Source organism: Helicobacter cholecystus (genome assembly GCF_003364215.1).
Taxonomy (GTDB): domain Bacteria; phylum Campylobacterota; class Campylobacteria; order Campylobacterales; family Helicobacteraceae; genus Helicobacter_G; species Helicobacter_G cholecystus.
Genome location: NZ_NXLU01000005.1, coordinates 1 through 57671 on the forward strand (window position 1 = coordinate 1; position 57671 = coordinate 57671).

Annotated in this window: 57 protein-coding genes and 1 tRNA gene (1 of these 58 running past the window's edge); 46 read left to right on the forward strand and 12 right to left on the reverse strand. The window is 35.7% G+C overall.

Annotated elements, in window-relative coordinates; genetic code table 11:
• The 3 genes from CQA62_RS04585 to CQA62_RS04595 all read right to left on the reverse strand — a co-directional run.
• Window positions 1-2112, reverse strand: a 2112-nt coding sequence (locus tag CQA62_RS04585) for an autotransporter outer membrane beta-barrel domain-containing protein (protein ID WP_147288247.1), incomplete at its 3' end; no start/stop codon positions are given.
• Window positions 2113-2496: 384 nt separating this feature from the next.
• The gene (locus tag CQA62_RS04590) at window positions 2497-5478 is read right to left on the reverse strand and encodes an autotransporter outer membrane beta-barrel domain-containing protein (protein ID WP_115585122.1); all 2982 of its coding nucleotides are present in this window, start codon (window positions 5476-5478) and stop codon (window positions 2497-2499) included.
• A gap of 195 nt (window positions 5479-5673) precedes the next feature.
• Complete coding sequence (locus CQA62_RS04595) at window positions 5674-6237, reverse strand: autotransporter outer membrane beta-barrel domain-containing protein (protein WP_104724832.1); 564 nt, start codon at window positions 6235-6237, stop codon at window positions 5674-5676.
• Between the two features lie 98 nt (window positions 6238-6335).
• Between CQA62_RS04595 and ppk1 the strand changes: the two genes are divergently transcribed.
• The 25 genes from ppk1 (at window position 6336) to CQA62_RS04720 (ending at window position 28627) form a co-directional block, all read left to right on the forward strand.
• Window positions 6336-8336 (forward strand): polyphosphate kinase 1, encoded by a 2001-nt coding sequence (gene ppk1, locus CQA62_RS04600; protein WP_104724833.1) that lies wholly within the window; start codon window positions 6336-6338, stop codon window positions 8334-8336.
• Window positions 8337-8371: 35 nt separating this feature from the next.
• The gene (gene pyrD / locus CQA62_RS04605; RefSeq protein ID WP_104724834.1) at window positions 8372-9415 is read left to right on the forward strand and encodes a dihydroorotate dehydrogenase (quinone); all 1044 of its coding nucleotides are present in this window, start codon (window positions 8372-8374) and stop codon (window positions 9413-9415) included.
• 116 nt (window positions 9416-9531) lie between these two features.
• Complete coding sequence (locus CQA62_RS04610) at window positions 9532-10791, forward strand: M16 family metallopeptidase (RefSeq protein WP_104724914.1); 1260 nt, start codon at window positions 9532-9534, stop codon at window positions 10789-10791.
• Between the two features lie 3 nt (window positions 10792-10794).
• Window positions 10795-11676, forward strand: coding sequence for a 4-hydroxy-tetrahydrodipicolinate synthase (gene dapA, locus CQA62_RS04615; protein WP_104724835.1), 882 nt, complete (start codon window positions 10795-10797; stop codon window positions 11674-11676).
• On the forward strand, window positions 11667-12455 hold the full coding sequence (locus tag CQA62_RS04620) for an enoyl-ACP reductase (RefSeq protein ID WP_164752737.1): 789 nt from the start codon (window positions 11667-11669) through the stop codon (window positions 12453-12455). The genes dapA and CQA62_RS04620 overlap by 10 nt, the downstream gene beginning before the upstream one ends.
• Window positions 12456-12466: 11 nt before the next feature.
• Entirely contained in the window at window positions 12467-12994 is a 528-nt protein-coding gene (gene pgsA / locus CQA62_RS04625; protein ID WP_104724837.1) for a CDP-diacylglycerol--glycerol-3-phosphate 3-phosphatidyltransferase, read from the forward strand.
• A complete protein-coding gene (gene rseP / locus CQA62_RS04630) occupies window positions 12995-14044 on the forward strand; it encodes an RIP metalloprotease RseP (protein WP_104724838.1) in 1050 nt (349 codons plus the stop codon).
• A 9-nt stretch (window positions 14045-14053) separates the two neighbouring features.
• Window positions 14054-14704 (forward strand): YggS family pyridoxal phosphate-dependent enzyme, encoded by a 651-nt coding sequence (locus tag CQA62_RS04635; RefSeq protein ID WP_104724839.1) that lies wholly within the window; start codon window positions 14054-14056, stop codon window positions 14702-14704.
• A 164-nt stretch (window positions 14705-14868) separates the two neighbouring features.
• Window positions 14869-16125, forward strand: a complete 1257-nt coding sequence (locus CQA62_RS04640) for an adenylosuccinate synthase (RefSeq protein ID WP_197720413.1) — start codon at window positions 14869-14871, stop codon at window positions 16123-16125.
• A complete protein-coding gene (locus tag CQA62_RS04645) occupies window positions 16122-16547 on the forward strand; it encodes a flagellar export protein FliJ (RefSeq protein WP_104724841.1) in 426 nt (141 codons plus the stop codon). Before CQA62_RS04640 ends, CQA62_RS04645 begins: the two co-directional genes overlap by 4 nt.
• Window positions 16544-17149, forward strand: coding sequence for a MotE family protein (locus CQA62_RS04650; RefSeq protein WP_115585123.1), 606 nt, complete (start codon window positions 16544-16546; stop codon window positions 17147-17149). The genes CQA62_RS04645 and CQA62_RS04650 overlap by 4 nt, the downstream gene beginning before the upstream one ends.
• A gap of 39 nt (window positions 17150-17188) precedes the next feature.
• Window positions 17189-17662, forward strand: a complete 474-nt coding sequence (gene aroQ / locus CQA62_RS04655) for a type II 3-dehydroquinate dehydratase (protein WP_104724843.1) — start codon at window positions 17189-17191, stop codon at window positions 17660-17662.
• A complete protein-coding gene (locus CQA62_RS04660; RefSeq protein WP_104724844.1) occupies window positions 17640-18683 on the forward strand; it encodes a M24 family metallopeptidase in 1044 nt (347 codons plus the stop codon). The genes aroQ and CQA62_RS04660 overlap by 23 nt, the downstream gene beginning before the upstream one ends.
• Window positions 18680-19150 carry a 2-amino-4-hydroxy-6-hydroxymethyldihydropteridine diphosphokinase gene (gene folK / locus CQA62_RS04665; RefSeq protein WP_104724845.1) on the forward strand — a complete coding sequence of 157 codons (471 nt, stop codon included), beginning with the start codon at window positions 18680-18682 and terminating at the stop codon, window positions 19148-19150. The genes CQA62_RS04660 and folK overlap by 4 nt, the downstream gene beginning before the upstream one ends.
• Before the next feature lie 21 nt (window positions 19151-19171).
• Window positions 19172-20476, forward strand: coding sequence for a flagellar biosynthesis GTPase FlhF (gene flhF, locus CQA62_RS04670; protein ID WP_104724846.1), 1305 nt, complete (start codon window positions 19172-19174; stop codon window positions 20474-20476).
• Window positions 20473-21333 (forward strand): MinD/ParA family protein, encoded by an 861-nt coding sequence (locus CQA62_RS04675; RefSeq protein ID WP_104724847.1) that lies wholly within the window; start codon window positions 20473-20475, stop codon window positions 21331-21333. Before flhF ends, CQA62_RS04675 begins: the two co-directional genes overlap by 4 nt.
• Window positions 21334-21343: 10 nt before the next feature.
• Window positions 21344-21667 carry a hypothetical protein gene (locus CQA62_RS04680; RefSeq protein WP_104724848.1) on the forward strand — a complete coding sequence of 108 codons (324 nt, stop codon included), beginning with the start codon at window positions 21344-21346 and terminating at the stop codon, window positions 21665-21667.
• A 3-nt stretch (window positions 21668-21670) separates the two neighbouring features.
• Entirely contained in the window at window positions 21671-22375 is a 705-nt protein-coding gene (locus CQA62_RS04685) for an RNA polymerase sigma factor FliA (protein ID WP_104724849.1), read from the forward strand.
• Window positions 22368-23429 carry a flagellar motor switch protein FliM gene (fliM, locus tag CQA62_RS04690; protein WP_104724850.1) on the forward strand — a complete coding sequence of 354 codons (1062 nt, stop codon included), beginning with the start codon at window positions 22368-22370 and terminating at the stop codon, window positions 23427-23429. Before CQA62_RS04685 ends, fliM begins: the two co-directional genes overlap by 8 nt.
• An 11-nt stretch (window positions 23430-23440) precedes the next feature.
• Entirely contained in the window at window positions 23441-24289 is an 849-nt protein-coding gene (gene fliY, locus CQA62_RS04695; protein WP_232006761.1) for a flagellar motor switch protein FliY, read from the forward strand.
• A gap of 9 nt (window positions 24290-24298) precedes the next feature.
• Entirely contained in the window at window positions 24299-25189 is an 891-nt protein-coding gene (gene glyQ, locus CQA62_RS04700; protein ID WP_232006763.1) for a glycine--tRNA ligase subunit alpha, read from the forward strand.
• 44 nt (window positions 25190-25233) lie between these two features.
• Complete coding sequence (locus CQA62_RS04705) at window positions 25234-26082, forward strand: hypothetical protein (protein WP_104724851.1); 849 nt, start codon at window positions 25234-25236, stop codon at window positions 26080-26082.
• A gap of 151 nt (window positions 26083-26233) precedes the next feature.
• Window positions 26234-27298 carry a phospho-N-acetylmuramoyl-pentapeptide-transferase gene (gene mraY / locus CQA62_RS04710; protein WP_104724852.1) on the forward strand — a complete coding sequence of 355 codons (1065 nt, stop codon included), beginning with the start codon at window positions 26234-26236 and terminating at the stop codon, window positions 27296-27298.
• Window positions 27295-28515, forward strand: a complete 1221-nt coding sequence (murD, locus tag CQA62_RS04715) for a UDP-N-acetylmuramoyl-L-alanine--D-glutamate ligase (RefSeq protein WP_104724853.1) — start codon at window positions 27295-27297, stop codon at window positions 28513-28515. The genes mraY and murD overlap by 4 nt, the downstream gene beginning before the upstream one ends.
• 36 nt (window positions 28516-28551) lie before the next feature.
• A tRNA-Phe gene (locus tag CQA62_RS04720) sits at window positions 28552-28627 on the forward strand.
• A 228-nt stretch (window positions 28628-28855) separates the two neighbouring features.
• Here the strand turns inward: CQA62_RS04720 and CQA62_RS04725 are convergent.
• Window positions 28856-29452: a peroxiredoxin gene (locus CQA62_RS04725; RefSeq protein WP_104724854.1), complete on the reverse strand. Its 597-nt coding sequence runs from the start codon at window positions 29450-29452 to the stop codon at window positions 28856-28858.
• Window positions 29453-29607: 155 nt separating this feature from the next.
• Here CQA62_RS04725 and metK point away from each other — a divergent pair, with 155 nt between their 5' ends.
• The 7 genes from metK (at window position 29608) to CQA62_RS04760 (ending at window position 34228) form a co-directional block, all read left to right on the forward strand.
• Complete coding sequence (gene metK, locus CQA62_RS04730; RefSeq protein ID WP_104724855.1) at window positions 29608-30765, forward strand: methionine adenosyltransferase; 1158 nt, start codon at window positions 29608-29610, stop codon at window positions 30763-30765.
• Window positions 30766-30922: 157 nt separating this feature from the next.
• The gene (locus CQA62_RS04735) at window positions 30923-31198 is read left to right on the forward strand and encodes a 4Fe-4S dicluster domain-containing protein (RefSeq protein ID WP_104724856.1); all 276 of its coding nucleotides are present in this window, start codon (window positions 30923-30925) and stop codon (window positions 31196-31198) included.
• A 112-nt stretch (window positions 31199-31310) separates the two neighbouring features.
• Window positions 31311-31724, forward strand: a complete 414-nt coding sequence (gene ndk / locus CQA62_RS04740; protein WP_104724857.1) for a nucleoside-diphosphate kinase — start codon at window positions 31311-31313, stop codon at window positions 31722-31724.
• A complete protein-coding gene (locus tag CQA62_RS04745; protein WP_104724858.1) occupies window positions 31725-32084 on the forward strand; it encodes a DUF177 domain-containing protein in 360 nt (119 codons plus the stop codon).
• A gap of 1 nt (window position 32085) precedes the next feature.
• Entirely contained in the window at window positions 32086-32232 is a 147-nt protein-coding gene (rpmF, locus tag CQA62_RS04750) for a 50S ribosomal protein L32 (RefSeq protein ID WP_104724859.1), read from the forward strand.
• A 6-nt stretch (window positions 32233-32238) separates the two neighbouring features.
• Complete coding sequence (plsX, locus tag CQA62_RS04755) at window positions 32239-33216, forward strand: phosphate acyltransferase PlsX (protein WP_104724860.1); 978 nt, start codon at window positions 32239-32241, stop codon at window positions 33214-33216.
• Window positions 33217-33226: 10 nt separating this feature from the next.
• Window positions 33227-34228, forward strand: a complete 1002-nt coding sequence (locus CQA62_RS04760) for a beta-ketoacyl-ACP synthase III (protein ID WP_104724861.1) — start codon at window positions 33227-33229, stop codon at window positions 34226-34228.
• On the opposite strand, the gene mnmH is transcribed toward CQA62_RS04760, so the two are convergent.
• The 4 genes from mnmH to CQA62_RS04780 all read right to left on the reverse strand — a co-directional run bounded on the left by mnmH (window position 34203) and on the right by CQA62_RS04780 (window position 38227).
• Entirely contained in the window at window positions 34203-35171 is a 969-nt protein-coding gene (mnmH, locus tag CQA62_RS04765) for a tRNA 2-selenouridine(34) synthase MnmH (RefSeq protein WP_104724862.1), read from the reverse strand. The two genes, CQA62_RS04760 and mnmH, sit on opposite strands and share 26 nt — an antisense overlap.
• A complete protein-coding gene (locus CQA62_RS04770) occupies window positions 35161-35733 on the reverse strand; it encodes a hypothetical protein (protein ID WP_104724863.1) in 573 nt (190 codons plus the stop codon). The genes mnmH and CQA62_RS04770 overlap by 11 nt, the downstream gene beginning before the upstream one ends.
• Window positions 35730-36863 (reverse strand): sialidase family protein, encoded by a 1134-nt coding sequence (locus CQA62_RS04775; protein WP_158653702.1) that lies wholly within the window; start codon window positions 36861-36863, stop codon window positions 35730-35732. Before CQA62_RS04775 ends, CQA62_RS04770 begins: the two co-directional genes overlap by 4 nt.
• Before the next feature lie 197 nt (window positions 36864-37060).
• Window positions 37061-38227, reverse strand: coding sequence for a class I SAM-dependent methyltransferase (locus CQA62_RS04780; RefSeq protein WP_104724865.1), 1167 nt, complete (start codon window positions 38225-38227; stop codon window positions 37061-37063).
• Between the two features lie 187 nt (window positions 38228-38414).
• Here CQA62_RS04780 and zupT point away from each other — a divergent pair, with 187 nt between their 5' ends.
• Window positions 38415-39200: a zinc transporter ZupT gene (gene zupT, locus CQA62_RS04785; RefSeq protein WP_104724866.1), complete on the forward strand. Its 786-nt coding sequence runs from the start codon at window positions 38415-38417 to the stop codon at window positions 39198-39200.
• 440 nt (window positions 39201-39640) lie between these two features.
• Complete coding sequence (locus CQA62_RS06885) at window positions 39641-39883, forward strand: hypothetical protein (RefSeq protein ID WP_104724868.1); 243 nt, start codon at window positions 39641-39643, stop codon at window positions 39881-39883.
• Between the two features lie 8 nt (window positions 39884-39891).
• On the opposite strand, the gene CQA62_RS04800 is transcribed toward CQA62_RS06885, so the two are convergent.
• From CQA62_RS04800 to efeO, 3 genes are all read right to left on the reverse strand, one after another.
• Window positions 39892-41529 (reverse strand): FTR1 family iron permease, encoded by a 1638-nt coding sequence (locus CQA62_RS04800; protein WP_211305526.1) that lies wholly within the window; start codon window positions 41527-41529, stop codon window positions 39892-39894.
• An 81-nt stretch (window positions 41530-41610) separates the two neighbouring features.
• On the reverse strand, window positions 41611-42777 hold the full coding sequence (efeB, locus tag CQA62_RS04805) for an iron uptake transporter deferrochelatase/peroxidase subunit (RefSeq protein ID WP_104724869.1): 1167 nt from the start codon (window positions 42775-42777) through the stop codon (window positions 41611-41613).
• Window positions 42778-42795: 18 nt separating this feature from the next.
• Window positions 42796-43617 carry an iron uptake system protein EfeO gene (gene efeO, locus CQA62_RS04810; protein ID WP_104724870.1) on the reverse strand — a complete coding sequence of 274 codons (822 nt, stop codon included), beginning with the start codon at window positions 43615-43617 and terminating at the stop codon, window positions 42796-42798.
• 304 nt (window positions 43618-43921) lie between these two features.
• On the opposite strand from efeO, the gene CQA62_RS04815 reads away from it, so the two are divergent.
• The 12 genes from CQA62_RS04815 (at window position 43922) to CQA62_RS04870 (ending at window position 57148) form a co-directional block, all read left to right on the forward strand.
• Complete coding sequence (locus CQA62_RS04815; RefSeq protein ID WP_232006765.1) at window positions 43922-44854, forward strand: aldo/keto reductase; 933 nt, start codon at window positions 43922-43924, stop codon at window positions 44852-44854.
• A gap of 125 nt (window positions 44855-44979) precedes the next feature.
• Window positions 44980-46080, forward strand: a complete 1101-nt coding sequence (locus CQA62_RS04820) for an alpha/beta hydrolase (protein WP_232006767.1) — start codon at window positions 44980-44982, stop codon at window positions 46078-46080.
• A 95-nt stretch (window positions 46081-46175) separates the two neighbouring features.
• The gene (locus tag CQA62_RS04825; RefSeq protein WP_104724871.1) at window positions 46176-47381 is read left to right on the forward strand and encodes an MFS transporter; all 1206 of its coding nucleotides are present in this window, start codon (window positions 46176-46178) and stop codon (window positions 47379-47381) included.
• A 304-nt stretch (window positions 47382-47685) separates the two neighbouring features.
• Window positions 47686-48558, forward strand: coding sequence for an aldo/keto reductase (locus CQA62_RS04830; RefSeq protein ID WP_104724872.1), 873 nt, complete (start codon window positions 47686-47688; stop codon window positions 48556-48558).
• Window positions 48559-48598: 40 nt separating this feature from the next.
• The gene (locus CQA62_RS04835) at window positions 48599-48985 is read left to right on the forward strand and encodes a cyclophilin-like fold protein (protein ID WP_104724919.1); all 387 of its coding nucleotides are present in this window, start codon (window positions 48599-48601) and stop codon (window positions 48983-48985) included.
• Between the two features lie 90 nt (window positions 48986-49075).
• Window positions 49076-49501, forward strand: coding sequence for a MerR family transcriptional regulator (locus tag CQA62_RS04840; RefSeq protein ID WP_104724873.1), 426 nt, complete (start codon window positions 49076-49078; stop codon window positions 49499-49501).
• Between the two features lie 2 nt (window positions 49502-49503).
• Window positions 49504-50418 carry a carboxymuconolactone decarboxylase family protein gene (locus CQA62_RS04845; protein ID WP_104724874.1) on the forward strand — a complete coding sequence of 305 codons (915 nt, stop codon included), beginning with the start codon at window positions 49504-49506 and terminating at the stop codon, window positions 50416-50418.
• Window positions 50419-50667: 249 nt separating this feature from the next.
• On the forward strand, window positions 50668-50868 hold the full coding sequence (locus CQA62_RS04850) for a rhodanese-like domain-containing protein (protein WP_115585124.1): 201 nt from the start codon (window positions 50668-50670) through the stop codon (window positions 50866-50868).
• 124 nt (window positions 50869-50992) lie between these two features.
• Entirely contained in the window at window positions 50993-52375 is a 1383-nt protein-coding gene (gene dndC / locus CQA62_RS04855; protein ID WP_115585125.1) for a DNA phosphorothioation system sulfurtransferase DndC, read from the forward strand.
• Complete coding sequence (locus CQA62_RS04860) at window positions 52376-54376, forward strand: hypothetical protein (protein WP_104724876.1); 2001 nt, start codon at window positions 52376-52378, stop codon at window positions 54374-54376.
• A 9-nt stretch (window positions 54377-54385) separates the two neighbouring features.
• Entirely contained in the window at window positions 54386-55885 is a 1500-nt protein-coding gene (locus tag CQA62_RS04865) for an FtsK/SpoIIIE domain-containing protein (RefSeq protein ID WP_104724877.1), read from the forward strand.
• 747 nt (window positions 55886-56632) lie between these two features.
• A complete protein-coding gene (locus tag CQA62_RS04870) occupies window positions 56633-57148 on the forward strand; it encodes a cupin domain-containing protein (protein ID WP_232006768.1) in 516 nt (171 codons plus the stop codon).
• 157 nt (window positions 57149-57305) lie between these two features.
• Here CQA62_RS04870 and CQA62_RS04875 read toward each other — a convergent pair whose 3' ends face one another.
• Window positions 57306-57671: the 3' portion of an NAD(P)H-binding protein gene (locus CQA62_RS04875; RefSeq protein WP_104724878.1), read on the reverse strand. 261 nt of this gene lie beyond the right edge of the window; the window shows 366 of its 627 coding nt (coding positions 262-627); its start codon lies beyond the right edge, outside the window; the stop codon is at window positions 57306-57308.

Here is a 57671-nt window from a genome sequence, read left to right on the forward strand (position 1 = left end):
GGATGCAGAATTAGAAGAGCCTGATACATTTCCATTAATTGTAATATTTCCCTTAGTTACAGAGATTGTGTTGGTTCCAGAGTTATTGGATATGCTTCCCCATAAGCTTAAGTCTCCCTCATCTACAGAAATTGTCGTCACCGCACTGTATATAGTGGATATATTCCCAGTAATTTCAAGACTTTTATCTGAAGAGATTGTAGTGGTTGCAGTAGTGTTGTTGGTGCCATATTTATTGCCTATAATATCACCTTTAATCGTATTAAGTCCAGTAGAATTAAAAGTAATGTTTGCTGAGCCATCTCTTCTTGTATTAATATTTCCAATAATACTTGCATTTCCGCTCCCAGAGAATGTTACAGTAGTTGTTCCACCATCTTGAAAAAGCACATCTGCTCCTTCATTTTGGATTGTATTATTCCCAGCACTTAATGTGAAAACTTGGTTAGTGCCTGCTCTTGCGATAGCCGTTCCACTGAAAGTAAAAGATCGTGAATTGTCTTTTACTTCAATAGAATTTACTACAGTGTCTCCCCGATTAAACCACTCTGCCTCCATTTTCCCATTGATAAAATTATCTCCAGCACTAAAGGTAAAATAATTATGTGCTTTTCCATTACCATAGGGCACAACTGAAATATTTCCAGTAATTGTATTGGTTGCAGTGGAGTTAAAAGTGAAGTAACTATAAGAGTCGTCTGCATTTGCAGGTGTGGTTTTTATATCCCCAACAATGATCGCATTCCCATTTCCTGAGAATTCAATTTTATTTGTACCTCCGGAAGCAAGAATTGTTTGAGTAGAAGTGATTTTTCCTCCATTTTTAAATTCAATATGATTTAAAGTAGGTCTAGCAGGTCCCAACCATGAACGTTCGGCTGTAATAACTCCTGTAATCAGACTATCTTCTGCTATGCCAGTGCCATTAAAGACAATATGATTTATTCCACCACTGGCTTTAATTGTCCCAGAGATTTCTCCTTTATTTTCAAAAAGGATGTCATTTGTTCCACCAACTTTACCCTCAAAACTTGAAGGCAAAGCCTCAATGCTTTGATCAATAAGATTATGACCTCCCCCTTTAAAGATAATGTAGTTAGTGTTTGAAACATCACTTTGATATCTTGAACCTACAGCTCTAAGTGAGTGAATTGTGTTGCTTTGAGTGGATTCTGTAAAAATTACCTTAAAAATACTTTGTCCATTAGGCACAGTATCGTTGATATTAAATTTCTCAATTGTATTTATTGCACCGTTGAAAGTCAAACTACTCTCTCTTCCTTTTATACCTTGTCCGCCAGGTTTATTGATTGTTCCAGTAATGGATGTATCCCCTTCAAAGACAACCGATCCTCCTGCATTATTATTAAAGTTAATCCCCCCAGCAATGGATGTATTGCCCTTAAAAATAAGAGTTCCATTTGAGTTGGGGTTAAAAGTTATACCCTGAGTAACTAGAACTCCATTTGGATTGCTAAAAGTTGCTGTTACATCACTGCTGACTGTAATATTTCCATCTACAAGTGGATTTGTCCCATTAAATACAAAATTGACATTTGCTAAAGTATCTAGAGTGACATTCCCCTTAATCCCCTTTCCTCCCAATCTTAGTTCAGCAGTTTTAGAGGAGTAATTTTGCTTATTTCCATCTGTTTTACCTGTGAAATTAAGATTTCCATAAAAAGCATAAGAAGACTCTTGTATATTGGAAATATCCATAATAAAAGTCTTCTTTTCATCATCTGCAGGTGACGATTGATCAATATATAATGTTCCTCCTCCATTCTCACCCATAGCTAAACCTTGAGTTGAAACAAATATTGAGTTTTTATTAAGATTTAATTGACCCTTATTGTCAAAACCCTGAGCATCCCAAGCAAAATCTCCCCCTGTTACATAGAGTTTAAATTCATTATCAACATTATTATCTAGCACAAATGTAGAGTATTGTGCTTCGCCAATCGTTACTGTCTTAAAAGAAAGGCTAACAGGTTGAAGTAATGCTTCACCTTTAGTGCCATCTGCATTAAGTGTGTAAAAACTTTGTAAGGGTGAATCTGCATTGATGGGTATAGATGTATTTTTTGGAATAGCTACAAATGAACGACTCAAAAGTGTCTGAGCTTTTGGAGCTTGTTGATTTAAATGTTTTTGCCAAACTTCTACAATAGTTTCATCAGCAATTGCAACACTGCAAAATAATGAGCTTGCTATAAGTGAAGTGAAAGATTTCTGTCTAAAGGGTTTATTTATCCCCCCCCCCTAGTATTGTTTCTCATTTCTTATCTCCTTGCAATAAGTAAAAATATAGTTTACTTTATTTTATCTTAATTAATTTATTTACTTATTTAAGATTTGGAAATTATATCTGAAATTTTGCAGGGGGGGGGGGAAATGATTAAAAATTATGAAAATGAGAGGATGTAAAAAATAAAATCAGAAATATAAAGATTGATTAAGCATTTTTCTATCCCACCCCCTCACTATAAAAATTAGCTAAAAACCATATCTTGCTCCAAAGTTAAATTGCATAAAGGTTTTTTGCTTATCCTCAAAGCTTCTCTCTACATCAATATAAAGTCTTGCATTTCCTGTAAGATCAATATTGCTTCCAAGATTCATGACAACTCTTCCATTGCTTGGAGTATTGCCAAGAGAGGTAATGATCCTGCTGTTGGAAAGAATTTGCGCATTTCCTCCATTAATGTAGTCATATTCATAGAATCCTCCCACATAAAGACTTGCAAAACCTTTTTCTACATTAAGTTTCTTTCCTAATACTGCTCCTGCTCTTGTTCTTAGAGTAAAAATTGAATCTTGAGAGGCTTGAAGCGTTGAGCTTGTATTTTGTATTGCACGATTAAAATCACTTTGATTGAAATATCCTAATGCCAATTCCACTTGTGGATCAATATAATAGCTCTCATCGCCTCCAAATTTATAGCGATATCCAAACTCATCACTGAGCACCATTGCAAAGTTATTGGTTTTACTTTCTAAGGAAGGATTGTCAGTCATTGAGAAAACACCCATAATGTAGTTAAACTTTAAAATTGTGTCATTATACCAACCGCTATCTGCCACATAGCTATTATAAACTCCTACTTCTACCATAGAAGAACTCACATCTTTGAGGGCAATAGTAGTTGTATTGTTTATACTATTGTTTGCTTGAATATTTAGGGTATTGCTCTTTGTCCAAGATCTGCTATAGGCAAATGTGACTCCTGTATAATTTTTTGCATTCTCTCCTGCACCTAGAGCATAGTCATATCCTCCTTGGGCTGTTACATAATCTGTTTTACTTCCCGCTCCAAAATCATTGCTGATTGAGCCTCCAAAGATCCTTGCCCACACACCTTGAGTGTTTGGATTATCACGCAATTCTCCCATTCTCTTATTCAGTGAGTTGAAGTTGGCAAGATAGAGATCATAGTTCACTGTCAATGCAGATCTTACTACATCTTTGATTTCTGATGCTACACCTTGATTAATAGATGATCCTAGATAAACTTTTCCATCATCTGTTTTAATGATTTGAGCTTTAATCACATCATAACCAATAAGACTTTCTCCACCCATAACATTGACATTCTGCATCCCCTCACCTATTTGAATATTGTCGCTTTTGTTTGAATCATAGGTGATTGCTAAAATATCATGAGTATCTCCCATTACAGTAAAAATCGCAGTTCCTGAATCTTGAAATCTATTTTTGAGAATCACCTTATCAGCTTTGTTGGTCTCACCTGTCTTTGAATTAACATAGAGATTGAATGTTAGAGCATCTGTGATGGAGAGATTGTTGATATTGAGAGTTTTAAAATCTCTTGTTTGTCCTGTTCTTAAAATGGGCTTACCCTGTGAATCTGTCATTGCCAGATCGATTGTTCCTTGAGTGACTGAAAGATTGTTGATTGTATTGTTTTGGCCGCTGAGTGAAAGAGTTCCACTATCGATTTGGATATCCACTCTTGTTTGTAAGGTTGAATTGCTATTATCAGCGCTAATATTGATTTCGCTCCCTAACACAAGATTTCCACCCTCCAAAGAAAGTAAGAGTCTTGAATTACTATTAGGTGTGGTTGTGTGATTGATTGGACTTGTAATTGTGGTTGTGCCACTAGAGAAATAAATAGAGTTGAAAAATCCACTCTCAACTCCTACGCTTTCAATGACACCCCCATTAAGATAAAGTTCTGTTCTCTTGGAATTGTTGAAATTTTTAGAAGTGGTGGTTCCACCGCCACGCATTAAGACTTTAAGGGAATTGCCTTTGATTTCTTGGATTTCTGCAATGATTGGATTGAGGGATCCATCAAGCACAAGAGTGCTAGCAGACGCATTGGCTAAGAGATTGGAGATATAGGTTTGATCAGCTTGAAGTGTGAGCTGTGAGCTTGTGCCAGAAAATTCTACATTCTTGACTTGGATAATTCCTCCTGCAAGTGTTGCAGTGTTTGTTGCGTATCCTGAATCTATACGAATGCTAGTTTCTCCATTGCCACTCATTCCTTCTTTAAGATCAAGAGTTGTCCCAGTGCCTAAAGAGAAGGTTAATCCTCCCCCCTCTGCAACCTGCACAATATCATCAATACTCATCGTACCATTTCCGTTAAGAGTTAAAACATTATTCAACCCACTTATGGCAGAAACAGATCGGAGTTGATTATTTTTTGTTGTATCAAGATTGAGGTTTATAGATCTTTGTGCATCAACTCCAGCAAAAACTAGATTTAATCTGTCTCCATAATAAATCGTATCAATGGTAGTTTGTATATTATTGAGTGAAGCATCAAGAGTGAGTCCAGTTCCATTTTTTGTATCACTTTGTATAACTAAGTTTTGGATGGTGTTATTTGCACCTCTAAGAGTAAGCAGAGAACTGTCTGCTGTAAGAACAAAGTTATTTGTTCCGCTTCCTGTCTTTGAGATATTTCCATTGACTACTGTAGTGCCCCCAAATATTACACCATTATGAGTATTATCTCCTGCGGACATAGAGCCAATTGTAAGATTTGCATGATCAAACATAAGCATAATTCCATTTAGAGTATTTGCCTTATTTATGCCCCCAATAATTTCATCAATAGTCATTGTTGCATCCTTAGCAATAAGCCTAATGGCATTAGTGATATTGGAATCTCCTTGGGTATTAAGCCTAGAGATATTGCCATTAAGTCTATTTGCTGAGATTACAGTTTTTGATCCATTGATTGAATCAATTGTTATTTTTGCATTAGGGGATCCAAGTGTGATTCTCCCTTGAGCAGTAATTGATTTTGTTGTCCCATCGGTTGTTACGATATTTTGAGTAATACGAAGGTTTGATCTATCCCCCCCCCCCTCAAGAATTGCAGTATTAGCAATTGCAGTGCCAGACAACAATGGACTTAATCCTAATGCTATAAGTGAAGTAAAAGACCTTTGTTTAGAAGATTGATTATATCCTTCTCCCCTCTTAATGTTTTTATTCATTATTTATCTCCTGTAAAAATAGTTTGGCTTTTCTTTACTTTTTAGACAAAGCGCCACCAATTGTATCTAAAAAATTTGCGGGGGGGGGGGGGGTGGAAATTGTGATTTTATAATGAAAATAGACTTAGATTTTTAGAGTGAATTAATTGAAGGAAATGTAAGGATAGGATATGGCTTTAAAGCCATATCAAGAGGTTAGAAGATTAAGCTCAAAGTTCCGCCAAGTGTAAGAATTTCAATTTTTTTTGCACCTTGGTTATTATCTTGGAATTTAGGTTTTTGGTAGCTTCCATCAAAACCAATTGCAAGAGGCAAGAAAGGAATCTTCCAATTGATACCAAAATTGATAGCATAGGTAGATTTTAATTTCTGATTAAATAAATCTTGAGAAATAAAATCAGAATAACTTACTCCTGCATAAGGTGTGATATTAATAAATGGAATTTTATATCCTAAAACTGCACCATATTGCATATTATGAAATTTGATTTTAGTTTCTGGATCTGTATTGATATTAGTGCTTAAATAATTCCATTTAACTTGCGGAGCAATCATAAGTCCAGCAACACCTAGCCAAATTCTTCCATAAGCTCCATAATTCAAATGCTTGGTGTTTTTGTATTTTTTATCTTGTATATTGGTTTTTAGTGATGTGTAATTGGCATTTCCCCCAATTTCAGTATCAAGTGTAAAAAGCCCAAGATCAAAAGCAAAAACACAATTACAAGCAAGAAGCAAAGCAATAATTTTCTGTTTCATTATTTTCTCCTTATAAAATATTGGATTTTAAATCCGTGAATATCATATCATAATTATTTTTGGATATTTTAGTTTTAATTTAAGGAGACTAGGGAAAAATGCAACAACAAGTTTATTTTAATAGAGAGCTTTCATGGATCAAATTTAATCATCGGGTTTTGCTCCAAAGTATGGATACTTCACTCCCACTTTTGGAGAGATTAAAATTTATTGCTATTTATGCAACTAATCTTGACGAATTTTATATGATTAGGGTTGCTGGATTAAAAAAACTTTATCAAAAACGTATTTTTAATGTAGGGAATGATGGGATGTCTCCTAAAGATCAACTTAAAAAAATAGAAAAAGCTCTAAGAGAGCAAAAGCTAGAACTAGAGCAAAGCTATGCACAAATCCATTCAGAGCTTGTAAAAAATGGAGTGCATATTGTTGAATATGCTCAGCTCCAAGAGCAAGACAAGCAAAAGGGGAGAGAATATTTTTTTAATAATCTTTATCCTGTGATTGTGCCTGTAGTGGTGGACTCTATTCACCCCTTCCCTCATTTTAATAATCTAAGCTTTGGGATTGCATTAAAAATGCTTGCCCCCAATCAAGATACACGTTTTGCTCTTATTCGCATTCCTCGCTTTTTCCCTCGTTTTGTAGAGATTACAGAGGGAGTATTCTTGCTTTGTGAAAGCCTTGTAGGGGAGTTTGCAGAACATATTTTTGAAGGGTATAAGGTGTTGGATTGGTGTCCTTTTAGAATCACAAGAAATGCAGATTTTGAGATTGAAGAAGAGGAAGCAGATGATTTTTTAACCTTACTGAATGAAGGATTGAAGGCAAGGAAAAAAGGAGAAATTGTAAGGCTTCAAGTTGGAAGAAAAAGTGATCGCAGTTTTTTACAATTTTTGCGAACGCATATCCCTCTTGAGGAGAGAGATATTTATGAATATGACCTTCCTTTAAATCTTGGCTCACTTTGGCAGATTATCTCTCATCGCAATTACTCTCATCTGCTCTATCCTCCCTTTCATCCCAAGAACCCGTTTGATCTGCATGAAGAGAATTTATTTGAGCAAATCAGTAAAAGAGATATTATGCTTTTTCATCCTTATGAGAGTTTTGATCCTGTAGTAGAGTTTATTTCTCAAGCCAGTAAAGACCCCGATGTGCTTTCAATCAGAATGACACTTTATCGTGTAGGGCAAGATTCTCCAATCATTAAATCTTTGATGCAAGCTGCTGAGAGTAAGCAAGTGAGTGTGCTTGTAGAGCTTAAGGCTAGATTTGATGAGGAGAATAATCTAGGGTGGGTTAAGGCACTTGAAGATGCAGGAGCACATGTTGTATATGGGGCTGTAGGGTTAAAGGTACATGCAAAAACAGCGCTTGTGCTTAAAAAAAGCCAAAGAAGTGTGAAGGGGTTTGTGCATATCAGTAGTGGGAATTACAATGTTCAAAGTGCAAGAATTTATACAGATATTAGTTTATTTAGTGCAAGAGAGGAGATTGTAGGAGATGTGATTAAATTCTTCCATTCCCTCTCAACTGGGCTTTCTAGCACAACATATTTGCACACACTCTTTATGGCTCCCGCTCAAATCAAGCCCCACATCTTAGAGCTTATTGCAAAAGAGAGAGATAGGGGGAGTGAGGGACAAATTATTATGAAAATGAACGCCCTTGTTGATGGAGATGTCATTGATGCGCTTTATGAGGCTTCTAGGGCAGGAGCAAGAATTGAGCTCATTGTGCGGGGAGTTTGTGCGCTTCGCCCTAAGGTTAAGGGATTGAGTGAGAATATTAGGGTGGTTTCAATTATTGGGAAATATTTAGAACATGCAAGGATTTATTACTTTAGGCATGGGGGGATTTATTTTGCAAGTGCTGATATGATGACAAGAAATCTTGAACGTCGTATTGAGCTTCTTGTCCCTATTCAAGATGAAAAAATTGCCCTTAGACTTTTAGCTATTCTTTCATTGCAAATCAATGATACGCAAGGTGCTTATGAACTGCAAGAGAGTGGTGAGTATCAAAAAGTAACAGGAGAAGGGGAAAATTCTCAAAAAGAGTGTGAAAAGCTTAAATTTTGGACGCTTTTTGATTAAAATTAGACTATTTATTGCAATTTGAGGATAGAGAAATGTATCGGTATTTAAGAAATGTGCTCTTTAAATTTGACCCTGAGTTAGATCATCATCTTGTAGAGTTTTGTTTGAAAAATCTTGCCCCACTCCCTTTGGTTAATGATATTTTGGCAAGTCAATTTTGCTATTTTGATGAGAGCCTCTCTCAAGAGATTTTGGGAATGAAATTTTATAATCCTGTGGGACTTGCAGCAGGATTTGATAAGAATGCAACAATGCTTGAAGGTCTTACTTTGATGGGTTTTAGCTTTATAGAAGCAGGAAGCACAACATTTCTTCCTCAACCTGGGAATGCAAAACCTAGAATCTTTAGATTTGTGCAAGAAGAGAGCATTCAAAATGCAATGGGATTTAATAATGATGGATCGGCAAAAATTGCAGAGAGACTAAAAAAAATCTATCCTTTTAAGATCCCTATTGCAATTAATCTTGGAAAAAATAAAACTGCAGACGATGCACTGAAAAATTATGAAGAAAATCTTAAAGTTTTCAGAAATATAGGAGATTTTTATGTTTTTAATATCTCCTCGCCCAATACTCCAAATTTAAGAGATTTACAAAATGAAAGTTTTGTTAAAGAGCTTTTTACAATGGCAAGAAGCTATATACATAAGCCACTTTTTATTAAGGTATGCCCTGATAATAAGATTGAAAATACACTTAGAGTGTGTGAAAGTGCGATTTGTAGTGGAGCTAATGGAATTGTTGCTACAAATACGACAATGGATTATTCTCTTGTGCAGTCCCCTAAAAATATTGGTGGAATAAGCGGTAGAGCATTACGCAATAAAAGCAGAGAGGTCTTTTATGAGATTTCAAAAGCTTTCTTTAATAAGGCTGTATTGGTTTCTGTAGGTGGAATTTTTGATGGGGAAGAAGCTTATACGCGTATCAAAATGGGCGCATCTCTTGTTGAGATTTACTCAGCACTTATTTTTGAGGGCCCATCAGTGATTAAGAAAATCGCTCAAGAGGTTGCTATGCTTTTAAAACGAGATGGCTATAATTATATTTCAGAAGCGATTGGAGTGGATATTTAATGATAAAAAAAGGTTTTCTTTTCATTGTGATGAGTTTGAGCGTGTATGCAGAAGATAGTTTTATTGCACCTCCAATACAAGCTATACAAAAAAATCAAAACACAAAGGCAGATTTAATGGAAAAAACTTCTCTTCTTCCTCAATATTTTTCAAAAACCCTTTCAAATGGTTTGGAAGTTGTTGTTGTCCCAATTAAAAATGGAAGCGGTGTGATTGAGAGTAATGTGTTTTATAAGGTTGGAAGTCGTAATGAGGTTATGGGAAAAAGTGGAATTGCTCATATGCTTGAGCATCTTAATTTCAAATCCACAAAGAATCTCAAAGCGGGTGAGTTTGATGAGATTGTTAAAAAATTTGGTGGATTGACTAATGCCTCAACGAGTTTTGACTATACAAGATATTTTGTTAAATCAAGTGTGCAAAATCTTGATAAATCTTTGGAGCTTTTTGCAGAAATGCTTCAAAATCTTAAACTTGATGATGCAGAATTTCAGCCCGAGAGAAATGTTGTGGCAGAAGAGCGACGTTGGAGAACGGATAATTCTCCTATTGGATATTTGTATTTTCGATTCTTTAACACAGCCTATATTTATCATCCTTATCATTGGACACCCATTGGATTTCTTGATGATATAAAAAATTGGAAGATTGAGGATATTAGAGAATTTCACTCTACTTATTATCAGCCTAAAAATGCCATTATTTTAGTGAGTGGAGATGTTGATCCTCAAGCAGTATTTCTCTCTGCACAAAAGCATTTTGAGCATATTGAAAATAAGAAAGCAAATATTCCTGATGTTTATACAGTTGAGCCAAAGCAGGATGGAGCAAGACATATAGAGATCAAAAAAGATACTCAAATTGAATATTTTGCACTTGGGTATAAAATTCCTGATTTTAAAAACAAAGATCAAGTTGCTTTAAGTGTCCTTGCAGAGTTACTTAGTGGAGGGAGAAGCTCAATTTTACAAGAAGAATTAGTGGATCATCAACGCCTTGCTTCTGAAGTCTATGCTTATCCTATGGATTTAAGAGATGAAGGGGTTTTTCTTCTTATTCTTGGAGGGAATAAGGAGGTTAAGGCAGAAAGTATGAGGGATGCACTCCTTAAAATTATTGATGAGATCAAAGGTGGAAAAATTACTCAAGCAATGCTAGAGAAAGCAAAGATCAATATCAAATCAAGCTTTATCTATAGTCTTGAAGATGCTTCAAGTGTGGCTTCACTTTTTGGAGATTATCTTGCAAGAGGGGATATTCAGCCTTTATTAGAATATGAAAAAAATCTACAATCTTTAAGCGTAGATGATTTGGTGAATGTTGCAAAAAAATACTTTACATCCGAGAGTTGCACTTCTGTTATTTTAAGGAGGTAAAGAATGATTATAGGTGCAATGAGTGCGTTAATCACGCCTTTTAAAAATGGCAAAGTTGATTTAGCAACATATGAAAAACTCATTCAAAGACAAATTCGCTACGGAATGGATGCTTGCGTGCCTGTAGGGACAACAGGAGAGAGTGCTACACTTACTCACCAAGAGCATATGGAGTGTATTGAGGTTGCAGTCAAAACTTGTCATGGAAGTGGGATTAAGGTCCTTGCAGGTGCGGGGAGTAATTCCACAAAAGAGGCGATTGAACTAGCACAATTTGCCCAAAAAGTTGGGGCTGATGGAGTGCTTTGCGTGTCCCCTTATTATAATAAGCCTACCCAAGAAGGTTTATTTCAACATTATAAAGCTGTAGCAGATTCCATTGAGATTCCTTTAATGTTGTATAATGTGCCTGGAAGAACAGGGGTGAGCATCGATGTTGTTACAGCATTGAGACTTTTTGATAAAGTTTCTAATATCTATGGGATTAAGGAAGCATCAGGAAGTTTAGAGCGTGTTGTTGCTATTCACGCTAAGAATCCAAAAGCAGTCATTGCTTGTGGTGATGATGCATTGAACTATCCAGTTTTAGCCAGTGGTGGTCAATCTATCATTTCTGTCACAGGAAATCTTTTGCCAGATCAAATTGCACTTTTGAGTAAAAGTGCAATAAATGGAGATTTTCAAACAAGCAAAGAGATCAATACAAAGCTTTATGATCTTAATAAAATTTTGTTTTGTGAGACTAATCCTATTCCAATCAAAACAGCAATGTATTTGAGTGGACTACTAGAGAACTTGGAGTTTCGTCTCCCTTTGGTGGAGATGAAAAAAGAAAACATGATGTTGTTAGAGAAAACTTTACAAAATTATGAGGTATTAAAATGAGTGGACACATGAAAGGAAAAACTTTAGTCATTAGTGGTGCAACAAGGGGGATTGGGAAGGCGATTTTATATCGGTTTGCGCAAGAGGGTGTGAATATTGCTTTCACTTACAATAAAAATGAAGAAGAAGCTCAAAAAATTGCACAAGACATAGAGAGCAAGTATGCAATTAAAGCCAAATACTATCCTCTTAATGTTTTAGAGCCAGAGCAATACACGACTTTGTTTGAAGAGATTGACAAAGATTTTGATCGTATAGATTTTTTTGTCAGCAATGCAATTATTTATGGAAGAAGTGTTGTAGGGGGCTTTGCACCCTTTATGAGACTTAAACCCAAGGGATTGAATAATATTTATACTGCAACAGTATTGGCTTTTGTTGTGGGGGCTCAAGAGGCAGCTAAAAGAATGAAGAAAGTAGGAGGTGGGGCAATTATTTCTCTGAGTTCAACAGGAAATCTTGTGTATATGCCCAATTATGCAGGACATGGCAATAGCAAGAATGCAGTAGAGACAATGGTTAAATATGCTGCAACTGAATTAGGTGAGTTTGGAATTCGTGTTAATGCAGTCAGTGGTGGTCCTATTGATACAGATGCTCTTAAAGCATTTCCTGATTATGATGAAGTTAAGGCAAAAGTAGAAGAACAATCTCCGCTTAAGAGAATGGGTAATCCAGAAGATCTTGCAGGTGCATGTTATTTCCTTTGTGATGAGACTCAAAGCGGATGGCTTACAGGTCAAACAATTGTAATTGATGGGGGAACCACATTTAAATGATGAGCACATAGATGAAAAATATCCCAAATATTCTGACCTTTGTGAGGGTTTTTCTTGCGATTTTGATTATGGCAGTTATTTTATATGCAGATATGCAGAGTCTCTATGTGAGAGTTTTTGCATGTGGGATGTTTTTTGTTGCGTGTGCTACTGATTTTTTTGATGGTTATTTAGCTAGAAAATATGCCCTTCAAACTCGTTTTGGAGAAGTCTTTGACCCTTTGGCTGATAAAATGTTGGTCTTAGGTGCTTTTATCGCACTTATTGTGGCAAAGATCGCCAATCCTTGGGCGGTATTTTTGATTTTCTCTCGTGAATTTTTTATTACAGGTCTAAGAGTTGTGGTTGCAAATTCTAATGTCAATATTGCTGCAAATATGTTGGGTAAAATCAAGTCTGTAGCTCAATATTGGGCAATAGGCTGTTTGATTATTAATATTTTTCCCCCATTTCTTAATGAGTTTTTCCTATGGTTTGCTGTGGCTTTGACAATTATCTCAGGCTTTGATTATGTTAGAGAATATTTTAAGAGTTTTTAAATGAGTCTTTTTCTTTCTCTTCTTGCGCTCTCCTTTCTTATTTTTTTTCATGAGTTGGGGCACTTTTTGGTTGCTTTGGCCTTTGGAGTTAAGGTTGAGGTTTTTAGCATTGGCTTTGGGAAAAAGCTTCTAACAAAAACTTATAAAGGCACAGAATATGCACTCTCTCTGATTCCTTTAGGGGGCTATGTAAAGATGAAGGGACAGAGTGATAGCGATGTATTTGAACAAAGTCAAGACACTGATAGCTATACCTCAAAAACTCCTTGGCAAAGGATTTGTATCTTACTTGCAGGACCACTCTTTAATATTTTGCTTGCCTTTTTTATCTACTCAAGTTTATCTTTTGGGGAAAAACAAGTACTTCTTCCTGTGCTTGGAGAGATTAAAGCAGATTATCCTGCAGATCAAGCAGGATTAAAGAGTGGGGATAGAATCCTTTCAATCAATGGAGTTAATATCCAGACTTGGGGAGAAATGGCAGAGAAAATAGCCATTTCTCCTAGCCTTTCTTTAAAGATTCAACGAGGAAGTGAAGCTCTTTTATTGTCACTCAATCCTAAAGAGGTTGAAGGCAAGAATATTTTTGGAGAAAATCAAAAATATTATGTTATTGGTGTAGGGGCAAAAGGTGAGTTTGGAGGGATGTATTTTGGTGTATGGGAAGCAATAAAAAATGGGGCTAGAAATACTTATGAAAACAGTAAAATGATTTTTGAAGGGATAAAAAAACTCATCGCAGGGGTAGTGCCTACAAGTGAGGTGGGGGGAGTAGTTTCAATTGTTCAGGTGATGCATAAAGCCAGTGAGAGTGGATGGATAAGTTTTGCACTGCTTGTTGCACTCATTTCAATTAATCTTGGAGTGCTTAATCTTTTGCCTATTCCTGCACTTGATGGGGGGCATATTATCTTTAATCTCTATGAGCTTATTTTTAGACGCCCTCCAACACCTCATGTATTGTATTACCTTACCCTTGGAGGTTGGGCGATATTGCTTGGGCTTATGATGCTTGGCTTTTACAATGACTTGCATAGAATTTTTTCTTAAGGAGGAAAAATGAATCATTTACAAGAAGTGATTGCTAAAATTGAAAAAGCAAGAATTGCTTACTCACGTCATCAAGTCATCAAGCTTGTAGCAGTTTCAAAGTATTGGGATACCCAGCAGATTGTAGAGCTTTATAATGAGGGGCAAAGGGCTTTTGGGGAGAATAAAGTTCAAGATCTTAAAGCTAAATGCATTGAATTAGAAAACTACCCTTTAGAATGGCATTTAATTGGCACAATTCAAGAGAATAAAATCAATACAATCATCTCTCTTGCTCCAAGCCTTATCCACTCAATTGATAGTCTTAAACTTGCTCTTGCTTTTAATCAGCGTTTAGAACGTGAGGGGAAAACCCAAAGGGTTTTGCTTCAAATCAACTCTGCAAGAGAGCAGAGTAAAAGTGGAGTAAGAGTAGAAGAGGCAAGGGAAGTGTATTTAGCTATTTCTGAACGTTGCCCAAATCTACTTTTAGAGGGAGTGATGAGTATTGGAGCACATACAGAGGATAAAAAACGGATTGCTCAGAGTTTTGAGATCACTAAAAATATTTTTGATTCTCTTCCCCATGCTAAAACTCTCTCTATGGGTATGAGTGGGGACTATGAATTGGCAATTTCTTATGGAGCAAATCTTTTACGAATTGGCTCCGCACTTGTATAGGGAGAAGTATATCTTTTGAGCGATATTAACCTAGTAAGATAAGCCTCTTCTTTAAGGATTGAGGATTATCATCCAAATTATTAGTTTCAAACAAGTAAAACATTTTGTTTTTCCCCTATTTCAAAGTATAATCCATGCTCTTGGATTGGGAAAAAATGTAAGGAATCAAAATGGCAGATTTAGTTGTAGGGTTGCAATGGGGGGATGAGGGAAAAGGTAAGATTGTCGATATGTTAGCAAAACATTATGATATTGTTGTGCGATATCAAGGTGGACATAATGCGGGGCATACAATTGTTGTTGAAGGTAAAAAAATTGCTCTTCATCTTTTGCCTTCAGGAGTTTTATATCCTCATTGCCAAAATGTGATTGGTAATGGTGTTGTCATCTCTCTTTCTTCACTTTGGAAAGAGATTGAAAGTTTTGGGGTGGATCAGCTTAGAGGAAGACTTTTTGTCAGTGATCGCGCACATATTATTCTTCCTTATCATATTGCCCTAGATCAGCTTAAAGAAAAGATTAAAAAGCAAGAAGCAATTGGCACAACGGGCAAGGGGATTGGCCCTACTTATGCAGATAAGGCCTCAAGAGTAGGAGTAAGAATTGGAGAGCTTAAAAATTTTTCCCAGTTAGAATCTAAACTTAAAATTTATTATCAAGAAATTCAAACCGTGATCAGCTCTTTAGGTGGTGAAATACCAAGCCTTGAGATTATGATTGCAGAACTTAAGGTAATGGCTGAAAAAATCCTTCCTTTTGTCTGCGATAGCACGCAATTTTTGTGGAAAGCCCAAAAAGAAGGTAAAAAAATCCTTTTAGAGGGGGCACAAGGGAGTATGCTTGATTTAGATCATGGAACTTATCCTTTTGTTACAAGCTCCACAACAATGAGTGCAGGGGCATGTAGTGGGAGTGGGATAAATGTTAAAGAACTTCAAGAGATTATTGGAATCGCCAAAGCATATTGCACAAGAGTAGGGAATGGTCCTTTTCCTAGTGAGGAATTTGGCAAAATTGGAGAGGAAATTCAAAAAAAGGGGGGTGAGTTTGGCACAACTACTGGAAGGGCAAGACGATGTGGGTGGTTTGATGCGGTGGCAATGCGATATGCTTGTAAACTTAATGGATGCACTCAAGTGGTATTGATGAAGCTTGACGTGCTTGATGGATTTGATGAGATTAAGGTGTGTGTAGGGTATGAATATAGGGGGGAGAGAATTGATTATATTCCTTATGATTATGAGAATGTTAAGCCCATTTATGAGAGTTTTAAAGGATGGGAGAAGACAGAGGGAATAAGAGAATTTGATAAGCTTCCAAAGAATTGCAAAGAATATATTCATGCTCTAGAGGAAATGATAAAGTGTAGGATCTCTATTGTTTCCACAAGTCCAGATCGTGAGGATACTATTAGGCTTTGAGAACAAAATTTGATGCCATATTATTAAGCATACGCCAAAAGATTGCCCAATGCGAAAGAGAAGCAACCTTGATTTATCACCAAATTCAACAAACTCAGCAACAGATATTCTCTTGCACACAAAGTATTGCCCAAATGCAAATGCCCCTAAGTGGTAGTACTTTAGCCTTTAGAGAGCTTTATGATGGAAAAAAAGCTTTGATTCAAGAAATAGATGAGCTCAATCTCTATCTCTCTTCTCTCAAAGCTCAACTCAGGGATAAAGAAGAAGAACGCAAGGAGGTTGAATTGGAGTTTGAAAAAATCAAATACTTGCAACAAAAAGAGATTGCCCAAATGTTAAAAAATTTTAAACGCAAAGAACAGCAAGAGCTTGATGAGATTGCAGTGATGTTATTTGCCAAGCAGGGAGGAGAGAAATGAAGAAAGCTTTATTTACAGGAATATTAATGGTTTTTGTGTGGGGAGAGATTGTAGATTGTAATGCATTGTTTCAATCAAGAAAAGAAGAGATTGCTGGAGAGCTTCAAAAACTCCAAGAGCAACAACAAATGCTTCAAATCTTGCAAGGTGCAACAGAGGGGGTGCTTAAAGAGAGAGAGGCTAAGCTCAAGGCTCAAGAAGATGAAATAAAAAAGAAGCAAGAAGCTTTTGAGCAAGAAGAAAAAGATTTTCAAGCTAAGCTCAAGGCTCAAGAAGAGCAGAGTAAAAAACGTTTAGAAGAGCAAGAGAAAAAGATTAAAGATTTAATTGCTCAAAATCAAGCACTTTTAGAGGAAATTAAGGGTGTTAAACAAGATAAGGTTGTGCAAACCTATACAAAAATGAAAGATTCTAAAGCGGCTTTAATTTTAGAGAGTCTGCCTGCAAAAGATGCTGTTGATATTTTGGGAAAAATGGATGCAAAATTAATGAGCAGAATTATGGCAAAGATGACTCCCCAAAAAGCAGGAGAAATTACAACGATGCTTCAAGAAGTTCCAAGCCAAAATACTGATCTTAATCCACAACCACAAGCCCAATAGCTTTGTGTTATAATCTAAGAAAAATAAAAGAGGTGTAATATGAAAATCTTAGTGATACAAGGACCTAATCTTAATGTTTTAGGACATCGTGATCCACGTATTTATGGAAATGTTACTTTAGAGCAAATTCATCAAAATATGCAAGAAATGGCTAAACAAAATGAAGTTGAGCTTGAATTTTTTCAAAGTAATTTTGAGGGTGAAATCATTGATAAGCTCCAAGAGTGCATTGGTGGAGAATATCAAGGAGTGATTATTAATCCTGCAGCATACGCACATACATCAGTTGCAATTGCTGATGCAATTGCGTGTTGTGGTGTGCCCTGTGTTGAAGTTCATTTGAGCAATATTTTTGCACGTGAGGATTATCGCAATAAAAGCTATAGTGGAGCAGTATGTGCAGGTGTCATTTCAGGATTTGGAGCTTTTGGATATCATCTAGCACTCATTTCACTTTTTCAAATCATTAAAGAGATTAAAGCTATTACTGATGCACAAAAAAAGCAATCCTAGTTCTTTTTATTTTGTTACACAAGAGAGTGCTCAATATTATGAGTGCTCTTTTTGCTGTGATCATGCAGTAGTTCTTGTGTGTGAGGATGTTAAATTTTTTATTACAGATGGGCGTTACCAAACTGAAGCACAGCAGTATTGTAATTCCCAAACACAAGTGAGAATTGCTCATGATCTTTTTTTAGAACTGAGCTTTATTTTAAAAGCTCAAAAAGTCAAGGAACTTGTTTTTGATCCCCTTCTATTAAGCGTCGCAGATTATCAAAAACTCACTTCTATCCTTAAAGAGATTAGATTTATCCCTCAAGATAATTTTCATCAAGAGTTAAGAAAAGTAAAAACTCCTCAAGAAATTGAAAAAATTGCATATTCACAACAACTCAATCGTGAAGCATTTGCAAATTTTGGAAGTTTTTTATCAGAGAATATGGGAAAAAGTGAAAAGGAATTGCAGTTCCTCTCTAAAACTTTTCTTACACATCAAGGAGAGTTTAATCTAAGTTTTGAGCCTATATTTGCACTCAATGGCAATGGTGCTAAACCCCATGCTCTTCCAGAAAGTCAAAGTGTCTTAAAAAATGGAGACTGGATTCTTTTTGATGCGGGATTAAAGTATGAGAATTATTGCTCAGATATGACACGTTGCGGATATTTTGATAAGGGGGTAGACTTCTTTTCTCCTAAAATTCACCCTCTTCATCAAAGGCTTTATAATATTGTGCTTAAAGCTAAGGAATATGCTATAGAAAATCTAAGAGAAGGAATGAGAGCAAAAGAAGTTGATGCTCTTGCTAGGGGCGTGATTGAGAAGGAAGGATATGGTAAATATTTTGTGCATTCTACGGGGCATGGCATAGGATTAGATATTCACGAATTACCGCGTATTAGTCCAAGAAGCGAAGAGATTATTTCTGAAGGAATGGTTTTTTCTATTGAACCTGGAATCTATTTGCCTGATGAAATTGGTATTAGACTTGAGGACTTAGTTGTTATTAAGAATGGTAGGGCTCAAAAATTATGAGAAAACTCTATTGCACCTCATACTTTCCCTATACATCCAAAAAGCCTTTTATATATCGCAATAAAGTTCTTTTAGGGATTGGAGGAAATTTGGGAGATTGTATTAAGCGCTTTTGTGCTCTTTTTAAACAAATCCAAAGTCATCCACGTTTGAGTATTCTTTCTACTTCTCCTATTTATCGCAATCCTCCTTTTGGTTACACAGAACAAAATGATTTTTATAATGCTACAATTGAGCTTTCTACAAATCTTTCACTCATTGAATTGTTTTCAATCGTTTTTTATTGGGAGAGAAGATGGGGGAGATTAAGAAAAAGAGAATTTAAAAATGCTCCACGAACATTAGATATTGATATTTTATGGTTTAATCAAGCAAAAATAAAGCGTCCCTATCTTACAATACCTCATCCATATTGGCAAGAAAGAGAGTCGGTGCTTGTGCCATTGAGTTTACAAAATATAGTTTAAAAAACACAATAAAGGGAAGAGATGAAGCTTTACACTTACCAAGGTGAAACTCCTGATGAGGCTTTGCGAAAAGCAAAAGGTGTGCATGGTGATGATTCTGTGATCATTAATACCAAGGAAATTCGCAAAAAAAGTCTAACAGAAAAAGGCTTGTATGAAGTTGTCATTGCTGCTGAAGAAAGAAATGAAGTGGCTCCGCGAAATAGTGTCAAACAAAAGCTTGAGCAAATTGCACAAAAGCAATATGACAAGAAAAAGCAAGAAAATAAAATTACTTTAGAGAATGATGGGGATCTTTCCCAGAGGGCAAAAGCGATTTCTAAACTCATCACCTCTGCTAATAATCCTTATAATATTCAAAATAATCTTCAAACTCCAGCAATACCAAAACACCAAGAGCATAGCAGTGAAGATATTAAAGCAATTAAGAAAGAAGTTGAGCAAATGAGCGATAGAATCAAGCTCATTCAAAGTATGTTTTGGGAAGAAAAAAATCAGCCCCATAAAGAAATGAAAATTCCTCAAGAATTTGCAGAAATTTATAATCTTGCTAAAAATAGTGGAATTGATAAGGAGCGATTAGATGCTTTAATGGAGCTTAGTTTAGAGCTTATGCCACTCTCAATGCGTTCTAACTCTCAAACCATTAAGCGTTATTTTAGAGAAGTGCTTAGGAAGATGTTTGAATGCAAGGAGGAGCATCTTGGAGGGCGAAATATTATTATGTTTGTTGGACCTACAGGAGTGGGAAAGACAACAACACTTGCTAAAATTGCAGCACGTTATTCTTTGATGCTCAATAAACGTCATAAGGTTGGAGTAATTACACTTGATTCTTACAAAATTGCTGCAATGGAGCAGCTAATGACTTATGCACGAATGATGAAACTTCCAATCGAGAGAGTTGATGACCCAAGGGATTTGCAAGCGGCAATTGATCGTCTAGGGTATTGTGATTTTATTTTAATTGATACTGCAGGTCATTCTCAATACGACAATCAAAAGCTTGAAATGCTTAAAAAATATTTGAGCAATGAGTTTTTAATTAGTGTTAGCCTTGTGCTTTCTGCAAGCACAAAATATGAAGACTTAAAAGATATTTATCAATCTTTTAGCACGGTAGAGATTGATAATGTGATTTTTAGTAAGCTTGATGAAAGTCGAAGTTTTGGGAATATTTTTTCCTTGGCATGCGATATTAAAAAGCCTATTAGCTACTTCTCTATTGGTCAAAGTGTCCCTAATGACTTGCTTGTAGCTGATAATGACTTTTTAGTAGATTGTTTGCTTGAAGGATTTAAAAAACCTAAGAAGGATATGCGATGAGTCATCAAGCCACTGAATTAGCTGAGTTGGTTGAGCAACAAAATAAAAAGAGGACCGAGGTTATCGCAATTACAAGTGGAAAGGGTGGAGTAGGGAAGTCAAATATTTCTGCAAATCTTGCCTATACACTTTATAAAATGGGCTATAAAGTTGCGGCATTTGATGCAGATATTGGTCTTGCTAATCTGGATTTGATTTTTGGTGTTAAGGCACATAAAAATATTCTTAATGTTCTTAAGGGAGAGTGCGAGCTAAAAGATGTTGTTATTCCTGTTGAAAATGGATTGTATCTTATCCCTGGGGATAGTGGAGATGAGATTTTTAACTATATTACAGAGGATTCTGTAGCAAGACTGATTGATGAGAGTGGGGGAGTGCTTGGAGACATTGATTTTTTAATCATTGATACAGGTGCAGGGATTGGAGGACTTACTCAAAAATTTCTTGATGCAAGTGATATGCTTATCGTTGTAACAATGCCTGATCCTAGTGCCATTACGGATGCATATGCAGCCATTAAGGTGAATGCAAAAAAACGTAAAAATATTTTTATGATTTTAAATATGGTTAAATCCGCAAAAGAAGCCGAAAATGTCTATTTAAGAATGAAACAAATTGCCTATAAAAATATGCACTCCCTTTCTTTAGAGTTTTTGGGCTATATTCAAAGCTCCCCTAGTGTATCCTCAGCAACAAGAGGACGAACACTTTTTAGCCGTGTAGATCCAAGCGATCAATCTTCCTTGCAATTAAGAGATATTACGCGTCAAATTCTTTCAAAAAGGGAACGAAAAATGCTAGTTGAAGAGAAGAGTGGCTTTGGAGGCTTCTTCCAAAGATTGTTAAAATATCTATAAGGATTTTTTGATGCGTCCGGATAATTTTATTGGTTTCTCTATTGTTTCTGGCTTTTTTTTGGGACTGATTTTTGGATTTTTGGCATTTGAGCAAGTGGAGCTTGTGATCATCTTTGCCATGATTATAACGAGCGTTTGCTACTTGATCTCTGTAAGTGCTATTTCTGTTTTTAATCTCTTTATTGATTTTAGAACTCGAGAGTTTAATAAACAACAACTTGAAAACAACCTAGAATATTATGTTGAGCAATTTGGAAAGAAAGAAGAAGAGCTTGTGAAGGTTTTGGACTATATTAAAAAGATTGAGCTTAATAAAGAGGGACAAAAGGCGTAAGTGATGGCAAAATCCAAATCCAATGGGTATAATCAAGCTTTAAAATACTCTCAAGATGAATTAGCCCTACAGTATCTTCCTGCAGTTAAAGCAATGGTCTATCGTCTTAAAGAGAGATTGCCAAGCTCCATAGAGTTTGGGGATTTGATTTCTATTGGAACAGAAGAGCTTATTAAAGTGGCACGACGCTATGACAGTTCAATTAATGATTCATTTTGGGGGTATGCAAAGATTCGTGTTAATGGGGCAATGCTAGATTATCTGCGCAATCTTGATGTGCTTTCTCGTTCTTCAAGAAAGTTGGTTAAAGCTATTGATATGGAGGTTACAAAATATCTTAATGAGCATGATTGTGAGCCAGATGATGAGTATTTAGCAGAAGTGCTAGGAGAGGATGTAGAAAAAATTAAAGAGGCAAAAATTGCCTCTGATATCTACGCCCTTGTTCCTATCGATGAGCAATATAATGCCATTGAGGGTGATAATGTTTCTTTGCGAGTGGAAAAAGAAGAGCTTATGGAAAGGATTGCAGAAATTTTGAACACTCTTTCTGAAAGGGAGCAAATGGTTATTCAACTTTATTACTTTGAAGAGCTTAGCCTCAATGAAATTTCTCAAATTCTCAATATTACAGAATCAAGAATTTCACAAATTAATAAAGAAGTAGTCAAAAAGATTAGAAGTTCCCTGGGAGATATTAATGGCTGATATATTAAGTCAAGAAGAAATTGATGCCCTATTAGCCGTTGTTGATGAAGAGGGTGGGGAGAATAGTGATTCTTCTTTTGTGTCACACACTAAGCATCATGATGTGACACTCTATGATTTTAAACGACCAAATCGTGTAAGCAAAGAACAACTTAGGGCCTTTAGAGGAATACATGACAAGCTTGCTAGAAGCCTCTCTTCTCAGATCTCAGCAGCGATGAGATCGATTGTTGAGATCAGTCTTTATAGTGTAGATCAAATGACTTATGGGGAATTTTTAATGAGTTTGCCAAACCCCACAAGCTTCAATGTTTTCTCTATGCGTCCACTTGATGGCACGGGTGTTTTAGAAATTAATCCAAGTATTGCTTTTCCTATGATTGATAGGCTTTTGGGAGGGAAGGGAGAGCCTTATAATAGCGATAGAGAATTTAGTGGCATTGAGCTTTCTTTACTGGATCCGATTTTATATCAAATTGTACAAAATCTTAAAGAAGCTTGGGCACCAGTCACTGAGATTTATCCAGTAATTGATACTAAAGAAACTTCAGCATCTGTTGTGCAAATTGTTGCGCAAAATGAGATTGTGATTATGGTTGTTATGGAGATTGTGATTGGGAACTCTAGGGGAATGATGAATTTATGTTACCCCGTTATTTCTCTTGAGGCCATACTTTCGCGATTAGGAAGTCGGGATCTGATGCTCTCAGATACCAATACTAAAAAAAGTCGTAATAAAGAACTCCAAGCTCTTATTGGAGGATCTGAGGTGATTGTAAGCGTAGGACTTGGAAATGCAACACTTGATTTAAAGCATATTTTAGATCTTAAAGTTGGAGATATTATTCGTCTTGATTGTCCTGCAAATGATGAAGTTGTTGTAAGTATTGATGGAAGAGAAAAGTATATTGCTGAAATTGGATTGCAACGCTATAGAAAGACAGTTAAGATTAAAGAAGCAATTCGAACAGAAAAGGATGAAGTCAAAGATATGCTTGAACTTCTTGAAGAGCAAAGAAAAATCCGTGCAGTCCAAAGTAGCGATGAAGATTAAGGAGGAGAGATATGGTAGAGATGGTCAAACTTTTTATAGATTTCTTTATTAAGGAGGGGGGGAACGCGGTTGAAGGCTTGCTTGGTGTTAAACCTGAAGTTTCATATCTTGATCTTGTTGCTCTTGATGGTGAAAACATTAAACCTCCCTATATTCTTGTGCAATTAACTTGTAGTGCCGAGGGGATGAAAGGGGTTGCAAATACAGCGACAATTATCCCAGCAGCATTGGCAACAACACTTTCTTCTATGATGGTGGGAGAGGAAGGGGTGCCAAGAGATGAGATCACTCCTGATGATGTTGATGCAATTAAAGAGATTGTTAATAATATTACAAGTGCGGTGAGTTTGGGACTGCAATCAGATGATGTTCTTCCAACAATGAATTTTGAGATTACAAGTGCTGAGATTATAACTTCTCAACAAGATTTATCCCCATTCGTGAGTGCGTGGAATTACAATTTCTCAATCAATGGTGTAGATTCTCATATTATTAATCTGGCTTCAGCGGAGTTTGTCAATTATTTCAAAGAGAAGTTTGAGCAAAAAAATGAAGAAGAGAAAAAGTCCTCAGCTCCTACAATTCTTCAAGATGAATTAGGAAATATTGCAATGATTCTTGATGTCAAGCTTAATGTGCATGTGCGTATTGGACAAAAGAGAATGCTCTTAAAAGATGTGATTGCAATGGATATTGGAAGTGTGATTGAGCTTAATCAACTTGCCAATGAGCCACTAGAGGTGCTTATTGATGATAAAGTGATTGCCCATGGTGAGGTTGTGATTGTGGATGGAAACTTTGGGGTACAGATTACTGATATTGGAAGTAAAAAAGAACGACTAGAACAAATCAAAGTATAAAGGGTGAAGATGAAAAAACTTAGTTTGTGTGACATGCTCTTAAGATTGCAAAATTTTTGGAAGGAGCAGGGATGTTTAGTGCTTCAGCCCTATGATATTCCAGCGGGGGCAGGGACATTTCACCCTGCAACTTTGCTTAGAAGTCTAGATTGCAAACCTTGGAGTGTGGCCTATGTTGCACCAAGTCGCCGACCAACAGATGGAAGATATGCAGAGAATCCTAATCGATTAGGCACTTACTATCAATTTCAGGTTTTGATTAAACCAAGCCCACAGAATATTCAAGAGACTTATTTAAAGTCTTTAGAGGTTTTAGGGATTAATCGGAGTGAACATGATATTCGTTTTGTTGAAGATAATTGGGAATCTCCAACTTTAGGTGCTTGGGGCTTGGGTTGGGAAGTATGGCTTGATGGAATGGAGGTGACACAATTTACGTATTTTCAGCAAGTGGGGGGAATTGTATGTGATCCTGTGGCAGTAGAAATTACTTATGGAGTTGAGCGATTGGCGATGTATATTCAAGAGGTAGATAGTGTTTTTGATATTGAATATGCCAATGAAAATGAAATTGTATATTACTCAGATGTGCATCTAGAAGGTGAGTATGAGTTTTCAAAATACAACTTTGAGATTGCAGATATTAAGCTCTTGTTTTCTCTGTTTGATCAAGCTCAAGAGGAGGCTAGAAGATGTCTTCAAGCAGGAATTCCTCTCCCAGCATATGATTACACAATGCTCTCTTCGCATTTTTTCAATGTTTTGGATGCTAGAAAGGCTATTTCAGTGGCACAGCGTCAAAACTATATTCTTAAAATTCGTGAGCTTGCTAAGGGGTGTGCAATGCTTTATAAAGAGCAAGAAGAACAAAGAAATATTCGACTTAAGAGAAATAAATAAATTTGCATTGTAGAATACCTCCAATTTAATCTTTAGGAGGAGCAATGAAAAAGATTTTTACACCTTTATTGTTTTTTGTGTGGCTTTTTGCTAATGGGCCTGCCTCTTCGGGTGTAAATATTATTCCTAAAGATAAGGTGCATTTAGGTGGAGAACTGAATATAGGCATTGATTATTATCAATACAAAGAGCCTAATGTCATGAGTATTTCAGGGCCAATGCTTGGTGTAGATGGAAATTTTGCACTTGGGTATAAATTTTTTAAGTTTCAGCTTGATGGATTTTTTTCTTCCCACCTCAAGAAGAATGCTTATAAGGGGGGATTATTTAATTCTGTAACTGGGCAAAGTATTCCCTATGATACAGATTCTGAAGATTGGTATTTAGGGGTTGCTACAAGATTTGGGGCGGCTTTTAATCTCAATGGAAGAGAGGTTGTATTTGTTTATGGTGGATTTGGCTATCGATATTTGCACAATATGATGATTGATCAACCAGGAATTAAGGCCTCTTATGAAAGAGGGCAAGAATATATATATTTTTTGGCAGGATTAGATGGAGAGATCCCAATTAATCGTGTTGTTTCTATTATTGGAGAATTGCAATATCGTCAGCTTATCTACGGATATCAAGTCAGTGGAATGAGTGATTTGGGATATGACAGTGATTTTTACTTTACACAAACCAATGGGATGGGTGGAAGAGTGAGTTTGGGAGGTAAATTTTATCTTCCCAATCAAATGGCTTTTAAGCTAAAAATCTATTTTGATTTTTGGGGGATTGAAGACTCTGATCTTGTTCAAGGATATAGGCAGGGGCAGCTCATTGGTAATTTTGTAGAACCAAAAAATACAACAAAAGTAGTAGGAATGAGTTTGGGATTGACATTTTAGAAGTCCATTTTTTGAAATTTTTTAGCAAAAACTATAAAAATTTTGATACAATGCCACTTTCAAGTTTCAAATCTGAGATTTCTGTAGGGGGTTCTAGGTTCCCCCACCCCCTATCCTAGAACCCCCTAGAGAAATCTCCAAGGCTTCAAAAATGTTTTTCTACCTTTATTCTCATTTTGGAATCAATATTTTTCAATATATTACTTTTAGATCGGGTTTAAGTTTTTTTATTGCTTTTTTTCTTAGTGTGGGCTTGATGCCACTTTTTATTCGATGGGCAAAAGCAAAAAAAGCAAATCAACCTATCTCAAGTTATGTGCCTACGCATGAAGGTAAAAAAGATACTTCTACAATGGGGGGCATTATTTTTGTATTGAGCACTTTGATTGCAAGCTTACTGTGTGCAAATCTCTCTAATGCCTATATGTGGATTGGACTTGCCGCATTGGTGAGTTTTTGTTTAGTAGGAGCAAGAGATGATTATATGAAAATTTCTGCAAAGAGCAATGCGGGAATGAGTGCAAAAATGAAATTCTTTCTTTTGCTTATCATTGCGATTATTCTCTCTTTATTATTGGTGAATATTGGGCATAGTGGGCATATTTATGTGCCATTTATGAAAAAACCTCTTTTTAATTTTGATTCTTTATCAATTTTGAGTATTGGATTTTGGACACTTGTATTTTTGGCAACTTCTAATGCTGTGAATATCACAGATGGACTGGATGGATTGGCTACTGTTCCAAGTATTTGTGCGCTTATTTCTCTCTCGATTTTTGTATATGTTGCAGGACATGCTGGGCTTTCAGGTTATCTTTTATGGCCAAGAGCAATTGATGCGGGAGAACTTGTTGTTGTTTCTGTTGCACTTATTGGAGCTCTTTTTGGCTTCTTGTGGTATAACTGTCACCCCGCACAGGTATTTATGGGTGATAGTGGAAGTTTGGCCTTAGGCTCATTTATCGCTTACATGGCAATTGTTTCAAATAATGAGATTTTGCTCTTTTTGATTGGTTTGATTTTTGTCATTGAAACGCTTTCAGTGATTTTACAGATAGGGAGTTATAAAACTCGGGGTAAAAAAGTTTTTTTAATGGCCCCTATCCATCATCACTTTGAAATGAAGGGTTGGGCAGAAAATAAAATCATTATTAGATTTTGGATCATTGCAATTCTTGGTAATCTCATTGCACTCCTAAGCTTAAAAATTCGATGATTGCACTTCTTGGCTTTGGCAAAACCAATCAAGCACTTCTAGAATATATTAATGCGCAGGGTATACGCTGTGTTGTGTGTGATGATGGTCTTGAGGGTGAGAGAGAAGATGAATTTGGCAATATTTTTACCTACGATTTAAAACACCACATTACGACTTTGCAAATCCCTTCTCCTGGAATTCCTCCTTATAATCCAATGATTAAGAATGCTAAGAATTTGCTCAGTGAATATGATTATATTCTCTCACAAATTCAAGCTATGCAGATTTGGATTAGCGGAACTAATGGTAAAACTACGACCACGGAAATGCTTGAGTGGTTGCTTAGGGATTTTGGAGGCGTCAGTGGAGGAAATATTGGAACGCCTCTAGCTACACTTGCAAGACAAAAACCAAAGATTTGGATTCTTGAGACAAGTTCTTTTTCTCTGCATTACACCAAAAGAGTATTCCCCCATTGCTATATTTTACTTCCTTTGAGTGAAGATCATATTTTATGGCATGGAAGTTTTGAGAGCTATATAGAAGATAAGTTGAGCGTATTGGCAAGAATGGGAGAAGCTGATGTGGCATTTATCCCTAAAGCCTTGTGCGCGCATCCTTTGATTAAGAACTATAAAGGAAGATTATATTTGTATGAAAATTCTAAAGATTTAGCAGAATTTTTTGGAGTGGAGTTAAAAAGTATCCCTTTTAAAGAGCCTTTTTTGCTTGATGCACTTTTAGCACTTAATGGAGCAGAGGTGGTGTGTGGGCAAAAGAGGATACAAGAGATTGAAAACTACAAAATAGGGGAACATAAAATTCAGGAATTTAGAGACAAAGAGGGAAGAATATGGGTCAATGATTCTAAGGGGACAAATGCAGATGCAACAATTTGGGCGCTTAGAAATTATAAGCAAAAAAAGATTTACTTGATTTTGGGAGGAGAAGATAAGGGAGCAGATTTAAGTTCTCTTTTTGAAGAGATGAAAGCAGGGAAGGTAGAGGTTTTTGCAATTGGCAAAAATGCTTTAAAACTCAAAGAGCTTTGTGATGCCTATCATATTCCTTGTAAGATTTGTAATATTTTAGAAAATGCAGTAAAAGAAATTCATTCTATACATACCCAGAAAAGTATCGCACTTCTTTCACCTGCTGCAGCAAGTCTTGATCAATTCCATTCCTATAAGCATCGTGGAGAGGAGTTTATGCATATTGTGCAAAGTTTGAGATAAAAATATTAAACTTTCTGATATAATTCTCTCTTTTATGGCTTGATAGCTCAGTCGGTAGAGCAGAAGACTGAAAATCTTCGTGTCGGTGGTTCGATTCCGCCTCAAGCCACCACTATGATTTTCTCCCCTTTTCTTAAAGTATCTCAAAACTCCTTAGAAAGAAAGCTAGAAGTCTTTGATCATTTTAAAAAGTTTCAGGAAAACCCCCTATAAATCAAATAATTTTTAATATAGCTTGATTTTTGAGAAAAACTTATATTAAAAACCTTAAATAAGTATGTAAATTTGAGAGCTAAAAAAATGTAAAAAAATTCCCCCAAAGGGAGAATTGAGGAAAGAATTAAAGTTTATCAGCGTTATTTTTAAGGTAATCCGCCACACCTTCTGGATTGGCTTTCATTCCTTTATCACCCTTGTGCCATCCAGCAGGACAAACCTCACCATATTCTTCAAAAAATAACAATGCATCCACCATTCTAAGCATTTCATCAACATTTCTTCCAAGTGGAAGGTCATTAATCACTGAATGGCGAACAATCATATTTCTATCAATAAGGAAAGAACCTCTTAAAGCAACTGCATTACCAAAAAGTACATCATAATCTCTTGCAATATCATGAGTAAGGTCAGCTACCATTGGGAATTGAACCTGTCCAATACCTCCTTGTTCAACAGGTGTATTTTTCCATGCAAGATGAACGAATTCTGAATCGATAGATACACCAATAACATTAAATCCTTTTGCTTCAAAATCTTTTACTCTTTTATCAAATGCAATAATCTCTGAAGGGCAAACAAAAGTAAAATCTTTTGGCCAAAAGAAAAGAACAGCACCATTTTTCCCAAGATTTTTAGAAAGTTGAAAATCTTCAATAATTTGATTATTTCCTAATACTGCTGTGGCTGTGAAGTCAGGAGCTTTTTTTGTTACCAACATTGCAAATCCTTTATATATAAATTTTCATAGTTAATAATTTTTATCAACTAGTGAAGAAATTATAAATTTAAAATGATTAATCGAGGCAAAAAATAGTCAAAATCTTTATGAAAAATAAGATAGAATGCATAAAATTTCAAATACGAGGTGTTTTTATGAAAAATGAGTTTCTTTTTACTTCAGAATCTGTTACTGAAGGCCACCCTGATAAAATGGCTGATCAAATCAGTGATGCAATTTTGGACTATATTATTGAGCGGGATCCAAAAGCAAGGGTAGCATGTGAGACTTTGGTTTCTAATGGTTTTTGTGTGATTGCAGGTGAGTTAAAAACTAGTACTTATGCGCCCATGCGAGAAATTGCAAGAGAAGTGATCAAAGACATTGGTTATACTGATGCGCTTTATGGATTTGATTATAAAAGTGCAGGGATTTTAAATGGTGTGGGAGGACAAAGTTCAGATATTAATCAAGGTGTAGATAGAGAAGATGGAGAGATTGGAGCAGGAGATCAAGGTCTTATGTTTGGCTATGCTTGTAGGGAAACAGATGTGCTTATGCCCTTACCCATTTACTTAGCTCACCAACTCACCTTTGGACTTGCTCAAAAGAGAAAAGATGGAACACTCCCTTTTTTACGACCTGATGGAAAATCTCAGGTGACAGTTAAATATGAAGATGGAAAACCTGTCAGTATTGATACAATTGTTATTTCTACTCAACACTCTCCAGAAGTGAGTCAACAACATATTAAAGATGCAATGATTGAAGAGATTGTATATCAATATATTCCACACCAATACCTCAATGACAATATTCGTTATTTTGTAAATCCCACAGGGCAATTTATTATTGGCGGACCTCAAGGTGATGCAGGACTTACGGGAAGAAAGATTATTGTAGATACTTATGGAGGAAGCTGTCCTCATGGGGGCGGAGCTTTTAGTGGAAAAGATCCAAGCAAGGTAGATAGAAGCGGAGCTTATGCAGCAAGATATGTGGCTAAGAATCTTGTAGCAAGTGGAGTGTGTGAGAGAGCTACTGTCCAAGTTGCCTATGCAATTGGTGTGGTTGAACCAGTCTCGATTTTAGTTAATACCCATGGCACAGGAAAGGTAGAAGATAGTAAAATTTGTAAATGTGTGAAGAATGTTTTTAATCTTACTCCAAAAGGAATTATTCAAACTCTTGATTTGCTTCGCCCAATTTATAGGAAAACCGCAAGTTATGGGCATTTTGGACGAGAATTACCAGAGTTTAATTGGGAGAAGATTGATAAGGTTGAAGCAATTAAGGATTTCTTAAAATTTTAAATATTATAAACTAAAAAAAAGGGGGAAACTTTTTGTAATAAAATTAAAAATCCAAAGAAAAAATATAAAAAAATATAAAACTTCTATAAACTTTAGCTATACTCACAATTGGGTTCAAAATGAGAATCTAAACTTGAAAATCCAAAAAGGAGAAAAAATGTCTGTAAAGATTACTGATATTTGCATTGCTTGTGGTTCTTGTATTGATGAGTGCCCAGTAAGTGCGATTGTTGATGATGATGATAATCCAGAGGGAACAGGAACATATTACGTATATGCTGATAAGTGTGTTGAGTGTGTGGGGCATAATGATGAACCTGCTTGTGCAAGTGCTTGCCCAACTGATGGCTGTATCGTATGGAGCGCAGTAGGAAGTGTAAGTCGCGATTCTATCGGTGCTGATCTTAGAGACGGAACACATCCAGTTTGCTAAGTTTTTCCCACTTTTGGGGTGGGGAAACTTTCTCTTTTACTTAATTTTTCTCAAATTTTTTTTAATTAAAAGGTATAATCATTAATTTATTTCTATTGTGAGTGAGAATTTTATGGAGTATACATTATCTATCATCAAACCTGATGCCGTGGCTAAAGGGTATATTGGAAAAATCATTGATCGTTTTGAGAGTAATGGTTTGCGAATTGCTGGGATAAAAAAGCTTCATCTAACTGCTGGACAAGCACAAGAATTCTATGCAGTTCACAAAGATCGCCCATTTTTTGAAGGATTGGTGAGCTTTATGACAAGTGGACCTGTAGTTGTAATGGTACTTGAGGGGGAAAATGCAGTTTTTAAAAATCGTGAGCTTATGGGTGCAACGAATCCAAAAGAAGCGATTAAAGGAACAATTAGAGCAGATTTTGCACAAAGTATTGAAGCAAATGCAGTGCATGGAAGTGATAGTTTGGAAAATGCAAAGATTGAGATTGCATTTTTCTTTTCTGAAATAGAAATACTCTAAGTGAAAATAGAATTTAAAAAAATTACTGACACTCCCAAGAGTTTTTCTCTTCAAAGTCAGGGTGTTAAGCTTAGCGGAGAGGTACGTCGTATTTCTGCGAAGCTTTTTGAAATTAAAGCTCATCTAGAAGGTGAGATTACCTTGGTCTGTGATCGGAGTGCACAGGAATATCAAGAGCCACTTAATGAGGTTTTGGTTTTGTATATTTCAAATGGAGTTTGGGATGTACAAAGCCAAAGTGATTTGATAGCAGATTTTGATGTTATTGAATTCTTTGATGGCTTTATTGATTTTGAGTATATTTTGCAAAGCGAAATCCATTCAATCCAAATGGATTACCATATAAAAGAAGGAGTTTAAAATGGCAGTACCTAAGAGAAGAGTGAGTAAAACTCGAGCAGCTAAGAGAAGAACACATTACAAAATTACTTTGGCTAAGCCAATTAGAGATAAAGATGGTAGCTGGAAGCTCCCTCATACAATTAATAAGTTTTCAGGAAATTATTAATCTACAATGAAAATTGTCCTAGATGCAATGGGGGGAGACCATGGAGTTCAGCCCATAGTTGAGGGACTAATTTGTGCACTTAAGCATAAGGAATTTTCACCTATTATTGTAGGAGAGAGTGCAGAGATACAAAAATTCATCCCTCAGGATTTGCGATCAAAAATACAAGTTATTCATTGTTCTGATTATATTCAAATGCATGAGCTTGCATCAAGTGCGACCAAACGTAAAGAAAGTTCAATTTATATTGGAATGGAGCTTGTTAGAAATGGAGAGGCTGATGCAATTGTTTCCGCAGGTCATAGTGGAGCAACAATGAGCTTAGCCACTTTGCGATTGGGAAGAATTAATGGTGTGTCTCGCCCTGCAATTTGCACAATGATGCCCACTTCTATCGAAGGTAAATATAGCTTGATCTTAGACGCAGGTGCAAATACAGATTGCAAACCTGAATATTTAGTGGATTTTGCATTGATGGGCTATGAATATGCCAAAAGTGTTATGGGGACTGCCAATCCTAAAGTGGGGTTACTCTCTAATGGGGAAGAGGATATAAAAGGCAATGAACTTACAAAAGAAACTTTTTCATTGCTCAAAGAATATGGATTTTTTATTGGCAATGTTGAAGGGAAAAATATTTTTGATGGCAGTGTAGATGTTGTAGTGTGTGATGGTTTTGTTGGAAATCTTGTGCTCAAATCTAGTGAAGGTGTGGCGAGTGCAATCAGTAAAATCCTTAAACAAGAGATCAAAAAATCTGTTTTTTTTATGCTGGGTGCATTTTTGATGAGAAAAGTCTTTAGGGCACTTAAGGCCCGAACTGATCATTCTGAGTATGGGGGGGCTCCATTGCTGGGGGTGAATAAGACAGTTATTATTAGTCATGGAAGCAGTAATGCTAGAGCCATTGAGTGTGCGATTTATCAGGCAATTCATGCTTTAGAGGCTAATGTTTGCGATAAAATTAAAGAATTGAAATCATAAGAGAGAACCGATGGTATATGCTTCACTTAAGTCTATTGCTTCTTATGTTCCTAGTCGTTGTGTGAGCAATGCTGATTTTGAAAAAATAGTTGATACAAGTGATGAGTGGATCACTAAGCGCACGGGAATTAAGACACGCTATTTTGCTCAAGAGAGCGAAGCAACAAGTGATCTGGCAACCAAGGCTGGAGAGCTTGCAATTAAACGAGCAGGATTAAAGCCAAGCAATATTGATATGGTCATTGTTGCTACACTGAGCCCTGACTTTATTGGAATGCCCTCTACAGCGTGCATAACTTCCTATAATCTTGGAATCCAAAATGTTCCTGCATTTGATATCACAACAGCTTGCACAGGTTTTATTTATCTGCTTTCTATTGCCAAGGTATTTATCCAAACACAGGAATATAAAAATATTCTCATTATTGGAAGTGAAAAGATCAGTTCTTTGCTAGATTTTAGTGATAGAAGCACCTGCGTACTTTTTGGTGATGGTGCAGGAGCTGCAGTATTAAGTGCAACTCAAGATCCTCAGGAGGCAATCTTAGATGTGCATATTAGTGCAAATGGAAAATATAGTGATTTTCTCATTACCCCTGCATGTGGAAGTAGAACCCCAGCAAGTGTAGAGGCTTTAGCAAATCACTTACAATTTATTAAAATGAAAGGCAATGAAACCTTTAAACTTGCTGTCAAAACTCTTGCTAATGATGTGGATCATATTTTAAAGAAAAATTCCATTGCTCCTAGTGAGGTGAAATATTTTATTCCTCATCAAGCTAATCTTAGAATTATCTCTGCAGTGGGGGAAATGCTCGATTTTTCTAAAGAACAAATTGTGGTAACTGTGGATAAGTATGGCAATACTTCAGCGGCTTCTATCCCTATGGCCATCAATGAAGTTTTTGAGAGTGGCAAATTGCAAAAAGGAGATTTGCTTTTACTTGATGCTTTTGGTGGAGGGTTGACTTGGGGATCGGCACTTCTTAGATTTGCTGGATCTCTCTCTTAAGGTCTTCAAGTTCTTTGAGTGCTAAGGCAGGATCATCAGAGCTAATTGTGTATTGGCAGTTTTTTTGGCGATAGACCCTATCATAATACTTTTCAATTAAAATGCTTGCAACATTTTCAAAATCCCTTTTTTCCCAATACTTTAAAATATCTTTGAGATATTCTTTTTTGATGTAGGGTTTGATTTTTTCAATACAAGAGAGAAAATTTTGTTCTTTAATAGAGGAATACATAGTGACTATACGTTGAATGCGATGAGTAAAACTTGAAATGACTTGTACACTGACTCCATTATGATAGGCTTGGAAAAAAGGTGTAGGCAAAATAACTTTTCCCAATCTTTTGCTTTCTCCTTCAATTAAAACAACATTCTTTTTAGTGCAGAGTTCTTCATATAAAAGATTTTCAAACATTGAGTTTGTGGGCTGTCCTTGAAATGAGTTAGCTTCATCTCCAAAGCTTGAGCCATAATGTTTGCTGAGCTTCTCAATATCAATACTCCAAGAAGAACATTGAGCAATAAGCTCACTTTTTCCACAACCTGTAACACCATAGAGGGTGATAAAGCGTTGGGTTGGAGGAGTGGCTAAAGATTTAAGCACTTCATTGCGATAAGTTTTATACCCTCCTTCTATTCTTTCACAATCAAAGCCAATTTGTGAGAGGATACTCCAAAAGCTTTTACTTCTCTGACCCCCTCTAGCACAATAGAGGGTAAGCTTATTGCGTGGGTGAAAAATCTTTTCATTTTTAAGATGTTCTGCAATATTTTGGCAGATGTATATACTTCCTATACGTTTAGCCTCAAATGTATTATGACGATAAAGTGTGCCCACCTCTTCATACTCAATATCATTAAGCACTGGAAAAGAAAGGGAGTTTGGGATATGAGAATAGGCATATTCTCTTGGACTTCTTACATCAATGATAAAGTTAGTGCGCATAGAGTTTTCCTAAAGTTGCTTTTAAAAGTAAAGAGAGTGATATATAAAGCCAAAGTACTGCATCCATCATAAAGGCAAAGATATTGCCCCCAGCAATAAGATAGCCTATGCAGGAAAGAAGAAGTAAAACTCCAAGATAAGGTTGGACTAGATAGCCTAGAGCAACAATAATGAGTGCATATAAAATCTGTATATAAAAATTTGCATTAAATAAATCAATTCCCCAAAGATAATTTATATTTCCCCAAAAGAGTATAAAGCCAAAACCAAAAAGAAATATTTTTGCTCTTGGATTAAGAATAAGGGTTGTATTGGTAGGAAATATATCTTTTGTGATTTTGAAATTTGCAAGCAAAGAGCAGAAAGAGAGTAGAGCCAGTAAAAGGCTAGGATTCCCACAAATGCTATCAAGCCATTGGGTTATACTTAAAGAGAGGATAAGGGGAATATTGCAAAGAAGAGCAATAGAGGCAGAGAGTATCAAGGGATATTTAAAATGTCTTAAGATATATGCGCAAGCACAAAAGATTGTAATTGTATAGACAGCAGTATTGTAGGTCATTGTTTTTCCTTGAGCCATTGAGTATTAAATCGAATATGGGCAATATGTGAGCGATTATAAGTATAGATGATATCTACCCATTCTCCATTACTGATTGCTGTAGGATAGGAAACTTCTATACTCTTTCCTTTTTCACGTTTGCCTTGAGCAACATCTAGAATTGTAATTTGCTTCCATTGATGATCTAAAAGTTTAGAGAGCACAAGCGTTCCTCGAGATTCCTGAGGATTTCTCTCTCTTGTATTATGCACAAGGAAAATTTTCTCTCCAATTCCAAAAAGTGCAATAGAGTTCCCTTCATTCATCACATTGCTTGCAAAAGGCTTGCCCCATTTTTTTCCACCATCAAAGCAGTATTGCATATTCATAGGACCATCATTATAATTTCTAAAGACTGCAAGACATTTTGTAGGGCTTGTGGCAATAAGACTGGGTTGCAGTTGTCCTGCAAGTGAGGTGGTTTTAATCTGTTCTAAAACATTGCCCTGCTCATCAAATCGCACAATTAAGGGATATTTATCTGCAAGTTCATGATAAATGGGCAAATAAAATCCCCCATCTTCTAGTGCAATAGGTTGGGAACGCACAAGGTGACTGAGGTTAAGCAAAATTCCAAGGTCTAAACGTTGTTTATAAGTAAAGCTTTTTCCCTCATCATTTGAAATATAGTGATAAATTTTACTTGTTGCCCATCCTCCAAAACTTACACCAACAACAAAGAAATGGATTTCTCCCTTGGGTGATCGAAACAAAACAGGGTTTCCAAGCATTTTGATGAATTGTTTGGAATCTTTTTTGAGTTTGAAGCGATCTAAATAGCTTTTTGGCTTACTCCAGATATTGGTTTTTGGATTATACAGACTTCCATAGATCTGCACATCAGGCTTTCCTTCACCACTGCCTGCAAACCACATTGCTAGGAGTGAGCCATCTTTGAGTGAGGTAAGAGTTGCAGAATGCACAGATTGGGCGTGATCTAAAGTAGGTAGGGAATTGTAAAAATATTCAGAAGTGGAAGTTGTGACCTCTTTGGGTGGGAGCAAGAAGAGTGGAGAGGTAGGGGGTTTGTGAGTAAAAAGAATCCCTAAAAATACTAAAACCACTGCAAAAAAGAAGAGTTTTTTATCCATAATGTTCATCCCTTACAAAATTGAGTATTTTATCTTTTATTTTGCAGGAATATAAAGATAGGAATTAAAATCCATTGCAATATTGCAATGGATGGGAAATTGAAATTTCTATTTTTTAGGATCAAGCAAATTAATTTAAAAAATAATATTTATTTAAATTGAAAAATCTATTTTAAGAAAGAGACTTTTAAAATCAATTAATCTTGATAGATTCCTGCATGTGTCATTGGAATATTATTATTAACTCCTTTTGTTAATAAAAATTGAAAAATATCAGCACTTCCAACTCGGAATGCTGATGCGCAACTTTTAAGATACAAACGCCACATTCTAATAAATTTTTCATCATACATATTTTTGATCTTATCAATCTCTCTTTCAAAATTATCTTCCCAAATATCTAGTGTTTTTGCATAATGTAATCTTAAACTTTCTGCTAATAAAAGGTGAAAATCAAACTCACTCATAATACTAATAAGTTCTCTTAAAGAAGGGAGATATCCTCCAGGGAAAATGTATTTGTCTATCCAAGCATTTGTTTCTCCTTCAAATGAGCATAAAATTGTATGAAGCAAAAAGCTTCCACCCATCTTTAAACTTTTCTTAACCTTACTGAAATAAAGAGGAAAATTTTCTTTACCCACATGTTCAAACATTCCAACCGAGACAACTTTATCAAAATAATTTTCCATATCTAACTCTTGATAGTTTTTAAGCATAATTGTGACTTTTCCTTCAAGATGATGATCTTTTACCCTTTGCGTTGCTTCTTTGTATTGTTCCTCTGAGAGAGTTAGTCCTACAACCTCTACATCATATTTTTGTGCTGCTATTACAGAGAGCCATCCCCAGCCACAACCTATCTCAAGGAGTTTTTCTCCAGGTTGGAGATTAAGTTTTTTTAGAGTGTGTTCAATTTTATTGATTTGTGCTTGATATAAATTATCGGTAGGATTTTTAAAATATGCGCAAGAATAGCTCATTGTTGAATCAAGCCAAAGTTTGTAAAAATTATTGCCTAAGTCATAATGACTTTTGATATTTTTACTTTCTTGTTTTGTGTGGATTTTGCTTGTGATTTGTGTATATTTATTGAGATGTTGATAATTGCTAAATTGATAAATTACATAAGCAATTTCATCAAAATCTCCCTCAATCTCAATATTCCCTTCCATATAAGCTTCAGCAAAGAGCAAACTAAGATCTTTAGATAAAGCATTAAGTCCAAATGGCTTTTTTATCATAATGCTAAAAGCAGGTTTCTTTTTGCCTACCTTAATTTCTTCATTATCCCAGAATTTAATCAAATAATTACCAAAATTCCATTTCTTAAGAACTTTTTTGATTAAAAATTTTTCAAACATTTTAAAACGCTCCCTTTAAGGAATTAATAATACTTTAATTATATTACAAATATATTTATTGATTGATAAAGATTATTAATAAAAACTTCAACTCTCTATTTTTATTGGACCTATGAAGGAGTGTTAAATATCGCAATTGATTTATTATTTTTGATTATTCTAAATGATAAAAATTATTATTAAGGAAATGAATATGAATACTTTTTTACTTGCTTTTATTTTTACACTTATTGCTGGATTAGCAACAGTTTTTGGCGCATTTATCGTATTTATTACAAATCAACATAATTACAGAATCCTTGCTGCTGGCCTTGGATTTTCTGCTGGGGCAATGATTTATATTTCTTTTGTAGAGATTTTGCCTCAAGCCATTAGTGGATTTGAAAAAATGTTTCCCTCTTATGGTGAGATTTTGGGAATATGTGGATTTTTTATAGGGGTGATTTTGAGTGCATTCCTTGATCGACTTGTTCCCCAAGAATACAACCCCCATGAGCCTCATGAAAAAGCCAATTCCTCGTCACTTCAACGCATTGGCCTTATGAGTGCTATTGCTATTGGTGTGCATAATTTCCCCGAAGGTTTTGCTACATTTGTTTCTACATTTGAAAGTCCAACTTTTGGTCTTATGATTGCCATTGCTATTGCAATTCATAATATTCCTGAGGGTATGGCAGTTGCATTGCCTGTGTATCACTCAAGTGGAAGTTACAAAAAAGCAATTCTTTATTCTGCCCTCTCTGGAATAGCCGAGCCTTTGGGGGCTATGGTGGGGGCATTAATTATTTTTCCACTTTTTGGAGATATTTCAGTGAGTGTGGCATTTGCATTGATTGCGGGAGTCATGGTATTTATTTCTCTTGATGAGCTTTTGCCTTCCGCAAGAGAGTATGGAAAATCTCATGATAGTTTGTATGGTTTATTTTTGGGAATGGCAGTGATGGCGGTGAGCTTGGTTATGCTTAAGATGTAAAAAAAAGGGGGTAAGGGAGAGAGGAGATACTCAAAAGTAGTTATTTATTGACTAAGACGTAAAGACAAAGGGGTTTGGCGGTTTAAAGTAAGCTTATTTTTTCCTCCACCTTTGCTTTAGCTTTCTCTAATAATTCCTTGCTTTTTACTCTTAAAGCTAGGCTTTGGGTGATTTTAGATTCTATTGTTTCTTGAATAGAAAGCCTTAGTAAGGGGATTAAGAGGTTTTCAATCTCGCTTATTTTCCAATGCGCGATAATGGAGCCCCCGCTATCCCTTTGTGCTTGAAGTTTGGTAGGCAACGCGTTTAAAACTAGGCTTAGATATTTAGGCAGAATAAGGGCTTGATTTTTAATTGTTAGATGCAAAATTGCCCCACTTGTAATCTATCCTAAAACTTTTCCATTAAAGAATGTAAAGAGAATAGGTCAGGCTATTGGAGTGAATAATTTTTTATTAAAATATAGCCTTAGATGTTGGATTAGTGGCATCAAAGGCAAAGAGAGAATGGGTTTTATTCAATTGAAAGATCTGATGTTAAAAGTTTGGATTTTTTCATTAGAAGTAGGGGTTATTAAAACAATTTTTAATCTAAGACAAAATTTCTTAGGCTTTAATGCATTGTATAATTTTCTTTATATGGTTTTTATTCTTCACTTCTTATCATTAACCCCTAAAGCTTAAGAGAAATCTTAAGCCTTTGTGACACTGCTTTTGGCATTACTGCGTCTTTGTCCTATCATAATCCCTAGAGTGATTACAACATATATAGCCTGTGCAAGAAGTCCTTGTAGGTTATTATAAAACCCTAAAAATGCTACACTGGGAAGGGGTAAAATATCAAGTGGAATGATATTTGTAAGTTGCAAAGCGTGAACACTCACTCCCAAAATCTTAAATCCAAGTATATAAATCAGCCAACTCATCACCAAAAATATCAAATGAACAGGTAAGTTTTGAACAAAAACTTTCATTAAATATGCAATCACAATTAATGCCAAACACGCAAATCCAAAACCACTTAGAAAAGAGTCCATTGTCATACTAGGCATCATACCCGCATAAAAAAGTATCGTTTCTGCACCCTCGCGAAATACCGCCAAAAATGCAAGTCCCCCTAACCCCAATAAACTCCCCCGAGCAAGTGCCTTGCCCATTTGATTTGAGATATAGGCTTTCCAACTTCTGGCACTCGACTTACTATGGAGCCAAGCACCTATAAATACCATCATTATAACCGCTATAATCCCTACTATACCCTCTAATATTTCTCGATTTGTCCCTGCTGCAGCAAGTGGAAACACCCACATCAAAGCAAGAGCCATTATTAAGCTTAGTAAGACTCCAAGCATGGCTCCCCCTATAACCCATGCTCTCCCTTTGGACTGATTTGCTGCTTGTAAGGCAGTCAGTAATGCCATAACAATTAAAAGTGCCTCTATGCCCTCTCGCAATAAAATAATTGCCGCATCAAAGGCACTGAATTGTGCATTGATATCAAGCTTTTCTAGAGATTGAAGCAGATTTTCAAAATGAGCAAGATTTTCTTGTGTTGCACCCCGTGCAACAATTTCTGGAAGCTCTGATTCAATGCGACGATACAAACCACTATCTCTTGTGCTAACTTCACCCTCAAATATAGGCCATTGTGTTATAAAGGTAAGAATGTAATCTCTTGCAAGATCTTGGTTTTGTAAAAACTCTCTAAAAGCCTTGCGCAAAAGTGTCAAGCCTTCAGAAAGTGTTTGTGGCGCACCCTCTATACTCTGTGCCTGTAAAACATTCCCAGAAATAAACTCCCTTAAGGCAGTGCCAATGTTTTGGATCTGTAGATTCATCACTTTAAAATCCACTACTTCGCTAATCATCGCCAGACGATAGAGTGTGAGAGCAGTTTCTATCTGTGCATAATGCCCAGGACTTATATCACCCACTATGCGTTCATTGCGTTGCCAAGTATCATAAAATCTCTTATAAAGCATGGGCAGATCTTTGATATTTTTTTCTATTGTTGCCTTTTGCAACTGTGAAAAAATAGGTAAAACACGTTTTTCAAACTGCTTTGTTTTTGCTGCATAATCGATGGGATTTTGCTCTTTTTCAAAAGTAAGTAATGCACTAGAGAGAGATTCTAAAATTTTTAAATTAGGATTTTTTATCGCAATTTCTAAAATCCTACTCACTTCTGCACCTGCTGTTGAATTGTGTGATGCAATTGCATAAAAATCAGTCTTAAAGTTTTCTAAAATTGGCACAGATTCTTCAGTTTTAGCATTTTTGGCATTTTCCATCGCATCAGAAATCATGACAAATAGATGACTCACGCGCACCTGTGCATTTGCATCCTGTAGGCCTAGTAATAAAAAAAATAACAAATAAATAAATTTCATCATACAAAAATCTCTAAACAATCAACCTAAAAGGGATTTACCGAGATAATCTCCATCTTTTTTGCTCACTCCCCCAAAACAAGCAAAAAGTCCACTTCCAATATGTGTAATATATTCATTCATCTTGTCAATATTGCCTAAGGCATTTTGAATTGTAATAAATTGCATTGGGTCTTTTTGGAATGCAATAAATAATAATCCTGCATCAAATTGTCCTGTGCGAGAATCTATACCACTTGCAAAAGAAAAGGAGCGACGTAATATTTGCATTCCTGCTTTCTTGGCCAAGAATACATGCGAATCCTCTGGCATAGCCGTGATATTGGGCTCTTCAAATTCTTCATTTTTACCATAGGCTGCACCAGAATCACGCCTTCTTCCAAAGGTATCATTTTGTGCTTTTAAATGTGTTCTATCCCAAGTCTCAAGATGCATTTGCACACGACGGACCACCAAATAAGTTCCATTATCAAGCCAACTTCCATCTTTTACCCAAACGACTTTATCAAACTCATTAGCACTAGGATTGACAGTCCCATCTTTAAAGGCAAATAAATTACGCGGGGTATCATGATTCTCATAAGAATTAAAGCCCATTTGAGACCACTTCATTGTAATTTTAAGTCTGGCTATACGCACAAGATTTCTCACAGCATGAAAAGCTACTTGTGGATCGTCTGCACAAGCTTGGATACAAATATCGCCCCCGCTAAATTCCTTACGCAATTGATCTCTTGGAAAATGTGGCAAATCTTTCAATGGTTTAGGACAAGCAGATTTTAAGCCTAATTGATCAAAAAAACTAGGTGATACCCCAAAAGTCAATGTGAGATTATGGGGATTAAGAGAATCCGCTTCTCCTGTATCTAAAGTGGGTAAGAAAAGATTTTTGCTATAGGGGGCGACATTTTGCCCTACGGTTAATTTACTGGCATAAGTAGTCCAAACTTTAAAAACCTCTTTAATATCAGAGAGCGAGTGAGTGTGTAAGTCTGCAACTAAAAAATAAATATGTCTTTGTGCTGGAGTTGTAATCCCTTGTTGGTGTATGCCAAAAAATGGGTAAGGATTTTTTGTATTAGAAATTCTTGGAGAAGAAATTTTGGAATCTGTAAGAGCAGGAGTTAAAACCCCAGCTCCAGTTATTGCAATACTCTTTAAAAAATTTCGGCGATTTAAATTACTCATTGATGCTTATCCCCCTCTTTATTCTAGGATCACACCCATTTTTGAGAGCGGTTCTCCTAATTTATTCACCGCTTCTGCAAGCTCCCTGATATCTGTCGATGAGAGTTTGTCATAACCTATAAAGTCATAACCTTTTTTAGAGCGATTGTGCTTTGCAAGAAGCATATTGATTGTTTTGAATTGTTTTTCAATCTCATGAGCTAGGCTCTTATCTTTTTGCAATAAATGAGGAGCAAGAAGCTCATAAATCTTTTGAGCGCCATCTATATTTGCCTGAAAATCATAAAGGTCTGTTTTAGAAAAAATCTCTTCCTCGCCTGTAATTTTACTTGTTGAAACCTCATTAAGTAAATCTATTGCTCCAGTTAGCATTAATTCCGCATTGACTTCAACAGTTGGAACTTTTGCTCTCAGCTCTTTAATGTTGAGTAGAAGCTGATTTGCTGCAGCTTCTGTGCCTTTTGTCGTATTTTTCTCCCATAAAATCTTTTCAATCTTGTGAAATCCACTCCAATCCTTTTCATTTTTACCCTCTTCTTGCAAATCCGCTAAACGAGCATCAATTGCACCATCTAAATCTCCAAAACTCTCTGCAATTGGCTCACTTCTCTCATAGTGCATTCTGGCAATAGGATAGATTGCTTTTGCTTGTTTGACATCCCCCTTTTTCAATGCGGCAACAAATTTCTCAGTATCCGCTAAAAGCAAATCAATTTGCTCAATCACATATTGCCTGTATTCCTCTGCCTCTTTTGTTAAATCTACTGTAGCATTAGCAACTTGTGGGCTCATAATAAACAACGCTGTAACAAAAATCATGGTCATTTTACGAATCTGCATTTTATATCCTTTATTTAAGAGGTTTTGTGAAACACGATAGATTATATACAACAATTATGAGAATTGTTATTAGAAAAATAAAATTTTTATTTTTTTCATACAGCTCAATAAAAAACTTCAATCATGAATGTATTTTTGATATCTCCAAAAAATTTTGTTTGGGTATCTTTGAAATTTTAAATGAGATAAATAAAATCTTTAAGTTTTATTCTAGTTCCTCCTCTTGACAAACACCAAGTGTCAGAATTTATAATTGCAAAGTTGATAGATTCAAATATCACTCATTAGCTTTAAAGGAGATGTAATGCAAGATGATCAAAATAAAGGTTTGCTGGGGCGTAGAGCATTTCTAAAAAGCTCTACAAAACTTAGTGCACTAGCAGGTGTGGCAAGTTTTGGTGGATTTGGATTAAATGTGTATGGTAATGAATGGGTAAAAGATTTAAAAAATACACAATTCTCAACAAAAAAATTAAACAATCAAGGAGATGCAATGGAATTTGTTACTTTAAATAATGGTGTAAAAATGCCAATTTTGGGATATGGAGTCTATCAAATCGATGCAAAAGAAACACAAAGATGTGTAGAAGATGCAATCAGTGTGGGGTATAGGAGCCTTGATACTGCTTGGGCGTATTTTAATGAAGAGGGTGTAGGTGCGGCAATAAAAACTGCTATTGCTGGTGGAATAAAGCGTGAGGAGCTTTTTGTTACTACAAAGTTATGGATTGACCATTATCCAGAAGAAAAAGCATTAAAGGCATGTGAGGAATCTTTACGCAAACTAGGACTTGATTATGTGGATTTAATGCTACTTCATCAGCCTTTTAATGATACTTATGGTGCATGGAGAGCACTCAGCAGATTTTATAAAGAAGGGAGATTTAAAGCTATTGGTGTGAGCAATTTTTATCCAGATAGAATTGCAGATTTTTGTTTAAATAATGAAATTAAACCAGCCCTTAATCAAATAGAATGTAACCCCCTGCATGCACAGTTTGATGCACAAAAAGTTTTACAAGAATATGGTGTAGCAATGGAATCTTGGGCACCTTTTGGTGAGGGGCGCAACAATATGTTCAGTCACCCCACCCTTAGTGAGATTGGCAAGAAATACAATAAAAGTGTGGCACAAGTCATTTTGCGATGGCAGATTGAGCGTGGGATTATCGTGATACCAAAAACTACTCGTAAAGAGCGAATGATTGAGAATATTAATGTATTTGATTTAGCTTAAGTGAAGCAGATATGCAGACAATTGCTAGTCTAGATAGCAAAACAAGCCTATTTTTTAATCACCAAGATCCAAAAATGGTGAAATTCCTTGTTGAGTTTCATAAAAACAAATCTTAAGGAGAAGGAATGAGAAAAGGTTTTTTATATTCTATCACTTTGATATTGGGGTTATATATCCCTGTATTTGCACAAGGAGAGAAAATGCAAATCAATAGAGCAAATCCTAGCAAAGAGGCAGAGGCCAATGCTGCTAAAAATCCCTTTGGTTTAGTCTATGAGGGCGCAATCACTAAAAATGAAAAGGGTAAAGTCAATATTAAGAGCGTAACTTATAAGAGCAGAGGGCTAAAAATCGCTGCAAATCTTTACTTACCAAGTGATTTTAATCCTCAAAATAAGATTCCTGCAATTATTGTAGCCCATCCCAATGGAGGGGTAAAAGAGCAGGTTGCAGGACTTTATGCCCAAAAGTTGGCAGAAGCGGGTTATCTTGCTCTAGCTTTTGATTCAGCATATCAAGGGGCAAGTGAGGGATTTCCTCGTAATGTGGATACTCCGCAAAATCGCACAGAGGATATTTCTGCAGCAGTGGATTATCTGCTAAAAGTGCAAGGCGTAGATTCTAATCGCATAGGAATCTTAGGAATTTGCGGCGGTGGCGGCTATACGCTCAATGCTGTAAAAAGTGACAAGAGAATAAAGGCAGTGGCAACTTTAAGTATGTTTAATAGCGGACTTGTGCGGAGAGAAGGATTTTTAGGAAGTGAGAAATCTAGCATACAAGAAAGATTAAAAAACGCAAGTGAGGCAAGGACAAAAGAAGTTATAGACGGTAAGGTAAACTATATGGGAAGTGTACCTAAAAAGCTAAGTGAGGAAGAGTTAGCAAAAATCCCTACAGATTTATATAGAGAAGGGATGATTTATTATGGTGATACACATGCGCATCCAAACTCTACTTTTGTTTATACGGCAAGCTCATTACTTGATTTAATGCGTTTTGATGTTCTTGATCAGATTGAACTTATTAATCAGCCTTTATTAATGCTTGTGGGAGATAAGGCAGACACAGCATATATGAGTGAGGAAGCATATAGCAGAATAGGGAGTAAAGATAAAAAATACTACAAGCTTAAAAATGCCACACATATCCAAACTTACTACAAAAAAGAAGCAGTTCATGAAGCATTAGAAGAGCTTAAAAGGTTTTATGGGAAGAGCTTGTAAGCACTATATTAGGTAAAATACAAAAAATATTTACCCCCCCCCTTTTTTTTCTTAGAGATTCTGAGGATTTAAGCAAAAGATTATAAAGGAGTCAAATGCCAAGCAGTCGCTTTGAGCAAAAAATGATAGAAATTACTGATAGGAAGAGCTTGAAACTTGCACTGTTTTCTGCTTCAACAATGACGGTTTTAGGAGCTTTGTTGGTTTCCCCAGCGCTTCCAGCCATAACAAAAGCTTTTAGCCATACACCCCATATTCAAATTCTCAGTGGACTTATGCTGACTATCCCCGCATTGTTTGTGATGATTTTTTCCCCCATTGCAGGATTTTTAATGGATAAATATACAAAGCTGAGATTTCTCTATCCTGCAATGATTGTATGGGTTTTGGCAGGCATGAGCGGAGCATTGTGTGAGAATATTTATACTTTAATTGCTACACGTTGTGTTTTGGGAATTGCCACTGCCTTTGTGAGTGTAGGGGTAAATGCTCTGCTTGGAGATTATTACTCATTTGGTGCTGGTAGAAGAGAGAGGGCTTTGAGCATACAAGGATCTATAATGAGCATAGTTGGAGCTGTTCTTACAGCACTGAGCGGATACTTAACAAACTATGCTTGGCAATATGCTTTTTTAGTCTATGGTAGTGGAATTATAGTGATTGTGTTGTGTTTTATATTTTTATTTGAACCTCATACAAGAAGCCCAAAACAAATCAATATTACAAATTCTTTGCAAAATCAATCTAAAAGCTCTTATCAAGCACTTCTTCCTGTGTATTTCATTGGATTTTTTATGATGGTCGCTTATTATTTAGTAGGGATTGAATTTCCTCACTATATAGAAGATGTGTTAGATTTGGAGCCAAAGTATATAGGGCTTGCAATGGCTTTGCCAACTTTAGGTTTTGGTATTTTTTCGTTTTTTTATAAGGATATTGCAAAGTTTTTAAGTATTAAAAGAATTTATATTGTGGCCCTGTGTATAGAGTTTATAGCTTTTTTTCTTGTGTTTTTGGTGCAAAACTTTACCCTCACTTCCTTTAGCTTGTTTTGTTTTGGTGCTGTAGGAGGCTTGATTGTGGCAAATAATTCTAATTATCTTTTTAAGCTTTCAAGCCCTAGCAATCGTGCAAAACTTTATGCAATTTTGGCAAGCTGTACCTTTTTTGGACAGTTTATTACCCCATTTATCGCCACACCTATTAGTCTGAGTATAGGTTTACAAAATACTTGTTTATTGTGGGCTGGAGTTATTTTTATTGTAGCTTTAGGTTTTTGTAGCTTAAGATTCAAGGAGTAGGAGGGGCAAAGGGCTAAGGGGTGATGAGGTCTTAAGTGTTAATGAGATTGTAAAATTGATATATGCTTAAAGACTCTTTAGCTAATATAAAATTAATTTTTTAGCAGAATCTTTTAAATTTTTTTGACTCTATGGAGTATAAAAGCAAAGCTTCGCTCTTTGGGATACAGTAGACAATTTATGTATCTTTGGTGGTGATTTACAATGCTTTGGGGTGTTCAAAGAAATATGTTGTGATTTCCTCTTGACAAACACCAAGTGTCAGGATTTATAATTACAAAATTCTAAGAAACAAGGAGCGCAAATGGTTACAAATAATCAAATTCTTAATGAGTTCTATACACTTAAATGTAATGTCAAGATTCCAAAACTTGGGCTTGGTGTATGGTGTATAGAAGATAATATTGTAGAAAATGTCATTAAGGAAGCTTTTAAAATAGGCTATAGACATATTGATAGTGCCCAAGCTTACGAGAATGAAAGGGGTGTGGGTGAAGCGGTGCGAAATAGTGGAATACCCAGAGAGCAAATCTTTGTTACAAGTAAAATTCGTGCAGAGTATAAAGACTATAAAAGTGCAAAAGATTCTATAGACATCTCATTAAAAACAATGAAACTCGATTATATTGATTTGATGCTTATCCATAGCCCACAACCTTGGAATGACTTTAGAGGGGGTGATTATTTTGAAGAAAATATTGAGGTTTATAAAGCCTTAGAAGATGCACAAAAAGAGGGAAAAGTGCGCTCTATTGGTGTGAGTAATTTTTTGCAAAAAGATCTAGAAAATATCCTTAAAAACTGCCAAATAATCCCTGCAACAAATCAGATTCTCGCTCATATTGGCAGAATCCCTTTTGCACTTATAGACTTTTGTAAAAGTAAAAATATACTTGTTGAAGCATACTCACCCATTGCTCACGGAGAGCTTTTAAAAGATGAGCGTATTGTCAAAATGGCAGAAAAATATAATGTCAGCCCCGCACAAATCTCTATCCGTTATACTTTAGAGCTAGGATTGCTCCCTTTGCCAAAAAGTAAAACTCCTAGCTTTATTGCACAAAATGCAGAGGTGGATTTTATGCTCACAAAGGAGGATTTAGAGGAACTTAAAACCCTTGTTTTTAAAGATTATGGGGAATATTCACATTTTCCTGTTTTTAGTGGAAAACAATAGAGAAGAGCGAGATGATAAAAAAATATTTAAGTATTTTTTAATGACTGTATGGACAAATACTATGGGGGCAAATAAGGAGCATAATCTGCAAGTTATTCTTGAAGGTGAGCAGGGGGAAATACTCATAGAGCTCATAGACAATGAAGCAACAAAAGAGTTTGTCGCAATGCTCCCATTAGAGCTTGAGTGGAGTGATTTTGCAGGGAAAGAAAAAATCGCTGATTTGCCCAGTAAATTACAAGCAAAAAAGGACTTGTCATATATCCCACAAGTGGGTGACTTCTTTTACTATGTGCCTTGGGGAAATATCGGGATATTCTACAAACAGCAAGCGCCAAGTGATTTGGTCTATTTAGGCAAGGTGATAAGTGGATTAGAACGATTGCAAAAGCAAAATTTTAGAGCCAGAATCTCTATGAAAAAATAAATTTATGTTTTTGAACAAGAATGAAACTTAATATAAAATCCATAGAATCTATATTAAAGGATAAATAAAATTATTATAAAAGGAACTTGAATGAGTTATACGATTTTACAAGCAGAGCATAAAAGCGGTATCCCCTCCCGTAAAATTCGTTTTTGGCTAGATAAGGGGCTTTTTCCACATATTTATAAAGATAAAAATGGTGTGCGATTTTTTAGCGCAAAAGATATTGATTGGCTCTGTTGGATCAACCTTTATCGTGAACTTGGAATGAGTATTAAAGAGCTTAAATATTATAGAGATCTTTGCGACAAGGGAGATGAAACTTTAAAAGAAAGACTGAAAATGATTCAAGAGCAAAAGAAGAAAAATCTTGCACAAATCATCAAAGCACAAGAGAATGTCTTAATGCTTGAATATAAAGAGAAGTTTTATGAGGATATTTTAAAAAATGGAAGAAAAGCCATATATGCTGGATTTAATGAGTGTAAAGCAGCAATGAAAAAATACAAAGGGTAAAAATGCAAAAATATAAAAATATAAATAAGAAACGGAGAGAGTTTCTTTCAACTTCTGCCAAAATCGGCATGATTGCAAGTTTGGGTCATTTTGAATTGGATGCAGATGATTTTAAAACTTCAAATGCACAAACTAATCTACAAGGAGACATGATGAAAATTAATCTTACCCCAAAGGCACAACAAAATTTTGAAAAACTCTTTGGCAACCCAAGTGCAAATAGTCTTGCCAAAAGTGATCCTGAATTTTTTAGTAATTATGTGAATTTTGCCTTTGATGAAGTCCCGAGTGTTTCTAAGCTTGAGCTCAAAGAAAATTTAATGATTATTCTTGCTTCGCTTGTGGCAATTCCAGCTCTAAGCGAATTTAAGACTATGCTTCAGGCAGCACTAAACAATGGCATCAAACCTGTGGCAATTAAGGAGATTATCTATCAAGCTACACCTTATGTAGGTATAGGAAAAACTATAGACTTCATTAATGCGAGCAATGAAATATTTGTACAAGAGGGGATTACACTCCCTTTGCAACCTCAAGGTCGAGTAAAGTATGCACAAAGAAGAGAAAAGGGACTAGAAACTCAACGCACACTTTTTGGCGAAGCAATCGATAAGGGTAATGCAGCAGCACCAAAAGACTATCAGCATATCCGCACCTTTTTAAGTGCAAACTGCTTTGGAGATTATTATACACGTGATGGGCTTGATTTAAAATTTAGGGAGCTTCTAACCTTTGTGTATGTTCTCTCACTTGGCGGAGCAGATTCTCAGGTGAAGGCACATATTGCTGGAAATATAAGAATGGGCAATGACAGAAGCAAGCTTATTGCAGTAATCACCGCACTTGTGCCCTACATCGGCTATCCTAGAAGCCTCAATGCCCTAAGTGCACTTGATGAGATTGCACCCTTGAAGTGAAAAAATCTGGCTTTTAGGGCTTTAAGATTCTAAAATCCTATGCACAAGTTTGGTTTTGACAGGATTGGAGTCCACGGGCTATTTTGTATGATACAATTATTTTGTTCGTTTTGCATTGTTTTACTCGTACGATAAAAAACTATATAGAGGATTTGTACTCAGTAACTTTGTAAGCATTAATTAAGCCATACAATCTAGGACAAATTGTTTTACTAGACATTGGTTCTATAAGATATTTTTGGAGATATAATGAGAAGTATCCTTATCAAAAGCTTGCCCCTTTCTTTGTTGCAAGAAAAAGGATTGTCCCATTTTTATATATGTGATATTCGTTCAAATCAAGCTTTTGCCTCTGCGCATTTACAAGGATCATTTCATACAAAAGATGAGAGAAGGGTGATAGAATCTTTAGAGCAAAGCGTGGAGGGGGGGGGGGGTAAATACCCCTAAACCTCTTTTATTTGTTTGCTTTAGCTCTAAAAGATCTAAGGCCCTAGCCCAAAATATCATTCAACACCAAGATTTTATCTCACTTTATCCCTTAAAGAGTATTTATTATTTGGATTGTGGGATAATGGAAGCCTTTGAAAATGGTTTTGATCCTATTTCGAGTACACAAGATTCTGAAAATCAATTTTCATCTATTCACTCCATTTTGGAGAAACTAAGGGTTAAATTTCTCTCTTCAAAACGCACTTGGGTTGTTGCTTTTAGCGGTGGTAAAGATTCTACTTGTGTCTTGCAGCTTGTTTATGAAATGCTTGTGTCTTTGCCCATGGAGCAAAGGAGGCAGACTTATGCTATCGCCTCAAATACACTTGTAGAGGCTCCGCATATTGATAAATTTTTAAAAAAAGTGATAGATTCTATTAATTCCCATGCTAAGAAAAATAATATTCCTTTTGAAATTCTGCAAGTTAGTCCAACACTTAAAGATGATTTTTGGGTAAATCTCATAGGCAAGGGATATCCTAGCCCGACAAGGACTTTTAGGTGGTGCACTGATAGACTTAAAATTACTCCAGCTAAAGCAGAAGTAGCTCAAATTACGCAAAAATATGGATCGGTTCTTTTGATATTAGGCTCAAGAAAAGCAGAATCAACTAATCGTAAAAAATCTATAGAAAAGCGAATTTTAAATGAAGAAGGCTATTCCCAACATGATGACTTTCCTGATACGCTTACCTTTTCACCTATTGCAGAATGGAGCACCGATGAGGTGTGGGCGTATCTTAGCACACATAAACCTTTGTGGGATAAAGATCATAGCGAGTTGTTTTCGCTCTATGCCAAGGCAAGTGGTGAGGAATGTCAGTTTATAACAGATTTATCTCAAAGTAGTTGTGGTGGATCAAGGTTTGGCTGTTGGGTATGTACAGTAGTGAATGAAGATAAATCAATGCAGGGCTTTATAGAATCTGGTGAGATGAATCTTAAACCCTTGAATGACTTTAGAAATTACATCAAAGACTTAAGAGAAGATTCTAAAGCAAGAGCAGATTATAAGCGCGATGGCAGAGCTGTGTATAAGGTTGGAGGACTTGGACCCTTCTTAAGCCATATTCGTGTGGGGATTCTAAAAAGACTTTTGCAAACAGAGCAAGAATTTATCCACAATGGTGGCAGTGAGCTCATCACAGATTCTCAAATTTATGCGATACAAGAGCAGTGGAGCAAAGAATTTGATTTTGAAAATAAAGCAATACAACTCGCACAGGAGGTAGGACGAATGAAAGATGAAAAATTAAAACAAAGCAGGGTTTTACACAAGGAGCTTTTACCAGAAATGGCAGATGAGAGAGTGGATTCTAAAGAGCTAGAGAATCTTATTGGCACTTGTATAGATATTTATAATACCACAGGTTTAAGAGGTAGAAATAATGCTTCAAGCAAGATAAAAGAAGAGATAAGAAAGCTTGTAGAGGATAAAACAAGCAAACAAAAACAGGAGGCATAAATGTTTATATCAAAAATCACCATTTGCAATCTTTTTGCTTACTATGGAAAAGTGGAGGTAGAGTTTAAAAAAGTTGAGGGAAAGAATCTCTATTGCATTTATGGCAATAATGGCTTTGGTAAAACAAGCTTTATCCGCTGCGCAAAATTACTTTTTTTGGGCATTGGTGTGAAAGAAGAAGAGATTCCAAATGTTATCCAAAGATTTGCACCGCGTATTAAATCTGTCAAACAGCTCCTTAAAGGAGATTCAAGTACTTGGAATGGAATCTTAAATAAAGCAGCGATAAAAGAGGGATTAAAGGATTTTTTTGTCTCTTTTGAGGGTACTTTGGGAGATAAAAGCTTTGTCCTCACGCGCACTTTTACAGATGTTGATGGTGAAATTGAGGAAAAATTAAGATTAGATATTAACGAAAAAACTTTGAATGATGAAGAAGCACAAGAGAGAATTGGCACAATTTTGCCTCCAAATTTAACAGAATTTTTCTTTTTTGATGGCGAGGAATTAGGAGAGTTGAGTAACAATTTACGCAAAGAATTTCAAGGAAAAATTGAAGAAATATTACAAATTAAGCCCTTAGATATACTTATTAAACAAATTCAAAATTATAGAGATGATCTATTAAAGAGTGGAATCACTAACAAAGAACAGCAGCGTGCACTTGATAATAAAATGCAAGATAAGCAAAGGTGCGAATCAAATTTAAATCATAATAAAGATCTACTTAAAAGTATTAATCATTTTATAGAGGAAAAAGATACTCAAATAAAACAACTGCAAAAAAAGATTGAAAAACTAAGTGCAGATTCTAGTAAGGAACAAGAAGAGCTTATTAGGGAAAGGAATGAGCTTGATAAAGAACTTTCTTCTTTGAAAGAGAGATTAAAAGAAAGTATAAAAAGCGTGATTTTTGTAAGCAACGAGGCACTTTTGCATGGCTTGAGAGAGCAAATACAAAAATTAGAATCAAGCAAGTCTACAAGTGATATTGAAGCACTTAAAAGGCTTTTACCTGAATTTAAAGCATTTATGAATGAAGAGCTTGAAAACAGCGAGTTATTTAAAGTGCTTGATATAAAAAGCATAGAAGAAATTATAGATAAATTTCCAAACAAGTTAGAAAGCAAAGGTTTGCAGGATTCCTTTATTACGCATAATATGATTACTCCCTTAAGAGAATCTTTGGCAAGACTTGAAAATGTGAATTTGACACAAGATATAAAAGAGATAAAAAGCACAAAAAACAAGCTCACGCAAGTTAAAAATAATATAGATGAATTAAGGAGTGATGATAGCACAGGAGAAAAACAAAAAGCACTCAAAGAGGAAATAGATGTATTGGAGGGTGAAAAGTCCCAGAAAGAAGAGGAAAAAGAAAAACTAAAAGATGATTTAAGAAATTTAGAAGCAACAAAAGAACAGCTTGATAGGGAGATTGATTCTTTAAGGCAAAATATCAATACAGAACGTATTGATAGTAAGCTAAAGATTTTAAAATCTTTAAAAACTAGCTTAATTGAATATAAAACAAAGCTTAACAATAAGCTTAGAGATGAGCTCCATTCACTCATTTTGCAAAATTATCAAAAACTTTTACCTAATGATAATATCAAGGAATTAAGCATTAGTGAGGATTTTGAAATAAAGCTTAAAGATGAAAATGGAGAGCAAATTATTGTAGAAAACCAAAGCAGTGGGCAAAAACAAATTTTAGCAATTGCGATTTTTTGGGCTTTAAGCAAATTATCAAACTCTCGTTTACCGCTTATCATTGATACGCCATTAAGCAGGATAGATAGTGAAAATAGAGCTAGGATTATACAAAATTATTATGCGAGCGATTCACAAGTGATTATTTTGCCCCATAGTGGAGAAATGGGAGAGAGGGAATATGAATATGCAGAGCGTTGCCTTGCACAACTCTATAAGATAGAAAACCAAGTAGATAGAAAACACGCCACTATTAGAAGAGTGGAAAGATTTGAAGAAATTTTATAAGGAGAGAAAATGGCAGATTTTAATACAAATCATTATGAGGAACTTTTGATAAATAGGGTGAGAAAGGATGGATTTGGTTATGATGAGGAAAGCGAATTTCCAAAATATTTTGTTTTAAGAATAGCTCTAGCTTGGGCTATGAATGCGCCTCATTTGCCATTAGAATCTGTGGATTGGAAACACAAGAGATTAGAGGGAGAGAGGGGCAAAGAGTATCATTTAGAGCAAATCACAGGTAAGGGCAAGGACAAAAAAGAGGATTTTGATTTGCTTATTCGCTCAATGCTGTATATTAAGCATAAGGAGGAGCTAGATAGAGACAAAAAAGATATTTTCAGCGATGACAAAGAATATTTGAGGATTTTAAGTCGCTATATCCAAAGAGGGCTTTATGAGCTTGATAATACCTATAAGTCACGTGATTGCTTTTATCAATGGTGTTGGGATAATTTGCATTTATCCTTAAAGCAAGAGGAGCAGACAAAAGAAAATCCCAAAAATAATGAGGTGGGTTACTTTCCCAAATTGCAAGATTATTTCAAAAAACAAGGAATTGGCATTAGGCTAATAAATGAAGAGGATTCCTATCGGCATCACATTTGCAAAATTGAGCTTTTGGATTCTATTAAGATTCAAGCCTTTAAAACAAAAAGTCAATATCTTGATGATGAGTTAGGCGCGAACATTTACATTGAGCAAGTTAAGGGCATAAGCAAAACATATAGCATTCAGATTCCAAAACCTAAAGGGCAAAGGCGAACACTTGGTTTATCGGAATTTAAGCAAGGTTTAGAAGTATTGCGTAAGCAAAATTTTGAACTTGGCGTTTTTGCTGGAATGAGTGTGGATAAAAAGCCTTTTTGCTTTGATTTAAAAACTACTCCGCATTTGCTTGTTGCAGGACAAACAGGAGGTGGAAAAAGTATGCTTTTAAAAAATATTATTTTGTGTTTATTGCGTCATCAAAATGTTGAGATTTTTATCATTGACCCAAAGGCGGGAGCAAGTTTTGCAGAATTTACACAAATAAAGAATCTTGAAATTTTAGGCACAGATAAGTCAGGAGATATTATAGAATCTTTTGTTTCGGAAATGGAATCGCGATATGTTAGAAAATCTAAGGGCGAAAGCTTTGAGAGTATGCCTTATCGGGTTTTAATTATTGATGAATTAAACGATTTGATAAGGCAAAATAAAGACATTGAAACTCATCTTATAAGATTGGCCGAAAAGGCAAGAGAAGCGAGAATCCACCTTGTTTTAGCCACTCAAAGACCAGATTCTGCAACCCTTAGTGGAAGCTTACGAAGCAATGTCCCAAGTCGCATAGCCCTCAAGGTGCAAAAAAGCACAGAATCTAAAATTATTTTAGATGAAGTGGGTGCGGAAAAGCTCACAGGCAATGGGGATATGCTTATCAAGCTTGGCGATAGCAGCAGTCTACAAAGAATCATCGGCATATATCTTACAGAGGAAGAAATACAAAGCCAACTTAAAGCTGTGTTCTAATATCTCTGATATAAGAAATCAAGTAATAATTTATATTAAGAAATTTAAAAGTGATGAATATGCTTAATATAAGGGGATAGTAACGGTTGTGGATGAAAATTTCAATGATATTTCTTGGAGCATGGTAAAAAATATTAGAGGATCTTCTTTGCAGTTTTAACATGAAAAAGGTTTAAGAGTTAAAAAATATTTATTCTTGAAATTAATGTGTAATAATATTGTTTTTCATTCATGATGTGTGTTAGAAAGTGATTTTATTGTAATTTTATTACTTAAGAGAGAAATCAATGCTACCCCCTAAACTCATTGTCATAAACTCTATCTGTCTTTTAATCATCTTCTATTTATAAGGTTCTTTTATAAACTCTTTCTGCATTTAAAACACTCTCGATACAAAACTTATGGAAGCTCTTGGAATGTGCCTTGGGAGTATTTTCGTCTTTGGGATGGTCTTGCTTTCTCCTAAGATTAGGTTAATCAATATGTTTTTATTGGTTCTTGTGAGATAGCTTTTATAAGCCTTGTTTTAGATAGTGCAGGGGATTTTAGACTGGTTACCAAACCTATCACGTTGTATAAGATTATAGGTTTAGGTGTTGTTATTCTTGGGCCTTGCATCTTTTTTCTCAAGAAATTCACTCTTTAGTAGATTTAAAATGAGTGGGTAATTTTTCAAATTCCTCCTTGACAAACACTAGGTGATAGAATTTATAATTACACAATCTTTTGAAGTAAAAAGGAGAGAGAATGAAACAATTAATGACTATGACTTTTATTGTAGGTTTAGTTTTTGCAAATATTACATATGCTAAGGAGGCAAAAGTGCAAAAAACACAAGAAGTGATTAAAGCAGGAAGTCTTGGAGGGTTTAAAGGAAATTCTAAGATATTCAGCGGTGAAGTGAGTGTTAAGATGCTTTTTAAAAGTGGAGATTATCGTAATTATAGCGGAGCAGAAGTGACTTTCAGCCCTCGAGCTAGAAGTGCATGGCATACTCATCCTGCAGGACAAACGCTTATTGTGACACAAGGTATAATCTATACGGGCACAAAAGAGGGGATAGTGCAGATTGCAAAAGCTGGTGATGTGGTGCTTTGTCCCTCTGATGTGGAGCATTGGCACGGAGCAGGATTAACACAAGAGGGGGTGCATATTGCTTTGACGCATGAAAAAGATGGCAAGAATGTAACTTGGCTAGAACTCTTGAGTGATGAGGAATATGAAAGCTATATTAAAGAAGCGGAGAGTAGGGTAAATCAGTAAAGTCTTATTGCGTATACTGGTATTGATTAGATCTATGCCTTTTTTATCAATAAACGATCTTAAAAGAAAGGGGCAGATTTGCAAGAGAAACTCTTGCAAAGAGGCTATGCAAACCATTGGCCTTTTGGCTTTAACCCCATTAGGTCATTATAGAAAACTATAGCCCGATTACACCCACACGCACTCGATTAAGTTTAGAGTTTTTAGCGATTTCTATCATTGCACTTGCATAGTCTGCATAGCTACACTGACTTTCATTTTTACTATTTGTCTCAAACTCTTCCCCAATGATTTTATATGTGCCACTCTTTGGTGCATCTGGAAGAAATACAGCAGGAGGACAGACATAAACCCAATGGATCTTCTTCTCTTCTCTTAGAGTTTCTAATACCTCTGCAGTAGCTACTGCTACTCCCAGATATTCAGGCGGAAAACTTGGCGTATCCATTAATCTCATGGTGTGGCTTTTATCCATGTATAAACTTCCTGCACCCCCTACAACAAGTAATCTTGCAGGATTGTC

Coding starts and splice junctions, on each gene's coding strand:
- CQA62_RS04590 (WP_115585122.1), bottom strand. CDS start 5,478: ATGAATAAAAACATTAAGAGGGGAGAAGGATATAATCAATCTTCTAAA.
- CQA62_RS04595 (WP_104724832.1), bottom strand. CDS start 6,237: ATGAAACAGAAAATTATTGCTTTGCTTCTTGCTTGTAATTGTGTTTTT.
- ppk1 (WP_104724833.1), top strand. CDS start 6,336: ATGCAACAACAAGTTTATTTTAATAGAGAGCTTTCATGGATCAAATTT.
- pyrD (WP_104724834.1), top strand. CDS start 8,372: ATGTATCGGTATTTAAGAAATGTGCTCTTTAAATTTGACCCTGAGTTA.
- CQA62_RS04610 (WP_104724914.1), top strand. CDS start 9,532: ATGGAAAAAACTTCTCTTCTTCCTCAATATTTTTCAAAAACCCTTTCA.
- dapA (WP_104724835.1), top strand. CDS start 10,795: ATGATTATAGGTGCAATGAGTGCGTTAATCACGCCTTTTAAAAATGGC.
- pgsA (WP_104724837.1), top strand. CDS start 12,467: ATGAAAAATATCCCAAATATTCTGACCTTTGTGAGGGTTTTTCTTGCG.
- rseP (WP_104724838.1), top strand. CDS start 12,995: ATGAGTCTTTTTCTTTCTCTTCTTGCGCTCTCCTTTCTTATTTTTTTT.
- CQA62_RS04635 (WP_104724839.1), top strand. CDS start 14,054: ATGAATCATTTACAAGAAGTGATTGCTAAAATTGAAAAAGCAAGAATT.
- CQA62_RS04650 (WP_115585123.1), top strand. CDS start 16,544: ATGAAGAAAGCTTTATTTACAGGAATATTAATGGTTTTTGTGTGGGGA.
- aroQ (WP_104724843.1), top strand. CDS start 17,189: ATGAAAATCTTAGTGATACAAGGACCTAATCTTAATGTTTTAGGACAT.
- CQA62_RS04660 (WP_104724844.1), top strand. CDS start 17,640: ATGCACAAAAAAAGCAATCCTAGTTCTTTTTATTTTGTTACACAAGAG.
- folK (WP_104724845.1), top strand. CDS start 18,680: ATGAGAAAACTCTATTGCACCTCATACTTTCCCTATACATCCAAAAAG.
- flhF (WP_104724846.1), top strand. CDS start 19,172: ATGAAGCTTTACACTTACCAAGGTGAAACTCCTGATGAGGCTTTGCGA.
- CQA62_RS04675 (WP_104724847.1), top strand. CDS start 20,473: ATGAGTCATCAAGCCACTGAATTAGCTGAGTTGGTTGAGCAACAAAAT.
- CQA62_RS04680 (WP_104724848.1), top strand. CDS start 21,344: ATGCGTCCGGATAATTTTATTGGTTTCTCTATTGTTTCTGGCTTTTTT.
- CQA62_RS04685 (WP_104724849.1), top strand. CDS start 21,671: ATGGCAAAATCCAAATCCAATGGGTATAATCAAGCTTTAAAATACTCT.
- fliM (WP_104724850.1), top strand. CDS start 22,368: ATGGCTGATATATTAAGTCAAGAAGAAATTGATGCCCTATTAGCCGTT.
- fliY (WP_232006761.1), top strand. CDS start 23,441: ATGGTAGAGATGGTCAAACTTTTTATAGATTTCTTTATTAAGGAGGGG.
- glyQ (WP_232006763.1), top strand. CDS start 24,299: ATGAAAAAACTTAGTTTGTGTGACATGCTCTTAAGATTGCAAAATTTT.
- CQA62_RS04705 (WP_104724851.1), top strand. CDS start 25,234: ATGAAAAAGATTTTTACACCTTTATTGTTTTTTGTGTGGCTTTTTGCT.
- mraY (WP_104724852.1), top strand. CDS start 26,234: ATGTTTTTCTACCTTTATTCTCATTTTGGAATCAATATTTTTCAATAT.
- murD (WP_104724853.1), top strand. CDS start 27,295: ATGATTGCACTTCTTGGCTTTGGCAAAACCAATCAAGCACTTCTAGAA.
- CQA62_RS04725 (WP_104724854.1), bottom strand. CDS start 29,452: ATGTTGGTAACAAAAAAAGCTCCTGACTTCACAGCCACAGCAGTATTA.
- metK (WP_104724855.1), top strand. CDS start 29,608: ATGAAAAATGAGTTTCTTTTTACTTCAGAATCTGTTACTGAAGGCCAC.
- CQA62_RS04735 (WP_104724856.1), top strand. CDS start 30,923: ATGTCTGTAAAGATTACTGATATTTGCATTGCTTGTGGTTCTTGTATT.
- ndk (WP_104724857.1), top strand. CDS start 31,311: ATGGAGTATACATTATCTATCATCAAACCTGATGCCGTGGCTAAAGGG.
- rpmF (WP_104724859.1), top strand. CDS start 32,086: ATGGCAGTACCTAAGAGAAGAGTGAGTAAAACTCGAGCAGCTAAGAGA.
- plsX (WP_104724860.1), top strand. CDS start 32,239: ATGAAAATTGTCCTAGATGCAATGGGGGGAGACCATGGAGTTCAGCCC.
- CQA62_RS04760 (WP_104724861.1), top strand. CDS start 33,227: ATGGTATATGCTTCACTTAAGTCTATTGCTTCTTATGTTCCTAGTCGT.
- mnmH (WP_104724862.1), bottom strand. CDS start 35,171: ATGCGCACTAACTTTATCATTGATGTAAGAAGTCCAAGAGAATATGCC.
- CQA62_RS04770 (WP_104724863.1), bottom strand. CDS start 35,733: ATGACCTACAATACTGCTGTCTATACAATTACAATCTTTTGTGCTTGC.
- CQA62_RS04775 (WP_158653702.1), bottom strand. CDS start 36,863: ATGGATAAAAAACTCTTCTTTTTTGCAGTGGTTTTAGTATTTTTAGGG.
- CQA62_RS04780 (WP_104724865.1), bottom strand. CDS start 38,227: ATGTTTGAAAAATTTTTAATCAAAAAAGTTCTTAAGAAATGGAATTTT.
- zupT (WP_104724866.1), top strand. CDS start 38,415: ATGAATATGAATACTTTTTTACTTGCTTTTATTTTTACACTTATTGCT.
- efeB (WP_104724869.1), bottom strand. CDS start 42,777: ATGAGTAATTTAAATCGCCGAAATTTTTTAAAGAGTATTGCAATAACT.
- efeO (WP_104724870.1), bottom strand. CDS start 43,617: ATGCAGATTCGTAAAATGACCATGATTTTTGTTACAGCGTTGTTTATT.
- CQA62_RS04815 (WP_232006765.1), top strand. CDS start 43,922: ATGCAAGATGATCAAAATAAAGGTTTGCTGGGGCGTAGAGCATTTCTA.
- CQA62_RS04820 (WP_232006767.1), top strand. CDS start 44,980: ATGAGAAAAGGTTTTTTATATTCTATCACTTTGATATTGGGGTTATAT.
- CQA62_RS04825 (WP_104724871.1), top strand. CDS start 46,176: ATGCCAAGCAGTCGCTTTGAGCAAAAAATGATAGAAATTACTGATAGG.
- CQA62_RS04830 (WP_104724872.1), top strand. CDS start 47,686: ATGGTTACAAATAATCAAATTCTTAATGAGTTCTATACACTTAAATGT.
- CQA62_RS04835 (WP_104724919.1), top strand. CDS start 48,599: ATGACTGTATGGACAAATACTATGGGGGCAAATAAGGAGCATAATCTG.
- CQA62_RS04840 (WP_104724873.1), top strand. CDS start 49,076: ATGAGTTATACGATTTTACAAGCAGAGCATAAAAGCGGTATCCCCTCC.
- CQA62_RS04845 (WP_104724874.1), top strand. CDS start 49,504: ATGCAAAAATATAAAAATATAAATAAGAAACGGAGAGAGTTTCTTTCA.
- CQA62_RS04850 (WP_115585124.1), top strand. CDS start 50,668: ATGAGAAGTATCCTTATCAAAAGCTTGCCCCTTTCTTTGTTGCAAGAA.
- dndC (WP_115585125.1), top strand. CDS start 50,993: ATGGAAGCCTTTGAAAATGGTTTTGATCCTATTTCGAGTACACAAGAT.
- CQA62_RS04860 (WP_104724876.1), top strand. CDS start 52,376: ATGTTTATATCAAAAATCACCATTTGCAATCTTTTTGCTTACTATGGA.
- CQA62_RS04865 (WP_104724877.1), top strand. CDS start 54,386: ATGGCAGATTTTAATACAAATCATTATGAGGAACTTTTGATAAATAGG.
- CQA62_RS04870 (WP_232006768.1), top strand. CDS start 56,633: ATGAAACAATTAATGACTATGACTTTTATTGTAGGTTTAGTTTTTGCA.